The following is a 55,492-nucleotide window of genomic DNA, read 5'->3' as shown; positions in this document are numbered from 1 at the left end:
CTGATCCGTCTCGCCCTCGCGCCCGCGTTCTCCGGCTCCGCTGTTCGCCTGGTGGTCGTCCTCGACCGCGGTCGAGTGACCACCATCTCTCGCGACATCGACCGCGATCCGCATCGTGAAAGGTCACGACCATGGCGCTGAGCACGCATGATCTCGTTCAGACGCCCTTCGAGGAACTCCTCGCGACACCCTCCTCGCGGCTCCCCTATCAGCACGACGTCCAGCTCCGCTTCTTCGTGCTGCAGCGCCCCGACGACACCGTCATCGTCTACAACTCCCCCGGAGTGAGCGAAGCGGCGACCGCGATCCAGCGACTCGGGCCTCCCTCGCGGTTGCTCGTGAACCACGCCCACGAGGCGATGTACGGACCCCCCGACCTCGACATCCCGATCTGGATGCACGGAGCGGATCGACGCGAGGTCGGCGACTCGCTCGACATCGCAGGAACCTTCGACCGCCGCGAACGCATCGACCACGACCTCGAGGCGATCCCGACACCGGGCCACACACCCGGAACGTGCTCCTACCTCTGGGACAGCGGCACTCATCGATTCTTCTTCACCGGCGACTTCCTCTGGATCGAGAACGGCGAGTGGAAGGCCGTCGTCCTCGATCCCGCGCTCCGTGACGAGCACCTCGCCAGCCTGGCGCTCATCGGGGGCATGGCGGCTCGGCTCGATAGGGAGGCCCTCTCGGACGAGCGGCGATATCCGGCTCGTGCAGGAGAGTTCGTGCACCTTCGCGACGCGACCGGCACCCGCCACCGTACGCCCTCGACCCGCCGAAAAGGACTCGTGCAAAATATGCCGGTGAGGCACCAGAAACGATCCACAAATCCTCAACCACAGAGCTGCGGGATCGACGATGTTGAAACGGTTTGAATAGCACGGATGAGGGGTTAGTCTCAGAGCCCCCGGCTCCCGGATGTTGCGCTCACGCGATGTCGATCCCCGGTGAGGCGTAGCTCGTCTGGTCGTACCTCTCCCCCGCTCCTTCGAAGCGGACGCCTCGATCACCGGGTGCACCTGCAAGCGAATGCGGCGTCTGGATTGGTCTCGTCAGGCGGTGCTTTGGATCGCGAACCGCTTTAGCTCGGGTCGAACCTCATTCAGCGAGAGCCCGCCCTGCTCGAGCAGCTGGATCGGCGTCGTCCCTGTCGCCTCGTCCGCCGTCGTCCACCACCTCAGCGTCAGCCAGCTGACCTGGTCCGCGTCGTCGGTGCGAGCGCTCAGTAACCCGTGCAGCGTTTCGTTGATGTCGCCGACAGCCGGGTGGATGTCTCCCATCGTCTCGGAGATCTGGAAGGACGGGTAGAGGCCAGGGTCATCGCCGACCGGGATCCTGATCAGCGCGTGCTGCTGGCGGAGATAGTTGAGCCAGCTACGGCGTTCCTTTTCCGCACGGCTGAGAAGTCGGTCGCGCATCGCCCGTCCGGTTGCAAGATCGACATCGGCGATGAGAGCCATTCGGTCCGCGACGGACGGGTCGCGCCTGTAATTGGGCTGCCAGAGTGTGGTCGCTTCCCACGCCGGAGGGAATCCCATCGAGGCGAGCTCTAGCGCGAGCTCGGTGGTGCGTTCCTCGATCAGCTTCCGCACTCGCGTCTGCCAGTCGGCGCCTGGGGAGATGCGTGCGAGCAAGAAGGCCAGCACCGTGATGGTGCCGTACACGCGGCTGCGACTGATGCTGTTGAGATCGGCGAGTTCGGCAATGCCGCGCGTTTCACTGAGCTCCACGTTCAGTACGCGGTTCCACAGACGCGAGTGATGCGCGCACAGGTTGCGCATGTGCCGGAGCTGATTGAGCCAATTGCTGAACAACGCTGCGTCGCCACGGCCCGACGTCGTGACCACGTCGAACTTCAACGCGATCAGTTCCCGATCCGCCTGCTTCGCTCCGGAGTACAACCGCGTCAGCGTGCCGAAGGTCATCACCTCGGTCGCGACCCACACAGGAAAGTGCTCGCCGTACTTTTCGCGGAAGTGCAGGGCGAACGCCTCCTGAGACCGCCCTTCCTGCTTGTCGAACTCCGCGAGCCACTCCGTGTGAGCGCTCGTCACCACCTCCTCGGGCGCGCGAGAGAACGATGCGTCAAGGCAGGCGGGGTCGCGATGCGCGAAGACGCTGCGGCGCCCGAGCGTGTGACCGATCTCGAAGCGCAACGCGACTTCGGCGGTCTCCAGCGCGTCGAGCATCAGGGAACGCAACTCTCGATCGAACTCGTAGATGCGAGTCACGAGCGAGAGAGTGATGCCCTCGCGCAGTCTCGGCCCGACGGCTTCCGTTCCATCCGCTCGCACCTCACGCTCGCGGTATGGATACCAGTACCCCGACAGCCGGTAGTACCCGACGCGACGCAGGAGCCGCTCGGCCTCCGCGCGATCGGCGACCAGCATCCCGCGAGCCTTCAGCTTGTCGACCTGAGCACCGACCGTCAGGTGAGGCTTCGAGTAGGAACTGGAGTGCGGCACAAAAGAAAACTAGCCGCCTCTCGGTGAAGAGAGAGCGGCTAGCCGTGTTGGTTTGAGGGTAGCACCGGCAACTGTGCGGGCGCACAACGGGTGTCGCACTGACGCCTCGACCCTGGCCGCCGGGTGCTCGGCAGGGACGGCCCGGCTCGCCGACATGACGGTAAACCAACGGCACCTCAAAGCAGAGCCGCGAAGCGGCCTCCGGTCGCCGCAAACGAGGCGCGCGAAGCGCGCTCCGCCATCAAGTCGGAGAATCGGCGAGGGTGAGGGGCAGGCACCTCACGGGACGGCGCAGCCGACCCTCCCTGCCTCTCGCCGCATCGATTAAAAGGATCGATTAGCGCGACGGGCGATGTCACCGCCCTCCCTCTACGAGAGTCCGACGCGGCTCATTCACCTTCTCCGGGATGCCGTTTACTGCCTCCCCTAGCGCGTTGCGGAGCCGGCGAGCGGCGCAGCGGCTGGTGTGTGAGTCGATCGACTAACAGGGCGCTCAGGATGGGACGTGACGCGGAGGCGCGGGGCAGGGTGTTGTCACGGCCCGCACGTGACGGGTTGGAGCACCTGAATCGGAAGCATCGGCGAGAGGACAGGGACGATGAGTACCTACACCCGCAGCACGAACACGACGAAGACCGCGCGACGAGGATTCGGAGCACTCGCGGCGGCAGCAGCTCTCGCGCTCGGCGCGACTCTCGTGCCCGCAGCGGCAGCATCCGCGGACGACTTCTACACCGACGATGAGCTGCAGAAGATCTGTAACAACGCACCGACCAGTCAGACCAAGGGCGCGGAGGGCGAGTGCACGTTCGAGGTGCAGAGCGAGGGCGGGCAGCACGTCGAGTGGCTGCGGTACGGCGAGCCGGTCAGCAACTGCAACGCCGGCACGACCACGAGCATCAAGTCGACGATCGGTGACGTCCGCTCGTTCTCCGAAACGTGGAAGGCCGGAGGTGGCGTGGGACTGGAGCTGTGGGAGGTGTTGAAGATCGAAGGAGGCGGTGAGTACTCGCAGACCCGTACTGTCACCAACGAGCGCCGGGATGAGATCACCGCGAACCCTGGCCGAAAGGCCGCAGTCACCCTGGGAACGGGATTCGTTGACCAGACCGGCCGCATCCGCGTGGACATCAACGTCTACGAGACCAACAACGACGGCAGCGTCCTCGTGGGCACCGAACCTCACTACATCGACAACGTCACCCGCACCGTCCCTAACGGCTACACCGAGAAGGGCCAAGACGAAGTCGGCTGCGACGAGGACTTCCGCGTCCCCGCCTGATCCAGCGGGCACGGAGAACAGTGTGCTCGCCGAGCAATATCGGCGAGCACACCATTCTCAGTTCAACGGTTCCGGCGGTAGCGGTGGCGCCTCGAGCGCACGACGGCTTCGGGTCCGTGGGACGCGGGGAACGATAACTCCCTTAACGAACGCCATGGTCACCAGCGCGGTCCGGTTCGGGGCCTTCCATGCCTTCATCAACCGTGACAGGTGCCAGCCCACGGCCTGCCGGCTGTAGCTCGTGGCTTTCGCAATGCCCTCGTTCGAGAGCCCGTAAGCCGTGAGGGTCAACATCCGCTCCTCGGCTTCCTCGAGCTCCGAGTCCAGGACGACGAGCTCCACCGGACCGGGCGGTCTGGCCACGTCCGCTGCGTCAGGAGCCGCCACGTGAAGGGACGTCCCTGCCGTTGATGGAGGGAGGTGCCCCGTCCACGCCTCGATCCAGCACGACCCCAGTTCGTGAGCGACATGCGTCGCCCGCGCCATCGCGAGTACCGCACACCGCGCATCGATCCTCGTCGAGGTCTGCAACACCAGCGAGAACACCCGCAGCGCAGGAACCGCGCCGCGCAACGCGACGCCCAGACGCACCTCCGGGTCGGCGGCGGAACGCGCCGCGACGCCGCGAAGCTTCTCCAAACACTCGGCGGAGAGCGGCTCCCCCAATTCCACCGCACGCAACGCAGCAGGCAGCACGAGAGGCACGATCTCCCGGTAGCGCCGCTGCAACCACGCCCGATGTTCGCCAGGAACATGATCGGCGACAGCAGACAGCAGCAGAGACGAGAACTCGTCCGCCCGCTCATGCAGCCCCAGCCCCAACGGCTCGAACGCGGCAACGGCGACCCCGCCACTCTCAAATGCCACGACGCCGATCCCCCACTCCTCAGGCTGCGCCGACGACGTCGCCATCGGCAGACTAATAGCCCCGACAGATCATCCCCGCTCCCGAATTCCGCGATCCGTTTCCAGTCGATACGCATCCGCAGTGTCGAAAAGATGCTTGTCAGCACGCCTGCAAGCGCCGATAAGGTTCCATGAGCTGAGCTGCTTCGAGCGGCACCGCACTCGCCGACGACGTCTGGAGTCCCGATGAACCGCCGCCGCACCGCCCTCGTCCTCGCCGCCGGAGCGGCCCTCGCCCTCGGCCTCACCGGCTGCTCGGGGATCAACAGCCTGATGGGCGGAGAGACCCGCGACGAGGAGTCGGGCGAGATCACCGAGGGCGGCATTACCGACGTCTTCCAGCTGCGCGTGGGCGACTGCCTCAACGACGAGCTGAGCGAGACGGCGACCGAGGTCACCGACGTGCCGACCGTGCCGTGCACCGACCCGCACGCCTATGAGGTCTTCCAGAACATCACGATGGCCGACGCCGACGAGTACCCCGGCGAGGACGCGACGGTGCAGCAGGCCGACAACGAGTGCGCGGCGGCCTTCGAGGGCTTCGTCGGCGTCAGCTACGAAGAGTCGCAGTACGACTTCAGCTACTACTACCCGACGCAGCAGAGCTGGGACGGCGGGGACCGCGTCATCAACTGCCTCATCATCGACCCGAACGGCCAGAGCACCGGCAGCCTCTCGGGCGTCGGCGCCTAGCAAATTCAGGAGAAATGGCGGAGCCTTCCGCGGCCGTGCGATCAACACCTCTCGGGATTGCAACTGATCGGCGACCTCTTCTCACCTATTGACTGGCGTTCTGGCTGTCGTTCACTGCGGCGGAGGTGCTGACTTTCAGGACCGGTCAGCTGCTTTGGTAGTCGTGGGTGCTGGGAGGGGGAGGGTGATGGTGGCGATGGTTCCCTGGGGGTGTCGGTTTTCGAGGAGAAGGTGACCGCCGAGGTCGCGGATACGGAGTGCGTGTGAGGCGAGCCCGATGTGGCCGGCTTCGATGTGGGTCTTGCTGTTAGTGGTCGTGAGTCCGCAGCCGTTGTCGCTGACGGTGAGAGTGACTTCGTGAGTGGTGCCGACGAGGTCGAGGATGATATGGGTGGCTTTGGCGTGTTTGTCGGCGTTGGCGAGTAGTTCTCTGGCTGCTGCGTAAAGCACGTAGGCGAGGTCGTCCTCGAGGCGTGGAAGTGCGGTGATTGTCACTGTTGTGAGGGGGCGTCCGGGGCGTCGGGTGAGTTCGAGGATTGCCGTTTCGAGGCCTAGTTGGGCGAGGACTTGGGGGTGCAGGGTCGCGACTGCTCCGCGCAGCTGCTGGGTGGTCGTGCTGAGGAGGCGAGCGGCGGCGTCAAGCTGCGCCTGGTCGGCGGCGTTCGGCTGGAGGCTTTCGAGTAGGCGGCGGGCGGCGATGACGTCCTGGAGGGGGCCGTCGTGGAGGTCGTCCGCGAGGCGCGCAGCGTGCTGTTGCTCGGCGGCGATCATCCTTGCGGTGAGGCTTTCCTGGAGGGACCTGGTTTCGGCGTCGGCGAGGGCTCGGCGGGCGAGGACGAGGGCGAGCCCGGTGGTGGTGAGGGTCATCCAGATCAGGAGGAGGAAGTGGAGCCAGACGATGCCTGTCACGGTGGGTCCGCCGTTGACGGCCAGATTTTGGTGCCAGACGACCGCGTAGCTGCCTGCAATGAGGGTGCCGACTACTGCTGTCAGCGCGGGCCTGTAGTAGAAGACGGTGAAGATCGGATACAGGTAGAAGACGGGGGTGATGTACGAGGTGACCCCATCGGAGCTGACCGCCATCACGGCGAGCAGCCCCAAGTCTGTGAGCACGCTCGCGGGCCCCGCCCACCGAGGGATGGGGCGACGGTACGACCACCACACGCTGAGAAGCGCCCAGGCTCCGAAGACCGCGACGAGCACCGGGTATCGGGCGTCGGGGGTATCAGGATCATGGACGACCACGCCGAGCACGCTCGAGGGCACCACCAACAGCGCTCGAAGTATCGAGGTGACCCGGTGCACGGACGCGGTGGTCGCTATATCGGCGGTGAAGAGAGGTCGGATCCGGGCGGTCATTGCAGGATCCCTCGCCGCATGGCTTCGGCGACGGCTGCTCCGCGGTCGTTGACGCCGAGCTTCTCGTAAAGCCGCTGCAGGTACGTCTTCACCGTCGAAGGAGCCAGATGCATGGTCAGCGCGATCGAGGGTGCCGATTTCCCCGCAGCGATCGCCGTGAGGATCTGCTGCTCACGGGGGCTTAGATCGATCGTGGCGGCGCTGGTGCGACGGTGCCGCACTTGCTCCATCAGCGCGGGAACGAACTCATCAGGAAGGACATCAACGCCGTCTGCTGCTGTATGGATCGCTGCGACGATCGTCGCGCGATCGGCGTCCTTGGAGAGAAAGCCTGCCGCGCCTCTCTCGATACAGCGGAACATGATGGCCGGTTCGGTGTAGGCGGAGAGCACGAGGACGCGAGTCGGGATCCCCCGGCGTCGTACCGTCTCTGCGACGGCGGCTCCGTCCAAACCTGGCATCCGGAAGTCGGAGAGCGCCACGGCGGGACGATGCACCGCGATCATCTCGACCAGCCCGGGCCCGTCGTCGGCCTCGGCGACAACAACGATTCCGCCCGAGGACGTCAGCAGGTGAACCAGTCCTGCGCGCACGACCGGATGGTCATCTCCCACCACCACTGTGATCACGCAGTCTCCCACCGCCACGGCAAAGATCCCCTTCCCGCCGGGACCACTCTGCTCACCACGGACCAGGACGGCAAGGCGCACACTGACCTGTCCTCCGATCGGCCGACCGTCCCTGTCGTCCCCGGGGTGACGTCGATCCGCGGACAGACACCGCGAAGCATCGTTTCTAAGGTGAGCCGCGCACTCAGATACTCCGGGACGCTCACACCCGAGCTGATCCGTGCACTGATGCGTCAGCGAGGAGACCTGATGACACAGAATGTCAGCCGCCGATCAGTGGTCGCCGCTGCCTGGGCGACACCCGTCATCGTCGCGGCTACCAGTGCTCCCGCCGCATCAGCGTCCGCGACGCTCAAGCAGTTATCGGTGCGCTCTGCAGGCCCAGAGTTGTACTCCCAGGGGACCCGCATCTCCTCCTACATCTTCTGGGTCACGAACCTCGGCGACGCGACCATCCCCGCCGGAACACTGACGGTGTCACTGAAAGAAGGCCCCGATTTCTGGTTCTCCGGGTTCAGCGGCCTCGCCGGCACGTGGGACTACGGCCCCCTCACCGACGACACCCTCTCGTTCATCTACTACTTGGACGTCCCACCGGGTACCGCCGGAAACGAGGACGACGAAACCTACCCGCTGCTGATGAATCTGGAGAGCAGCCTCCCGGAAGACGCTCAACCGCCCGCTTCTGCCACCTTCGTCATCACGGCACCCGGCTACGAACCGTCAGTCCTGACCTTGCCCGTCCCCTACTGATGTGTGCCGTCGGCATCGACCCCTCCAACACGCGCGCTGACTCCTCGACAACCGCAACAGGAAGCTCCCGATGATCACCCTTCACAGACCCGCTACCCCCTCGCCATCTGTCCCTTCCCGCCTGTCGCTCATCGTCCTGACCGCAGCGCTCACGCTGGGAGCGGTCGTCGCGCCAACAGCATCAGCGCAGGCCGCGCCTCGAATCGTCGTCGTCTCGGGCGACATCACCACGGACACGACCTGGAGCAGAGCCGACGCGGACGTCTACCTCGTGGACTCTCGCCTCACAGTCGCCGCCGATGCGCAGCTCACCATCACCGAGGGCGTCGTCGTGAAGTTCATGCCCTACGCCGGCCTGGAAGTCGAGGGATCTCTCGTCTCGGCCGGTACCGCTGACGCGCCGGTGGTCCTCACGGCCGCGTCCGACGATACGGTCGGCCCTGCCATCGGCACTGCCTCCGCCCCGCCTCGCTCGGACTATTGGAACGGTATCGGCACAGGTTTCGGCGGTATCTCCCTCGCCCTCGACCACACCGACATCCGCTACGCAGGCATCGAAGCCGTCAGCGAACTCCGACTCACGAACTCCTCCGTCACCGGCACCACCGTCGGCGTCATCGCACGCGGTCAAGGCGACGCCACTGTCACCGACTCGTCCATCGACGGCGACCTCCAAATCCACCGCTTCGGATGGCAGCAACCGGCGGCCCCGACCTCCGCGACGATCACCGGGAACACCCTCACCGGCGGGCGCCTTGAAGTCTCAGCTACCTACTCCGGACCCTTCACCATCCGCAACAACACCGTCATCGGCGCCACCTTTGACCCCGAAGAACCACTCGGCCTCCAACCCGCGATAGCTCTCTCCGCCCCCAACCTCCACCCGCGCGACTTCGCCACCAACACCGCGACCGGCGGAGACCGTGACTACATCGCACTCGAAGGCAGCCTCGCGCAATCCTGGACCGTCCCCACCCGCGGTCTGCGATACGAGGTCGGAGGACTTGGGCTCACCGCCACTGTCGGTCTCACCGTTCCTCGCGGCATCACCCTCACCCTCCTCGCCAGCGCCGCCCTCACCGTCCGCCCAGATTGGCGAGGTCCCGCCCTCACCATCGACGGTCGACTCGTCGCCGCCGCAACACCCTCCCGACCAGCAACGATCACCTTCGTCGGAGACACCGGCCCCGCAAGCACCATCATCACCGTCCGCGGATCAGGCGCTGCCGCCGCCTACGGACTGTCCCTCGAAGGCACCCCGACCGTAAACACCGCAGGCACCTTCGGTACCGCCAACCCCACCTGCGCCTACCTGGTCACCGCCAACCAGGCCCCGCAACGCTGCCGCTGAGAAGCTCCCCCCACAGAACAGCCCTCTCCCTCGATTTGCAGCGCACGGATCGCGCCTCTTCCGGACAACGACGTGTCACGAACGTTAGCGACGGCGGGTCTACTGTGGCGGTGCGGCCGAGAAGCGGGGGCTTCAATGACGCCGCGCAGCGCAATGCCGTGGGCACTCCAGGCGCGCGCTGCCGCTCTCGGCCCTGAATCACGGCAGAGCCGAGAGCACCCCACTCCACCTCGATCTACTGAGGAGTGACGAATTCGGAGAGGTGTATCAGTCGCGTCGCCTGCAGCCACCGATCACTTCGGGTGAATGTCGTCGCTGTCGGCCAGGAGCGTCGCCGTCCTCTGCAACAGAGCAGCGAGGCGTACGTCGATGTCGTCGTACCCGTCGGCGAGGTCCTGTAAGGAGTGCGACGTTGATGGTGTCAGGCGTGGCCGGGGACGATTGTCGGCCGGGAGCAGGGTTGCGTTCTGGCGGTGCGCGGTGATGGTCGACATCGCCCGGGTGCTGAGCGGACGTTGCGGATTGAGCCAGCCGTGCTGATCAATGGCAGGCAAGAGAGTCGGCGCTGACCGCCAGTCATCCGGAACGGCGGTGGCGCAGTCGTGGGTATCGCTGTGAAGAGTGGGGTCGAGGATCTCCCGGACGCTGTACCGGAACCCCAATGCGGCCGGCCCCAGAACGCGTAGCCACCGGGTCATCACGCACCGCCAGCATGAAGCCGCGTCGTCCACGCCTGCAATGATCGCGCCGGCGATGGTGAAGGGCTCTTCCACCGCGACATCCGTTCCAACGACCACTCGAGCCTGGGCTCGAGTGAGATGAAGTTGGTCGAGTAGGAGTAGCAGGAAAGCGTCACGGCGGCCGATCAAGCCCGCCGGGTAGCGGGTGATCGGGATCGCCTGCAACGCGTGCGTGGCGCTTACCCAGCCAGCGCCAACTCGGACAGCTCGAGCAGGCTCCATGGGCGCGACCGGGAATGGCGCGCCGAGAAGAAGATGGCCCAGACGCAGTGCTCGCACTCGCGTGATCGCCGTGGCGGGTGCCGCCGGAACGGCGGCGAAGAACCGCCCCAGTTCCGCCAACGTCGCCGGAACCGCGACCGCGTCGGTCGCCGCGCACCAATCGAGGTACAACTGCCACGCCGCGCGGCTGGAAACAGGCAGCTGCTCGAGAACGTCGACGGGGGTCATAGGCCCAGCGCCGTCACGGCATTGCCGGTGAGGGGGTCGCGTTCGCGGGCGTAGGTCTCCACGGTCGCGGCGGAGCGGTGCCCGGTTTGGCGCATCACCGCGTGCGTGGTCGCTCCTTGGCGCAGGGCCTCGGTGACAAAGCCAGCGCGTAAGGAGTGCGCGCTGTATCGGGCGGGGTCGAAGCCGACGGCGGTGACGCGGCGTTTGACGATCAGGTTCACCGATTGCGCGGCCAGCGGGTTCTCGGTGGGCAGGCCGCTCTTGTGCATCCGGCGCAGCAGCGGTGTTACTCCCCGTAGAGCCGGGAGTGTGCTGCGGCACACGTGCACTGTCGGGTCATCGGTAAACAGCACTCGCATGACCGCGCTGCGTCCTTCCTCCCCTGCTGCCAGAATTCGCAACCAGCGCACCCAGGCGCAGGGGCCGCAGGTGAGCGGTTCCCGCCCATACGGGACCGCCTTGATCAGGCCCTTCCCGACCTGGTCGGTCTTGGAGCGTCGCACCCGGACGTGCAGTCCGTCCTCGCGATGCCGGACGACGTCTTCAACGCGAAGGTCGGTGAGCTCGCTGCGCCGGAACGCTCCGGCCCAGCCGAGCAGGAGCAGCAGCCTGTCCCGAACGCCGGCCGCGCCGGCAGGCCAGGTGGTCACGTCGATGCGGTCCAGGACCGCTTGGATGTCGCTGAGCATGAGTGGATCCGCTTGCCGGGTGGGGCGTTGGCGGTCGCGGCGGATGCCCTGCAGGGTCCGGGTGACCAGGGCGCTGTGTCCGGGGAGGGGGAGGTTCTGTTCGGCGTGGGCGGCGTTGATCGCGGCCAGCGCGCGCGCGAGGGTCGACGGTGCGTACCGCCACCCCCCCGCGGTGTTCAGCAGCCCGGCGCGATCGGCGAGGTATTCAGCGACCGTCTCCGGCGACGCCGGCAGATGCGGCCGCCCCGCTGCCGCGCACCACGCCACGAACGAGCGCAGGTCCCCCTGGTAGGCGCGCCGAGTGTTCCCGGCAATGGACGCCTCCCCCAGCTGCACGACGGCAGCGGACACTTCCCCGAGTGCCGACGCCGCCGCAACTGCATCCCGTGCGCGACCGTCCTCGAGCTCGTGCATCAGGAGACTCGCGGTGCGCCGAGGATCCGGCAGGCGCGGCAGGCGCTGTCGCGCGTCGCCGGGTCGTCGACGCCCTGCGGGCAGGTCCCGTGATTGCGGTGAGGCACACGTCCGTCCGCGACCTGCTCGAGCAGTCGGACTCGATCGATGAGCTGCGGCACCGGAGTGCGTAGCAGGGCCGTGGCTCGCAGTAGGACACGCCAGTCGGGCGCCTGTTCGGCGTCGAACCACTCCGCGGTGCGCACCTCGCGGACTTCGAGCGCGATCGCCTCGAGATCCAGTGGTGCTGCCAGAAGGCTCTCGAAGGGCCCGTCGAGCTGATCCTCGACCCTCACGCCCGCCTCCTCACCCCGAAAGCCCACTCGATCACCACCGAGCGCTCACACCAGTTTAGTAGCGGTAATCGCAATTATCGCTATCCATACTGGGGCAGCATGAAGCGACCCCGCCTAGCTTCGAAGAGGGCACATACAGCGGGAGAAGACAAAGCGAAGTGAGACGATGAGCACCACGAAGGGCCGGCTACGGCCCCAACGCTTACCTCCTCTTGTTGATCGAGTTCCGAACGGCGAGGTGGCGGAACCGGTCGAACATGTCGATCGCCGCCGCCGCCCGACCGCTAGGTTGCGTGGTGTTGCGTCGGTCACGGCTATCGGCGGCCTCGCCGACAGGACTCGAAGTCCTGAAGGCCGCGCAGAGCGGTCGGGACCATGACCGAAGACGCCGTGGCGCAACAGATTTAGGCAATTGCGACCGATGCCAGCGTTGGTTCGCAATCGTCGCGATCGCGAAGTCCTCCGCACAGCCTCGCGGACCGCGCGCAAGTGCGGAGGGCTCAGCGCGTGAAGCGCTGGACAGCGAGGACCGGGCGTTGCCGTGACCCGAGGTCGATCTGGCGCTGGCCGCGCGGCTCATTCAAGTCTTGTCGTCGTCAACGAGCGCCATGACGACACAACCGAGCGTCCAGTGCGGTCACGCTTCTATCGGCCTCGCGTACAAAGAAGAACTCAAGAACAGCCGCAACGCCGACTCGACGTCGAGACCAGGATTGGCCAACCACTGTAACTGCAGACCGTCGACGACGACGAGATAGAGGAGCGCTCGCTCGGCGTCGCCGTCTGCACGAGCGCCACTGACTCCTCCGGTTGCAAACTCGGCGCGATCAGCGAAAAACCCACGAGCAGGATGGTCCTCCTGCGTGGCGGCGATGCTGATCGCGAGCCACGCCCGCAATCGATCGGGCGTCCGCTGTTGGTGTTCTAAAACCGCAGCGATGACGTCTGCACGGGACCCATCCGAACGCGAGGCCTTGAGCGCCACTTCCTCGGAGTCCGCCTCGAAGAGCTTCAGCGCGAACAAGAGCAACGCGCGCTCGTCCGGAAAGAGGCCGGTCAGGGCCTCATACGAGACCTCGGCTCGCTTAGCAACTTCCCGTAGCGACGCGCGCTTCACACTCTGCTCGCCGAAGACCTCCAGCGCAGCCCAAGCAATTCCGACCATTGGAGTGACCGTGGATCCCACGGCGTGGGCAGACTGGCCATCCACGAGCACTCCCCTTTCGCCTCGGTGCGTAGCAGGCGCCGCTTGCCGCACGCCCGGTTCGGTCAGCGAACAACTCAACGGTACGACACCTGAAGGTTTGCGCCGCTGCGCGGAGTAATCCTGCGTGGATAAATTATTTACGTCTAGACGTAATTAACTGTCGAGACGAGCTCGGATCGCTTCGTCTAGGAAGTCGACCACTGTCATGCCGTTCTGCTGAAGGTAGTCGTCAAGACGATCACGCAAGCTGATCTCGATCTTGGATGAGAACGGCTCCATCCGCCTCTTAGATCGAGGACGGCCGGGTCCAGGCCGGCGTTCGGGCGCCGGCTCCGCATCAACGGTGATGGCCGGCGACGGCACGTCCTCAACGGCAGGACGTGCAGAAGACAAGGTCTCGAGCACGGTGGCAGCCGGCGCCTTCGTAACCGAGGACTTGCGTTGAATACTCACTTGGAGACTCCTTCGAGGTGGCGAGCATGCGACACGAAGCGCTCGGTCAGGATCGCGGGACGACGACCGCTCAGCTTGGTCAACGGCACGCGTGCACTGACCGAGTCCTGCATGGCGGTCCAGGTCGGTAGGTATGGCTCGACGATGAGATCGCCGTACGCCTCTCGGAGCTCGCCGATCTGGAACGAGTGCTCGCTCGTCAGCGGGCTCGACGTCTTATTGACGACGATCCCGGCAGTCTTCAGGCCGGGATTGAGGTGCGGAGTCGCGGTGACCTGACGCACCGTGTCGAGGAACTCCCCCACTCCTCGAACAGCGAATGATGTCGGCTCCGTGACCACGAGGACCTGCGTAGCGGCCAGCAGTCCATTGACCGTCAAGCGCCCAAGTGCGGGCGGGAGGTCGATCAGAACATGGTCGTACTGCGCAAGCTCCGGAGCCTCCCACATAACGGTCTTCAAGCGGACCTCAGCACCCATCAGCGATTCGGTCTCCATCCGAAAGAGCGCTTCTGAGCTCCTGACGACGTCGATCCCACTCCAGGAGGACTTCGTGACCGCCTCGCCGATCGAACCCGGCACTCCCCCGTAGAGGACGTCGAACACGTCGAGCTCGCCGTCAGCCTCGAGCGCAGTTGACGCGTCTGCTTGCGGATCAAGGTCAATGACGAGCACCTTTCGGCGCATCAGCATCAGCCCAGTTGCCAGACCCAGCACCTCCGCGGTCTTACCAACACCGCCCTTGCGGTTTCCGACCGCCGTAATGATCGCCATCGCGCCCTCAACTCTGTCCGACTGTCTGCCCGTCCATCCATCATACCATCTAGCTGTCATTACGTCATGACGTAATTAAACTTGTCAAGCAGGTTTGCACACTTACATTACGAGCATCTTTCCGTCATGACGTAATTATTAAGATCAGCGGGTACTGCTGCATCTCTTGCGCGGTATCGGCAGCTCATCGAACTCGTAGATAATTATTTAAATCAGGACGTAAATAAGGCGGTCGCGGCCGCAGGTGTGCTCATGTAAAGCATGACAAGCCGCTGCGAGCACGAGGTCTATATAATTACGTCTGGACGTAATTATACAACTAGACAGATTGACATCCGCCTTTACGTCAGGATTTATTTAAACTAAAGGCTACTACTAGGTGTCGCTCGTCGACCGAACACGAACCACCGGTACGCCGCCGTCAATTCGGCTCCATGGGTTGCAGTGCGGGGGAGAGTGCGTCTTGTTCCGTGGCCCGGACAGGTCCTTCGCGATTGCTGGCACGTCCAAGTCCCACCCCCGAGCGGCCGAGCCGTTCAGCAGCAGCGACAGTCGTTGTCCGACGTCGTCGGGTGCCGAAGGCGGCATCGAAGATGTCGGAATAAGCGTGGAACCTTTCGGGGGAGAGGCCGGCGAGGACGACACCGGCGCAACAATGCCGTGCAACGTCGCAACCGCACCCAAACCGCACCGATCGGGACCTTCACAATCGCCGCCGGTCCATCCTTGGGAACGGGACGCCGGCGGGTCCGCGCGAAAACTATTGCAGCGCGTCCGCAAACGGCGACGTCGACCGAACACGCGCATCGTCTTCGTTACCGGCCCCTGCGCGCAGGGGCCGCGGTCGGCGCGCCGCGCGAAGACGGAGACGACCTGGTCCAGCGAGCGACCACGTAACCGTCGTTGTTCGAGACGACGACGAGTCGACCGACGAGCTTCGAGTCGACCGACGAGCTTCGAGTCGAACCGCCGCCGCTGCTCATCTAGAAAGACTTCACGTCGACGACGCCACTGCATCGCTCAGAGCGCACGGGGAGGCCGCCATCCGCAAACGGCGAACGCACCCCAGAACTGAAGGTCGCCGAGCTCCCGGACGAGGATCGGCGGGCACTCGCGTTCTCAGCGCGCACGATGACACCGCCGACGGAGACCTCGAGGAACTTGACAAAAGTTTGCCGTCGGACCGAAACGGCGACGTTGCCGCGCTTGGGGGAGAGGGGTCCGTCGACCAAGAGCTCATCGCCGTCGCTGCAGCTGGCCCGCATCGTTCCTCCGAAGAGACGCGGACGGTAAACATAGACGGCTTATCGCAGATCCGGTGGTCATCAAGATCGAGGGAGCCGTCAAAGTAACCCCGCGCTGGAGAAGAGAACCCGGCTACGAGGACGTCCTAGGCCACGACGAATACGACAGTGGGGAAGTGGTCCACCGTGTCGATAACAGTCGAGGGCTAAGCAGCGGTGGAGGACCACCAAAGGGAGCCTGGGGCGAGCATGCCGGTGCGTCCCCAGTGGAGGGCTTCTCGGTGGTCGCCTCGGCCGGCAGCGTCGCGCGGGTAGAGCGGCCAGACGCGTTCTCCGGGGGAGGAGTCTTCGAAGAGGGGGCGACTGGTGATGTGTGGGCGTCGGGGGCGTTCTCTTGGTGTGGAGGAGCGATGCGCGAGCTCGGCTTGCCACCAGGCCCAGACTTCGCGTTCGATGCTGTAGCGATGGGCGCGGTCCTCGAGCAGCCCGTCGACGCCGAGAGCTTGTGCTGCAGTGGCGCGGAGGTCGCGGAGGGATCGTCTCCATCCGTCGGTGTGCTTGACGATGAGGCGTTGGCTCCGAAGTCGGGAAAGGTTCGTGGCGGCCGTTCGGGTGGTCACTCCCAGCATCCGCGCGGTGCTGTCGATGGTCAAGGAGGCTTCGCGGCGCAACAGCGCATAGATCTTCCCAGCGAGGTGTCCCAAGCCTGGGCGGGTGAAGAGATCGTGGCGAGCGTCGGTGAGTTCGTTCTCGAGCAGGTCGAGGATGACCGCTCGCTCAGAGAAAATTTGGCCCGGGGGGCGGGGGTTATTGAGTGGTTGTGTCCGGACTGTGCCTGAACCTGTGGAAAGTGTGCCGGTCAAGCGCCATTCGCTCGCGTTGCTGCCGTCGGCGCGGGCGATGAGCTGGACGTAGCCGTCCTCGCGGAGGGTCCGGAGTGCGCTGGCGGCGGTAGTGCGGCCAAGGCCAGAGAGCAGGGCGAGATCGCGGACGGAGGCGGCGACGGTGCGCTTGCCGGTGTGGAGAGTGAGGTAGGCGAGGGCGGTGAGGATTGTCCGCTCGGAAGTAGCGCGCTCGGTGCGACCCCATCGGCCTGGGTTCACTCGAAACCGCTCGAGGAGGTCGCCGACGGCCGCGACGATGCCCTCAAGCTCCGTCAGATCGCGAGGCTCCCGCTGAGAGGGCAAGACGGCGTGCAGGGCCGCGAACTCGAGCGCCTTTTCCCACTGGCGGCTGAGTCGCTCGGCGGCCTCGTCACGCGCTCGAGGGCGGCGGCCACCTCGACCGGTGTTCTTCGTGCGGTAGTGCTCCATACCGGGCGCGGTCTGGGCGGCGTGCTCGACATCGGTCAGTGTCCAGCCGGCGTGCGCGGCCGAGAGCAGGCACATGAACGCGGTCCACGACGGGTTCGCGCCACCACCGGCGGTAGCCATATGGGCCGCACCCGCAGCGCTCAGTGCACGGTGAGTGCGGTGCTGCAGGACGACCGCGTCCTGAGCCGGCGCGAAGTAGCGGCGCCCCGAAGGCGTCGCTTCCAGGGCGGCCGCAACCGCGAGCAGCGAAGCAGGCAGTACGACCGGGTTCAGCAGATCCTCGACGCGGCCTCGCAGCAGCGTCGACACGCTGCCATCGCGGTGAGGAGACTGGGGAGGGCGGGCAGCACCCGTGCGTGCGTTGTGAAGCATGCCGTGATCCAGGGTGCGGAAGTTCGCCTTCGCAGCCGTCGCCAATCGATCGACATCAGCTGCGGCAGCACCGCCACGAACCGCGACCCACAGGTGGCGGCCCCCGGTGCCGGAGGACTCACACACCACGTGGGGAACTTGATGCTCATCGAGGACAGCCGAGAGCGCGCCGCAGTCATCGACGGCCTGCTCCATCAGATCGGGGTCGACACCGTGTGAGTCCTTGCCGTCGAAGTCGAAGCAGAGCAGACGGAAGACGCCGGCGGAGTCCGCGAGGTAAATCGCCCAAGGGGTACTCGGGGCAACGGCGGAGACCAGGAACGCCGTGGGGTAAGCGTTCTCGTCCAGGCGCCCGTAGGCGTCGCGACGCATCGTCCGGACAGTGTCGCGCGGGCTCAACCGACGGGTCAACGACCACGCGTCGGCGCCGGGCGTCAACGAGCCGTGACGGCTCGCCGAGAGATCCATCCTTGAATCTCTCAGCCCGTCGTGTAATCTTTCGGGCATAGAGAAGCCTCCCGTGAGGGTGGTGACCTTGATTAGCTCGGACCCGTTGCTTGGCGGTGTCGGGGTACGAGCTACGAAACTTGGTGAGGCCCGCTTCGGCGGGCCTCCTTCGTTTAAGCGGCTGGGATCGGCAGCTCCTCTGCTTGGGGTCGCGGTGCAGCGACAAGGGGGAGCGCACCGTTCAGCTGAACGAGCTCACGCAGGAAGGTATCGAGGTAGTAGGCCACGGAGACTCCGCTGGCCGCTGCGGCCGCCTGCACTTCCGCACGGACGTCCGGAGTGACGCGTGCCTGAAGCAGCACGGTGGGAGCATTGTCTGCTCGCTTTGCACGACCCTTGATTGCGCTCATCCGCCTAGTCTCTGGAGCGAATGCATGCATTGCCGGGACGCGAACCGGCGTGTCGACGAACCGGCGGTCAGGAGCCGTCGCGCCGGCGGCCGGCGCCCCTGCAGACGTTCGGGTGACGTCGGCCGACTTCATCGGGACACGCCGACGTTGTGAGGTAAGCGTTGATCGGCTCAAGGGCATGGGTAAGATGCAAGACATAGAGAAACCTCCCGCAAGGGCTGGTGACTTGACTAGCTCGAACCCCGGGAGCCTGGCAGCAATGGGGGAGCGAGCTACGAAACTTGGTGAGGCCCGCTTCGGCGGGCCTCCTTCGTTTAAGCGGCTGTCGTACGTTCCTCCTGTGGGATGGGCAGCTCGTTGTGGAAGTCGCGGCGAGGACGCGGCGCATACTCCGGCATGCCGAGAGACTCGGCTGCGAGAGCGGTGATGTACTCGCCGTAGCTCAGCCCAGCGGCCGTCGCGTTGGCCTTGATGACCTCCGCAAGAGGCACCGCGGGTTTCGCCATGATGGGGACTCGCTGTCCCTTGCTCGGTCTAGCCATGTGCGAAATCATCCTGCGGTTCCGTTAACGGAAACGTTAGGTCGACGGTGTGTCGTCAACTTGCAGGACGATTCACTACGCGAGGATCGATCAGTGAACGATCCACCGCTGGGCTTGCGCCGTGATCGCAGGAGACGGGTGTATCGGGGGCCTAGCGTGCAACGGCCTCTCGACCCGATACGTCGGTTCGTGCGTACTCGCCATTCGGCCTGCGTGCGAGGACGCCGTAGCTCATCAGCGCGCGAGTCACGCGCGCGAGGCGGAGAACGTCGATGCCAGTCCGTCGTCCCATCCCGCTGAGGGTCAGCGGCCCCTCATCGAGGGCGCGCATCAGCTCGACGCCCTCAACGGTGTTCAGAGCGAGCTGCAGTTCGAGGCAGGAAGGGTCAGCCACAGGTTGGTCTCCTCGGTGTCTGGTTGAAGTCACTACCAGCAGGCTCTCGAAATCCGGTATCCTGGCAAGACGTTTGCGTTTGGCAAGACCGTAACAGACGGCAAGCGATCTGTTCGACCCGAAGGACACAGCACATGCCACTGGCTCCCCAAGCTCTGCCCGGAGCGCTCACACGATCTTTGGGCCGGGTGCTCCGCGCCCGCATGGTCGACCGCGCGGTATCCCTGGCCGAAGCGGCACGAGCTGTCGATGTATCGGAGGGGCAGCTCTCGCGGATGCTGCATGGGAAGCGACGCATGGATGTCGAACAACTCGACCTCCTGTGCCGGTTTCTCGAGATCGACGCGGTCGAGACGCTGCGGGCCGCAAAGAACGGGACGCTGACAGCGGCCGAAACCGTACCTGCCCGGGGCGCTGCGGCGAACCAAGACCTCCGCGAGCTCGCCCGGAGGATGCGCACTCTCGCGCACTTACAGGAAGACGGCGGATACCGTGCGGTGTCCTTAGCCACCAGCCGTATCGGCGTCACCCTGTCTCAGAACGAGTGGCATGACCTTCTGGATGGCGCGATCGCAGCCTTCCCACGGGACGAGCTTCTAAGCGCTGTCAGCTCCGCGCTCGGGGTGCCTCGGGACTACCTGACGACGGGGGACCAAGAATTTGTCGCTCGGGTGGAGGCTGAAGAAGAACTTGCCCAAGCGATGCGATCGACCGGGACCTTACGGATCGCCGCGCGCAACCTGTCCAGCCTCAGCCCCGAAGAAATCCGAGCAATTGCCAAGTTGGTCCGCGACAGTGGGATAGAGAGGGATCAGCAGTGAGCGTGTGGCCAGCAAAACGTGAGGACGCAGAAGCTTTCGATGTCTCCGCGACAGTCTCGGCCATGATCGACCGGCTCACCCTCGAGCCAGGCATGTCACTCAAAGACATCGTCGAAAGAGTAGCTGAGATATACCGCAAACCTATCGTCTTACAAGCAGTTTCGGATGACCGTCTTCGACAGCTCACTGGACTTTTTCGCGACACTCCCAGCCGGGGTTACGTCTCTTTCCGACAATCTGATCCTCTGTCATATCAACTGCACTGCATATGCCACGAACTTGGCCATGCATGCTTTAATCACGAAGACTGCGACGTGCTCCGAGGCACAAGTATGGACCTAACTGACGGAGGCACTTTAGGCGAGCGGGTAATCAAAGCGCGCGGGCGTGGAATCACGCGCAGCCGCTCGGAAGTCATAGCGGAAGAGTTCGCGTACCGACTGATGACCTGGTTGCTCGGCACCGACCTGCAGGCAGAGGAGAGCGTCTTCGGATGATGGGCTCAATCTCGGTCGAAGCGCTTGTGTGGGTAAGGTTGGCGATCATTGTCTCCGTAGCGCTCTGCGTAGCGCTGTTCTTCGGCCGCGCCGTCGGCTCGACCAAAGATCCAGCCAGGCGGCCAGCGTGGATTGCGTCGCTGTTCGGCGTGATGGGAATGCTGACGCTCGGCGTGGTCATCCCACTCCGTTGGGTGGACGCTGCGCTAGGTGGGTCCAACTTCTGGAATCTCGCACAGGCCTTGTGCGCGACAATCGCGTTCTGGTTCTTCTACCGCGCGACGCGGCTAGGAGCGGGAATGTCTGGGCTTGAGAAGCCGCGATGGATCGCGCTCGGTGCTGTTCTCGGAGTGCAAGCCGTGCTGTTTGCCCTGATTCAGCAGCGCGGAGCTACCTCCGAGACGTTCGTTCGGGATCACATCACCGATCCCGCTTGCTACGGGTACCTCATGCTCTACATCGTCACAATCGGGGTGCTCACTGGTCGCTCCGCGCTCATCCGAGCGCGGAAGTTGCGGGGTACGTCGGCGGTCTTCTTTTCAGGATTCACTCTCGTGGCCACCGCCTGCGCGACTCATGTCGTGTACTTGACGGTGGCCCATTTCGAGTGGGGCGAGGAATCGCATCGCGAGGCGCTACGCGGCCTGTTCTACGTAATTTTCGGACCTGGGGTTCTTCTCCTGATCGTCGCATTTGCAATAGTTTTTATTCAGCGCCAACGGAAGCTTTTGCAGCCTGTATGGCGTCTTCGAGCTCTTCGCCTTGCCTTGATCCGACGGAAGGTAACGGACGCGCCTCTGACGCTCTCGGCGACATGCCGAGCCTTGTTCCGGCCAGAGCCGCGTGCTCGCGCCAATTCGGAATCGACAGTTCTCTATGACGCCACGAACGCGGAGGACGCGTTGCTCACCTCGAGTGAGCGGCGCCTTCTCGAGCGAACGAACTCGGGCATCCTGCGTCACCTTGGCATTGAGGAAGAACTTCGAACGATGGCGGAGGTTGTTCAGTGACAGTTCTATCCGCAGTTGCTTGGGGAGCAGGCGCCGTTACAGCCGCCGTAGGCCTAGGTGCCTTGGCGGCCGACGTCGCCTTGATGCGCAGACTTGTTCTTCGCGGGCGCGTGAAGGTACTACCCATCACGATCGACCTCGAACAGCGGACGATTCACCTGCCGGCTTCGGACAGGACGCGGGCGCCGGGGGATTACGGCGTGTGGGTGAATGATGGCCGTGGACATGTCCGAGTAGGGGCCGTGATGCACGACGATCACGACTCTGTTGAGCGCCGCATCGAGGCGACGCGGGGAGACGTCGCTGAAGCGACTGAGGGACGGTGGACGGGCCATGCTTTCGCACACGCCTCTTCGCTCGGGCTTGCCTACGAGGACATCGAGGTCCCCACAGAGGTCGGCCAACGACCAGCGTGGCTGTTCCCCGCCGGCGACGGCCGCCGTTGGGCGTTGCACGTGCACGGGATCAAGTCTTCTCGGGCTTCGGCCCTCCGGTCGGTGCCGATCGCTGCTGAACTAGGGATGACGTCACTCGTGCCCTCTTTCTATGGTGACGTGGACGAAGACACCACGCTTGGCACCGGGCCAGAGGGGGCAACTCTCGGACTTAGGGAAGCGCGCGACGTGGAACGCGCCATCGCCTTCGCGGTCGAGAGTGGAGCTGAGGAGCTCGTGCTGTTCGGCTGGTCGATGGGCGGGACGATTGCACTGCTTCTTGCGGAGTCCTCGCAGTACCGGAACCTCATCACGCAGCTCGTGCTCATCGGGCCGGCCGTGGAGTGGGAGGCTTCGATCGAACGCGGAATGGCGGCCGCTCGCCTTCCTGCGTGGGTGGGGCCGCCCTTGTTCCACTCGCTGGAATCGCGATGGCTGAGCAGGCTGGCGAGTATGGCAGAGCCGACGTCGCTCGCGCATCTGAACTGGCTCCGAGGGGACCGCCCGATCAATGTTTCGACCCTGGTCCTGCACTCGGCTGGCGATCGAGATAACGACCTCGCCGAGAGTCTCCAGATGGAGCAGCTGAATTCATCGACGGTGACGGTACGTGAGTTCCCGCCTGTCCCTCACCTGATGGAGTGGAACGTCCACAGGCAGCTTTTCGAGAGCGTCGTGCGCGACCGCCTCAGGTCGTAGAGCCGGAGGCGGGCTTGCCCCGCAGCTTGCGAAGACGTTCCTCTGCGAGGTTACGTAGCGGCGGATTGTCGACGGCGTCGCGCAGCGCGAGTTCGAGCTGCTGTTCCAGCGTCCGCGGCCGCGACGGGTTGGTGTAGTTGTGCCAGGCCAGGTCCAGCTCCCACCCTCGGTAGTGATTGCGTGAGTAGAGGCCGTTCTGTTGACGAGCCACAGCATCTCCAGCTTGAGCGTCGCGGCCGTACTCGACGGTGATGACGCCGTAGTCCTCGAGCTCCTTCAAGACTCGGCCGAGCGATCCGTAGGGGATGCCAGTCTCCCGGGCGATGATCCCGCGCGTAGCACCGGTCACGGTGTCTAGGTAGCGCAACACTTCGGCCCGCGAACGATTCCCGTTCACCAGGATCGCAATCTCGACGTCCACGGGCCTCGGATCCGGGGTTGGCCACTCGACTCTTGGAGACATGCGCCCCATTTTGCTTGGTGGAGGCCCCCCAGCGTCGGTGCGACACCGACGCCTCGCTCGCGCTGCAAGTTCGCTGACGACTGACCGAGCACCGGTGGCTTACTTCCGCTCGATTTTGAGTCGGTAGGAGTGTATTGGTGGTTCGTTAAACGATACAGTAGGCACTTCGGGAATCGAGCGGAGGAGCGCCATGCGCGGTTGCAAGTTGGCCCCATTGGTCATGGGGGTGTGTGGACTGCTGACGGCCGGATGCGCCGCGTCCACGCCGAGTGCTGTGCCCAAGAGACCACTATCTGCGGCATCCTCGATGGCCGCCCCATCGAGCTCGGTCGCTGATACGGCAGCTCCGGGCATCGTCTTTGCAACGCCCGTCGAAGTGCCCACCGATGCTGAGCACATTCGAGAGTCAGGCGTTGAGGAAGACACTCTCGCCATTGCGACTTCGGCGATGACGGCATTCTGCCGGCCGGCATTGGACTACGACATGTGGATCAGTGAGCTGTACCCATCCCTGAGCCAGCGGGCAGCAGTGGCCTACGAGACGGTCGACCCGGCGAACGTGCCCTGCACGAGTCTCTCGGGCGCTGCGACTGTCCATGACGGTGACGGCGCGTTCACGATGCGCATCCTCGTCCCCACCGACGCGGGGGAGTACTCCGTGTACGTCCACCGCACCACGGAGAGCACTCCCTGGGCCGTCGAGCAGATCACCCCTCTCACCTCGGAGTAACGGGATGCAGAAGGGGGGACTGGGGGTGCTTGCAGCGGTCATGGTGCCTATCGTGGCGGCCGCGATGCTGTTGTGGGTGCTGTTCTTCGGCGGCTCCGCTGCCGCGGCATGCCTGCCGGGCGGGGGACCGGTCAACGTGTCCGCTATCCCTGCGGACGCGAAGGTCGGGGCCTACGGGCACGACCAACTCGTGAATGCAGCACTGATCGTGAACGCGGGAGCGGCGAAGGGGCTCGGCGCGGACGGGCAGACACTGGGCGTGCAGACAGCGATCGGGGAGTCATCCCTGGTGAACATCGGCTACGGGGACGGTGCGATCAACCCGGACGGGTCAGTTGCCGACTCGATCGGACTGTTCCAGCAGCAGTCGAGCTGGGGCACCGTCGAGCAGCGAATGGACCCGACAACCTCGGCGGGCTTCTTCTACGACCGCCTCGTCGCGGTCGAGGGTTGGCAGTCGATGGAGCCCTCCATCGCGATCAACAAAGTCCAGCGCAACGCCGACCCGAACCACTACACGAAGTACCGCGCCGACGCCGTGGCGATCATGACCTACCTCAACGGCCTCGGCAGCAGCACGACCGCCCCCGCGACTACCGCTGCACCGGTCGATGTTCCGTCGACGCCGGCCAGCACCGCACCTGCGACTGCTGCGCCGATCGGTGGATGCGTCGCCGTATCTGGCGACGAGCAGGCCCTCGCAGCCGGCCTCGTGACGGCGATGGAAGAGGGGCGCCTGCGACTGCTCGAGGAAAGGTACGCGCAGCAGATCCGCGACATGGCCGCCGGGACCGCCAAGGAGAACTGCGGCATCGACGTGCGGATCCTCCAGATTATCACCATCGCGCTGAACACGTTCGGGAAGGTCGGCGTCTCCGACCTCAACCGCCAGTGCACCGGATCCCTCCTAGGCGCCGGCACCGGCTCTTCGCACTGGATGAACGGCGGCGGGAACGCGGTCGATTTCTTCTCCTTCGACGGCACGGCCACGACCGGCTGCGATGCGAACGCGCTCACGCTCCTCACCGTCCTGGACCCACAGGTTCCGGCGGGCTCGCGTGCCGGGCAGATCCAGTGCCGCTCGACCAGCTACCAGCACATCACCCAGTTCACGGACATCTCGAACCACCTGCACTTCGACGTCGCCTACGCCGACGGCCCCCTTACCACCGGATAGCCGGACCTTTTCGGCGCCCTAACCGGCGGTGCCGAACACCCCGCACCACCACCACACGAAACGGAGAACACCATGTCTGTACTCGCCCTCACCTCCGACCTGATCACAGCCGCTGGCAGCTTCGGGGCCGTCGTCCCCGACCCGGGCCCCGGGGGCATGCCCCCCGGATTCGAGGCCTTCACCACCGTCATGGGCTGGGCCAAGTGGGTCGGCCTCGGCGTCGCCGTCGTCGGCCTGATCATTCTCGGCGTCACCATGACCGTCTCCGCCCGCCGCGGCGAAGGCGGAGAGATCGGCGGCTGGCTCGGCCGACTCCTCGTCGGCGTGATCATCGTGTCCGCCGCGTTCACGATCGTCGGCTTCCTCATGGGCAGCTAGCGCACGAGGACACCGACCGGCATCACCAACGAGAGGCACGACGTCATGAGCGACACGCAGTCCCGCAACCCGTTCACCAGTCGAGGATTCATCTTCGGAGCAATCGTCTTCGGAATCCTCGTCCTGGCCGCGATCCTGCTCGCCGTCACGTCCCTGGACAGTGGTGGCGGGCAGGGCACCGCCGTGCCCGCCACCACTGCAACGCCCACCTCCCAGGCCTCAGAGCTCGACGCCGATGCTGCGAGCATCTGCGGCCTCCCTGGACTCGACGAGAGCGGCAGCCTCGCTGCCGCACCCGACGCGGAGTGGACCATCGTCGGGACCATGGCAGCGCCGTCCTCGGACGATGCAGGGCCTGGCGTCGTCGACGCCGACGGAGTTCGCAGCTGCTACGCGCACACCGTGGAAGGCGCAGCCTTCGCCGTCGCGAACCTCTGGGCGATGGGAACGGACGGCCGTCTGAGCGATCTCGTCACCGAACGCCTCACCGTCCCCGGCCCCGGTCGAGACGCCGCGCTGGCCCGCGAGACCACTCAGAGCAACACCGGCCTGAGCTCCCAGATCGCCGGCGTGAAAGTCCTCGCCTACGACGGCCAGAACGCCACCATCGACATCGCCTTCCAGATCTCCGACGGACGTCTCATCAGCTTCCCCTACGCCCTCAGCTGGTCCGAGGGCGACTGGAGGTTCGTGCTCACCGACGACGGACTTCCCACCTTCCGCCCGGTCGCTCTGCAGAGCCTCGGCGGCTACCTCCCTTGGAGCGGCACCACATGACCCCAGTCCCCGACAAAGAGCCGTGCTCCGTCGTCGACGTTCTCTGCTGGACCGGAGAAGGAATCGGCAACGTCGTCTCGCAGGCGTCGAACGACGCTCTGCAGCAGTTCGTCAACAACATCCTGGAGGGCTTCGGCAAAGCGGTCGTCTCGCTCGGCACCCTCTGGGTGAACGTTCCCTCCCCGGTGACCGTCGTCGACCGGGGAGGCGGCGTTAACGGCGGCGGCACACCGCCCCTGCCTGAGGCGTTCGAGACGATCCTCGGCTACGTGACGTGGGTCACCGCGGGCCTCGCGGTCATGTCGCTGATCATCGCGGGCGTCATGATGAGCACCCGTCGCCGCCACGGCGACGGCGAAGCGCACATGGGACGCATCGGCGTCATCATCTTCGCCGTCTTCCTGCTCTCCTCCGCCTCCGCGCTCGTGACAGGGTTCCTGCCCTTGGCGCTGCACCTGAACGAGTCCTCGAGCACCGTCGGCTGGGTGCAGGGGCAGCTCGAGTGGTACGCCGGCGGGCTCGCGATCCTCTCGATCCTCGTCGCCGCCGGCCGCATGGTGTGGACGCAGCGTGCAGGCGAGTTGCGCACCCTCGCCCGGTCGGTGCTGACGCTGATCGCCGTGGCCGGAGCGGGACTCGTCGTGATCCGTCTCGCCACGCAGGCCGGGGACGCGTTCTCGGTCTGGATCCTCAACAACTCCACCGACTGCGACGTCACCAACGGCGAGAGTAACTGCTTCGGCACCAACGTCTTCGCGATGATCTCTCTCACCGCGACCGCTCCCATCGGCCTGATCGGCCTCTTCCTCCTCGGGATCCTCGCCGTGCTGATGACGTACGTCCAGGTCGCGCTGATGGTGTTCCGCGGCGCGATGCTCGTCGTTCTCGCAGGGATCTTCCCCATCGCCGCCGCCGCGACGAACACCGAGATCGGGCAGCAGTGGTTCAAGAAGACCCTCGCCTGGACTCTCGCCTTCATCCTCTACAAGCCGGCCGCGGCGATCGTCTATGCGATCGCCTTCCGGATGACCGGCACTGATCTGTTCAAGTCGGACGGGACCGGGCTGTTCCAGATCGTCACCGGGCTCGCGCTGATGCTCATCGCGCTCGTCACACTGCCCGCCCTGATGCGCTTCCTCGTCCCCGCTGTCGCCTCGGTGGGCGGCGGTGGTGGCGGTGCAGGCCTCCTGCTCGGTGCGGCCGCGGCCGGTGGAGCGGCGGAGATTGCCAGCGGAGCGATCCGCTCGCGCAGCGGAGGCGACAGCGGCGGGGGCGGAGGAACGCCCGGCGGCGGTGGCTTCGGCTCCGCACCGTCCGGCAGCAGCGCCTCCGCCGGCAGCAAGGGGTCACCCGCTGCGACCCCGGCCGCCTCCGGTGCAGGCGGCGGCGCAACAGCAGGCGGCGGCGCCGCTGGCGGAGCTGCGGCTGGCGGTGGCGCGGCAGCGGGCGGTGCGGCGGCAGGCGGTGGTGCCGCAGCCGCGGCAGGCGGCCCGATCGGTGTCGGTCTTGCGGTGGCTGGGAAGGCCGCCGAGGGTGCGAAGCACGCAGCAGGAGCGGTCAAGGCCGCCACGGACGACGCCACTGGCGGCAACGGAAGCGGGAACTGATGAGCACCACGACTCCCACGCGCAGCGTTGAGGCGCCGCGCACGTACGGCAACTGGCGTCGCCCGCAGACTGCGGGACTCGGCGGCCTCGGACAGCTCGCCACGGGCGTGCTGTTCGTCGGCATCCTCTCCTCGATCATCGCGTCGATGTTCTCCGGCCTCGGGGCCGCGCTCGTCGTCGCCGCGATCTTCGGCGGGATCTTGCTGACGGTTTCAGTGAAGGACAAGCACGGGCAGAGCGCCCTCGGAAGGACGGTGAATCGCGTGAACTGGATGCGGACGAAGGCCAAGGGAGCGAACGTCTACCGTTCCGGTCCCGCGGGTCGGGCGAAGTGGGGCACGTTCCAGCTCCCCGGACTCGCGGCGGCGTCGCAGCTCTCCGAGCACGAAGACTCGCACGGGCGCCGGTTCGCTCTCGTGCACGTCCCCTCCACCAAGCACTACACCGTCGTGATCGCCACCGAGCCGGACGGCGCCGCTCTGGTGGATCAGGAGGAGGTCAACAACCAGGTCGCGGAGTACGGTATCTGGCTCTCCAACCTCGGAGACGAGCCCGGCATCGAAGCCGCCTCCGTCACCGTCGAGACGGCCCCCGACACCGGCACGCGCCTGCGCTCGGAAGTCGAGGGGTCGATGGACCCGGATGCGCCGGAGTTCGCTCGAGCGATGCTCTCGGAGGTCGTGAGCAGCTACCCGGTCGGGTCGGCCACGATCCGCGCCTACGTCGCGATCACCTTCTCCTCCCTGTCTCGCATCGGCGGGAAGCGCCGCAACGCGAAGGAGGTCGCTGCTGACCTCGCCGCCCGCCTGCCTGGCCTGACGACGAGCCTTGCCGCGACAGGGGCCGGCGCTGCACGGCCGCTCGGTGCTCAGGAGCTGTGCGAGGTGATCCGGATCGCCTACGACCCCGCCGCCGCCGTCCTGATCGATGAGGCCCGCGCCTCCGGGGACGTGCCCGAGCTGTCCTGGACGGACGTCGGCCCCGCGGCCGCGGAGTCCCGGTGGGAGTCGTACCGGCACGACGGCGCCGTGTCGACGTCGTGGACGATGACCTCCCCGCCGCGCGGCGTCGTGCAGTCCGGGATCCTCGCGCGCCTGCTCGCTCCGCACCGCGACGTCGCCCGCAAACGCGTCACCCTGCTCTACCGCCCCATCGACCCGGCCCGCGCCGCGGCGATCGTGGAGGCGGACCTGAACGCGGCGCAGTTCAATAGCTCCGCGTCGACCAAGCCCACCGCCCGCTCGACCCTCTCCACACGCTCCGCCCAGGCGACCGCGGCGGAAGAGGCCTCCGGCGCGGGCCTGCTCAACTTCGGCCTGATCGTCACCGCGACGACCACTGACGCCGTGCACGAGGCGGACGCACGCGCGGCGATCGACTCGCTAACCGCTGCGGCGCGTATTCGGGTGCGGCCTGCGTTCGGGTCGCAGGACACCGTTTTCGCCGCCGGTTTGCCGTTGGGACTCGTGCTCCCGCGTCACCTGCGCCTGCCCACCGAAGTGAGGGAGTCCCTGTGAGCCTGATCACCCGCCTGTTCTCCTCGAACAGCGACAACGAGCTCGAACCCGGCGAGGACGCCCTGCCGGACGGAGCGGTCACCGCCGCCCACGGCGGTACGACGGGGGAGGAGCTGACCGGCGACGGCCTGCCCACCGGTGCCGTGTCGTCCTCGGCAGAGCCCGGCACCGACACGACCACACCCTCGCGGCAGACAGAGCGCGGGCGGGGCGAAGCTCCGGCCCTGGTAGCGGCGGTCGCTCAGCGTCCGACGCTCACCAGAGAGCGCATCACCCCGCGCACCCGGCGCCGGGAAGGGAAGAAGGTCGAGATCCCGCACGGCGGGAAGAAGAAGAGCCAGGGTACGGCGCTGCGCCGTCCTCTGCGCCCGAGCATCCGCGGATGGCTCGGCCGCGGCGGCGGTGAAGCCGTCAACGTCACGGCCGCAGACGAGTTCCGCGGGACGACCGTGCAGGTGTGCGGGCTCTACCCGTTCTCGGTCGGGACGGGTACGCCGATGATCGGGGTGCCGCTGGGGAAGAACCTCTCCACCGGCGCCTCCGTCTGCTGCGACCCGATCAGCTGGTTCCAGCGCGCGAACCTCATCAGCAACCCGTCGATGTTCGTGCTCGGCAAGCCCGGCCTGGGGAAGTCCTCGCTGACCCGCCGCATGGCCGCCGGCCTCGCCGGGTACGGCACGATCCCCCTCGTGCTGGGCGACCTCAAGCCGGACTACGTGGATCTGATCGAAGCCCTCGACGGGCAGGTCATCCCTCTCGGCCGTGGCCGCGGCTACCTGAACATCCTCGATCCCGGCGAGGCGTCGGAGGCAGCGCAGCGCCTCCATGACGAGGCAGACCGCTCGCTCGAGCGGGCCGACGAGCTCGCGCACCAGGTCGACGCGCTCGGCGTCTCCGACGACACCGCGGCGATGATCGCGGAGGTCGGCCGGCTGCGCAAGCACGCCGCGAAGGTGCAGCGCCTCGCGCACCAGGTCCTCGCGGACGCCCACGGCCGCCGGCACACGATGGTCGCCGCGCTGCTGACGATCCTCCGGTCGCAGCCGCCGAGTGACCGTGAAGAGACGATCATCGACCGGGCGCTGAAGTACCTGGACGAGCACCACCAGGGCGTCCCGGTTCTCGCGGACCTCCTGCGCGTCATCCAGGAGGCGCCGGACGAGGTTCGTCAGGTCGCTTTGGACCGCGGGAACATCGAGAAGTACAAGGACGTCACCGAGAACCTCGAAGCGTCGCTCATCGGCCTCACCACCGGTGGACGCCTGGGCGAGGTGTTCTCGAAGCAGACGACCACGCCGATGCGCCGGGACCGGCCCGTCGTCTACGACGTGTCCTCGATCGACGACTCCGAAGGCGACCTGCAAGCCGCGATCCTCCTCGCCTGTTGGTCGGCCGGCTTCGGCACCGTGAACGTCGCGGCCGCCCTCGCGGACGCGGAGCTCGAACCGCAACGGCACTACTTCGTCATCCTGGACGAGCTGTGGCGGGCGCTGCGCGCGGGCAAGGGCATGGTCGATCGCGTCGACGCGCTCACCCGCCTCAACCGCGCCCGTGGCGTGGGCCTAGCGATGATCAGCCACACCATGTCCGACCTCCTCGCACTGGCCTCCTCGGAGGATCAGATGAAGGCGAAGGGCTTCGTGGAACGCTCCGGCATGGTCATCTGCGGCGGCCTCCCCGGCGCGGAAATGCCGCTGCTGACCTCGGCCGTGCCGATGTCGATCGCGGAACAGGGGATGCTCACCTCCTGGCAGGACCCGCCCGCCTGGGACCCCGTGTCCGGGCACGAGTCCGAGCCTCCCGGCCGCGGCCGCTTCCTGATCAAGGTCGGCGGACGTCCCGGTATCCCGGTGCGCGTCGAGTTGACCGCAGCAGAGAAGGAGGTCAACGACACCAACAAGCTTTGGCACGCGACCTCCCGCGCCGGCCGCGCAGCGGAGCCACTGCCCACCGATCCCGTGAACGTCGAGATCCTGCCGTGAGCGTCCTCGTCGCTCTCGGCGCGAGCTGCGTCGCGGCCGGCGCCGGCGGGGCCGCGATCATCAGCGCGCTCCGCGCCCGCCAGCGGACGGCGGACCGCGACCGGTTCCTGCTCACCCTCTGCTGGACCGGCGTCGGGCTCCTGGCTGGCTTCGTCGCCTGGGACCAGTGGGACCGGGTGATCGCGTGAGCTGCCCATCGACGGTCGCGTTCGAGGGCTACCGCTGGACCTGCCAGCGATCTGCTCCGGGGGAGCACGGCTTCCACACGACGGATCTTCCCGTCTCCTTCGTGGAGCGGGGCCTCGCGGTCCTCTCCTGGGGGACCTCGCACCAAGCACCCGCCGACGACTGCACCCCGCGGTGGGTTGGCCCGATCTACACGGAGGAGTCCGCATGAGCGCCACCGCCAACAACCGCCGCCGCGAGCCTGGCAAGGCCAATAACGACGCCCTGATGCTCGGCGCAGCCCTCGCGGCGATCGCTGCGATCGGCATCGTCTGGGTGGCCGTCGCGGTCGGTTCCAAGCTCGACGGCGTGAACGAGGGCTTGCCCTCGGACCCGTTTGAAATCATCTCGGGCCTGTTCCGCGGCCGAGTGGTGTGGTCGACGTCCGCAACGATGATCGCCGCGGCCGCCGTCGCCGTCATCGTCCTCGTGGGCCTCTGGCTCGTGTGGATGCGCTCGCTCGGACGCAAGAACCGCTCGAGCGTCGACCACGCCGCCCGATACATGGCAACGCCGCGCGATCTGGCGCCGATGATGCGCAAGGAGGCGTTGAAGAAGTCCGCCCGCCTCGGTGTCGCTGAGAACCCTGGCGTCCCGGTGGGTCGGCTGCACCTGGGGAAGCAGATGCTCTACGCCTCGTTCGAGGACATGATGCTGCTGATCGCCGGCCCTCGCGTGGGCAAGTCGACCTCGCTCGTCATCCCCGCGATCATGGCCGCCCCGGGCGCCGTGGTCACGACGTCGAACAAGCGCGACGTGCTCGACGCAACCAGGGACGTCCGCGCCGCCAAGGGCCACGTGTGGGTCTTCGACCCGCAGCGCGTCGCGTTCGAAGACGCGACCTGGTGGTGGAACCCCCTCTCCTACGTCACCGACGACACCAAGGCCGCCAAGCTCGCCACGCACTTCGCCTCCGGCACCCGGGCGATGAACGCGAAGACCGACGCCTACTTCGACGGCAAAGGCCAAGAGCTGCTGTCCGACCTGCTGCTCGCGGCCGCGGCCGGCAACCGGCCGATCAGCGACGTGCTGCTCTGGCTGACCTCCGTCGAGGACGAAACCCCCGTCGAGCTCCTACACGACAACGGCTACCCGACCAACGCGCGAGCAGTCCGCGGCATCATGAACACCGCCGACAAGGCCCGCGACGGGATCTACTCGACCGCGCAGGGCATGGCCGTGTGCTTGAAGAGCGCCGCGACCGCCGACTGGGTGAACGCCCGCCCGAACGACACCCGCCCGCAGTTCGTCCCCGAGACGTTCGTCACGTCGACCCAGACGCTGTACTCCCTGTCCAAAGAAGGCGCCGGCACCGCCGGACCCCTCGTCACCGCCCTGACCGCCGCGACCATCGAGGCCGCAGAGGAACACGCCGCACGCTCCCGCGGAGGCCGGCTCGCGACGCCGCTCGTCGCCGTTCTCGATGAGGCCGCGAACGTCTGCCGGTGGAAGGACCTCCCCGACCTGTACTCGCACTACGGCTCGCGCGGGATCCCGATCATGGCCGTGTTCCAGTCCTGGTCGCAGGGCGTCGGCGTCTTCGGCAAGGAAGGCATGCTCAAGCTCTGGTCCGCCGCGAACGTGAAGCTGTACGCCGGCGGAGTCGCAGAGGACGAGTTCCTGCGCACCCTCTCCGAGCTGATCGGCACCTACGACAAGGAGACCACCTCCGCCAGCTACAACAAGGGCGTCCGCTCCACCACCTCGGCACTGCGCCGAGAGAAGATCCTCGAAGTCGCGGACCTCACCAGCATGGGCCGCGGCCGCGCGATCATGCTCTCCTCCGGCGCCCGCGCCGCCCTGATCGACACGGTGCCCTGGTACAACGGGCCGAAGGAGCAGGTCGCCGCGATCAACGCCTCCATCGCCGCGCACGACGCCAGCAGCGGACCCGCGAACCCCGCACCAGTCTCGCTCCTCGTGACGGCGATGCCGCCGCGAGAGGCGCAGCGGTCGACGGACGTCGATGCGGCGCTCCGGGGCGAGTGATGAGCGACGAGGACGTGTTCGACGTCGACGCAGATCCTTTCTCGCCGGCCGCCCCACCCGTCAGACTGCGCACCGCAGAAGCAGAGGAACCACACGAGGAGGAGGTGCCGCCGACGTACTTCGGTTCAGCCGACGAGTGGGTCCGGAAGTTCCTCCTGCCCTCCTACCGGCGCCGCGTCACGGCCAAGGGCCAGAGCGCCGGCGACCGGTGGGCGGCCGAGTGGTGGAGCAGCGTCGAGGCGCTGACCCGCATCGAAGCTCTCTGGCGGATGTGGGAAGAGATCCGGACCAGTGCCGGGTCTCTGAGCGCGTACTGGATCAACCACCTCGACCCCCACATGCGAGTCCTACTCTCGCCCAGCGGCCCGTTCGCGACGTCGACAGACGAGAACCGGGCTGGCGAAATACTTCCTTACACCGCACCGCCAGCAGGAATGTTCCCGTCAGATTTGCAAGCCTGAGCCCTCGGCGACCGAGATCGCCTTGATGCTGTCCGTGTCAGGAATCTGCTCGGCGCCCACCTCTCCGATCTCGACGGTCTGCGCGGGCCATCGGTCCGTCCTGGCGTGCGGACACCTGCTGGATGACCTTCAGAGCCAGCCGCATGAACTCGCGGGTGGCCGGGGAGATGGAGGCGTTCCGGCGGGTGACGAAGGCGTAGTGCTCGACGATCGGCGGCTCCAGCAGGGCCCAGTGCAGTCCGCGTGACTGGATGAGCGACCGGCCGACGAAATAAGAGACGAGCGAGTCCCCGACTCCCTGGGCAGCGAGCTCGAGCGCGTGCGTCTGGAACTCGACCTCGATCATCGGATCGAGGGTCACTCCGGCCTGCTGCGCGTGCGCGAGAAGGGAGACGCGCAGGGGGTCGTCCTTCGACCAGCGCGCCTCCGAGAGGATCAGCGGCCGGTCGGCGAGCTCGTGGATGCCGACCGGTCTGCTGGTGCGTCCGGGATCGACGGAGACGTAGACGACGGAGTCGGTGAAGACCGGCGGCGTGAGGTCGAGTTCACGGTCGTCGACCGGCAGCTGCACGATCCCGGCCTCCAGCTCGCCCGAGCGGACGGCGTCGGCGACCTCGGCTGAGTTCAGGCCGACGACGCGGATGCGCACGGAGGGGTGCAACTCGTGGAACTCGCGGATCAGATCAGTCAGCAGGTAGAGGTGGGCGCTGTTGAAGGTGCCGAAGGAGACCGTGCCCTCCTCCAGGGCCTGGACGCCGCGGCCGGACTCCACGAAACGCTCGGCCTCGGCCAGCACGCGCTCGGCGAGAGGCAGCAGCTGCTTCCCCGAGTCGGTCAGGAGCAGCTTCCGCGAGGTGCGGGTGAAGAGGACGACGTCGAGCGTGCGCTCGAGGGTGGCGATCTGCTCGGAGAGACTCGGCTGGGCGATGTGACGAGCGTTCGCTGCGGCGGCGAAGGTGCCCAGGCGCGCGGCGCAGACGAAGTAGTCGAGCTGTCGCAGCGTCGGCATGGAGGGCATCGCGGAACGGCCTTTCTCTAGTTTTCTCCTTGAGTGGCCCCATCGTATTCAGCATTGCCCTAGGTCGATGCCGCTGGTCTGCTGGTCCTGCACCGCGACGGGTCGTCCAGACCGGCCGCACGAGGACGAGGAGCCCGCCGAGAATGAGCACCAGCAGAGATCGCGTCGCCGTCGTCACGGGCGCGGGAAGCGGCATGGGCCGCAGCACCGCCGACGTCTTCCTCCGCGAGGGCTGGACGGTCGTCGCCCTCGACGTCGCGCCGATCGACGAGGACGTCGACGGCCCGGGCCGGCTGATCTTCGCCGTCGCCGACGTCCGCTCGCGCGACGCCGTCCGAGCGGCCCTGCAGGAGGCGCTCCCGGGCGGTGAGCGGATCGACGCCGTCGCGAACATCGCCGGGATCTACCCGCCGTCCACGCTCGCCGACTTCTCGGAGGAGACCTACCGGCGCATCTTCGACATCAACGTCCTCGGCGTCCTCAACGTGATCGCCGAGTCGGTCCCCCGGATGGCCGCGAACGCGTCGGTCGTCAACTTCGCCTCCGTCGACGCCTTCACCGTGTCGCCGGGGCAGCTGCTCTACGGGGCGTCGAAGGCGGCCGTGGTCATGCTGACCAAGGAGCTCGCCCTCGAACTCGCTCCCTCCGGCATCCGCGTCAACGGGATCGCCCCGGGCTGGGTCGCCACCCCGGGCAACGCGGCCACCGGTCGGATGGAGGCGGCCGCCTCCTCGATCCCGCTCGGTCGTGTCGCCCAGCCGGAGGAGATCGCGGAGTGGGTGTGGCTGCTCTCGCAGGGCGATCACGCGGCGTTCCTGACGGGGGAGACGCTCGTGCTCTCCGGCGGAGACGTGATGCGCTGATGACGATCGTGATCACCGGCGCCGCCCGCGGGCAGGGCGCGGCGCATGCCCGCCACCTCGCCGGGCTCGGCCGCCGCGTCGTCCTGACGGACGTCCTCGACGAGGCGGGTGACGCCACCGCCGGCTCGATCCGGGACCAGGGCGGCGACGCGATCTACCGCCACCTCGACGTGTCGGACGAGAGCGCCTGGGCAGCCCTGGCGGCCGAGCTGGGCCCGGTCGCCGGACTGGTGAACAACGCGGGGGTCCTCCGCCACTCCGCTCTCGGCGAGACCACCCTCGCGAGCTGGGAGCTCCACCACCGGATCAACACGACCGGCCCGTTCCTCGGCATCAAGCACCTCGCGCCGCTGATGGGCTCCGGCGGATCGATCGTCACCGTCTCGTCCACCGCCGCTCTCGCGGGCTCGGCCGGCTACGGCGCGTACAGCTCCTCGAAGGCCGCCCTCCTCGGGCTCACCCGCGTCGCGGCGGCCGAGTACGCGCCGCTCGTCCGGGTCAACGCGATCTGCCCGGGCGGGGTCGCCACCCCGATGAACGACGACGAGCCGGCCGGCGGCAGCAGCAGCTCCGCCCCGCTCGGCCGCCGCGCGCACGCCGACGAGATCTCACCGCTCATCGCCTTCCTCCTCTCCGACGCGGCGTCCTTCGTCACGGGCGCCGTCTGGCCCATCGACGGCGGACTCACCGCGGTCTGACCGCACCGCCCTTCCCGCGACCTCCGCCTGCACGTCCCGCCTGCACGTCCACCCCACCGCACCCGACAGCACCAAGAAACGGACCCGACCATGCTCCGCTCGAATCTGACCCGCCGCCTCGCCGCCACCACCGCGCTCGCCGGCGCGGCCGCTCTCGCCCTGGTGGGCTGCTCCGCGTCCACCGCCGCCACCACCGTCGCCGACGACTGCACTCCCGCCGACTCCGGACTCACCACCCACACGCCCGGGACCCTCACCGTCGGCGTCCCGGAGAACCCGCCGTACACCCAGACCTCCGGCAGCAGCGCCTCCGGCCTCGAGATCGAGATCGTCGAGAAGCTCGCCGCGGCCGAGTGCCTCGACCTCGCCTACGTCCCGATCACCTACGCCAACGGCATTCCGATGATCAGCGAGCAGAAGAAGACCGACATGATCACCGGCGGCTGGTACGTCACCGAAGCCCGCGCCGAGCAGGTCGGCTTCACCAGCCCGACCTACTACGACTCCATGGCGATCATCTCGAAGGACGGCATCGACACCGTCGAGGGCCTGGAGGGGATCGGCGCTGTCGGCAGCGGCGCCGGGTTCTCCTGGGAGGCGGACATGAGCGCGATCCTCGGCAGCAGCTTCTCCAACTACCCCGGCACCGTCGAGATGAAGCAGGACCTGCAGAGCGGACGGATCCAGGCCGCCCTCGACGGCTACGGCGTCGCGAAGTACGCCTACAAGGACACCGACTTCCAGGTCGAGGTGGCCCAGCCCGACGACCGGGTCGCGATCACCACCAGCGCGCCCGTCGCGGCGTTCCCGATCGCCAAGGAGAACACCGCGCTCTCCGACGCGTTCAGCGCGCTGATCGACCAGTACCGCGAGGACGGCACGCTCGCCGGCTTCCTGGCGGACTACGACCTCGACGAGTCCCTCCTCATCCCGGCGGACGTCGCCGCGACCTCCCTCCGCTAGACCCCTCGGGCGCTGGGTCGTCCCAGCGCCCCACCCGCTCCCACCCGACCCGAGGAGTCCCCATGGACGTCCCCCTGCTCACCAGGCCGAACGACCTGCCGCTCGCCGGTGTCCGGCTCACCGGCATCTCGAAGAGCTTCGGCCAGCACCTCGTGCTCGACGACATCTCGATGACCGTCGCGCCCGGCAGCGTGACCGCGCTGATCGGGCCCTCGGGCTCGGGCAAGAGCACGCTGCTGCGCTGCGTCAACCTGCTCGAGATCCCCGACGCTGGCACGATCGCGGTCGGCTCCAAGTCGGTCGAGGCGGGCGGCAAGGTCTCCGAGCGCGACCTGCTCGCGCTGCGCCGCCAGGTCGGCATGGTGTTCCAGTCGTTCAACCTCTTCCCGCACTTCACCGTGCTGCGCAACATCGCCTTCCCGCAGGAGAAGATCCTCGGCCGCAGCCGCGAGGAGGCGGAGGCGCGCGCGCTGACCCTCCTCGAGCGTGTGGGGCTGAAGGACAAGGCGCACCAGCACCCCGGCAAGTGCTCGGGAGGGCAGCAGCAGCGGATCGCGATCGTGCGCGCGCTCGCGCTCGATCCGAAGGCGATGCTCTTCGACGAGCCGACCAGCGCACTCGACCCGGAGGTCGGCGTCGAGGTGCTGGCGGTGATGCGCGAGCTCGCCGACACCGGGATGACGATGATCGTCGTCACCCACGAGATGCAGTTCGCGCGCGACGTGGGCGACCACCTCGTCGTGATGGCCGAGGGCCGCATCATCGAGGAGGGCGCTCCGGAGGCCGTGATGGCCGACCCGCGGGAGGAGCGCACCCGCCGCTTCCTCAGCGCCGTGCTGGACCGCTGATGGAGCTGCTCCTCGCCGTGCTGGCCGGGCTGCCGCTGACGCTCCTGGTCACCGCCGCGGCGTTCGCGATCGGCCTCCTCCTGGGCGTGCCGATCATGCTCGGCCTGCGGTCGCGGATCGTGCCGCTGCGGCTCGCCACCCGGCTGCTGGTCGACCTGATCCGGGGCGTGCCGACCATCGTCTGGCTCTTCCTGCTCTACTTCGGCGTCTCGCTCGGCACGCTGCGCTTCGACTCGCTCAGCGCCGCGATCGTCGGACTCGGGATCATCTCGGCCGCCTACCTGGCCGAGATCTATCGCGGTGCGTTCCAGACCCTGCCCAGAGGTCAGGGGGAGGCCGCGCAAGCGCTCGGCCTCGGACGCGGCACGACCTTCGTGCGCGTGCTCGCTCCCCAGGCGATCCGCACGGCCCTCCCGTCCCTCACCTCCTACCTGCTCGCGCTGGTGAAGGACTCGTCGATCGCCTCCACGATCGGGGTCGCCGAGGTCGTCTTCGCCGCGACGACCGTCGCCCGCCAGAACCCCGACACCGCGGGACTCTCCCCGTTCTTCCTCGCTGCCGCCGTCTATCTCGCCGTCAGCATCCCGCTCGCGATCCTCGCCCGCCGGCTCGACACGCGCCTCAGGAGGTCGTACTGATGGATCTCGCCGTCCACCTCCCGAGGCTGCTCGACGGCCTCGTCGTCAGCCTGCAGCTGACCGCGCTCTCCGTCGTCGGCGGGTACCTCGTCGGACTCCTCTTCGCCCTCGGCGCGGCCTCGCTGCGGCCGTGGCTGCGCTGGCCCACGATCGTCCTGATCGAGATCGGCAGGGGCATCCCCGCCCTGGTCGTCCTCTACATCGCCTACTACGGGCTGCCCTCGATCGGCGTCCTGCTCGAGAGCTTCACCGCAGCGGCCTGCGCACTCACCTTCACCGTCGCCGCGTACTCGTCCGAGACCATCCGGGCGGGCCTGCAGTCCGTCCCCCTCTCGCAGCGGGAGGCGTCCGCCGCGCTCGGGCTGAGCGCGATGACCACCTTCACCCGCGTGGTGCTGCCGCAGGGCATGCGCTCCGCCGTGCCGGCGCTGATGGGGCTGGCGATCCAGTCCTTCCAGGGCACGTCCCTCGCGTACTCGATCTCGGTGAACGAGCTGATGAGCCAGTCCTACCAGGTGTCGAACACCACCTTCGAGTACCTCGGCACCTACGCCCTCACCGGCCTGATCTACGTGGCGATCGCCGTTCCGGCGACCTGGCTGTCGATGCTCGTCGAGCGCCGGCTCGCTCGCGGCCACGCCTGATCCACTCCTCCGACCCTCCTTCGAAAGGAACTCCTCCATGTCCCGCTACTGCGTGATCGGCGCCGGCGCCGCCGGCCTCTCGGCCCTCCAGAAGCTCCGCGCCGCCGGCTACGACGTCGACTGCTACGAGAAGACCGACCGCGTCGGCGGTCACTGGAACACCGACTACGACGCCCTGCATCTGATCACCTCCCGCGACATGACGCACTTCGAAGACTTCCCGATGCCGGCCGACTACCCGCACTTCCCCCGCCGCGACCAGGTCCGCGCCTACCTCGAGTCGTACGCCGAAGCCCACGGCCTCGGCGACGTCATCCGCTTCGAGACCCCGGTCGCGTCCGTCCGGCCGATCGAGACGGAGGGGCCGCTCGGTTCCGCGGGCTGGACCGTGACCCTCGAGAACGGCGAGGTGCACTCGTACGACGGGGTCCTGGTCGCGAACGGCCACCTGTGGGATCAGAAGATCCCGGCCGTGCCCGGCGTCTTCACCGGCACCCAGATCCACTCCGGGTCGTACCGCAACACGGGCGACATCTCCGGCGACCGTGTGCTCGTGGTCGGCGCCGGCAACTCCGGCTGCGACCTCGCCGTCGACGCGGCCCAGCACCGCTACGACGTCGACATCGTCATCCGTCAGGGCACTTACTTCCAGCCCAAGAGCTACTTCGGAGTGCCCCGCCAGGAGGTCGCCTGGATGGCGGGCTTCGCGCCCGAGGAGCAGGACCTGATCTCGAGGCTGCTCGCCCGCGTCAGCCTGGGGGAGTGGGACGCCTACCCCGGCCTGCCCCAGCCGAAGGCCAAGACCCTCGCCGAGGGCCGGACGGTGGTGAACAGCCTGCTCCTCTACTGGCTCCAGCACGGCAGGGTCCGAGTCGTCCCGGGCATCACCCGCTTCGACGGCGGCACCGTGCACTTCAGCGACGGCACCTCCCGCGAGTACGACACGATCCTCTGGGCGACCGGGTTCCACGCGAGCCTGCCGTTCCTCGACGAGAGCCTCATCGCTCGTCGTGGAGGAACACCGCTGCGCTACGGCGGCGGCGTCGTCCCCGTCGGACTCGAGAAGCTCTACTACATCGGCCTCGCCGCTCCGCGCGGCCCGCAGATCCCGGTGTACGGGGAGCAGACGAAGCTCGCGCTGCGCATGATCGAGCTGCACGAGCAGGCCGGCCCCCGGGGTGCCGGTCTCGAGGAGTACCTGGCGGAGCTCCAGGAGGCAGACGACCGCATCGACATCGTCCGAGCGGTCTGGAACGAGCAGATGGCCGACACCGCGCGCCTGCTCGGAGCGTTCGGCCTGGCGCGGGCCGCGCAGCCCGAAGCCGAGGTGCTGGAGAGCTCGGTCACCTGAGCGGGCGGGACGCGGCGGAGCGGCCGCGTGGCGGGGGGGGGCGGCGGGGGCGGCGGGCGGTACCGGCCCCCGCCGTGCCAGGTCTATGACGTGTAATCTTCTTACACAACACTCATGCTCGGAGCGGCCACGAGCCGCCCCGACGACTCAGGAGACGAACCCGTGCAGAACCCCCCGACCTTCCCGAGCACGACGGCCGTCGTCGTCGTCGACATGCAGAACGACACCGTCCACGCGGAGGGAGCGTTCGCCTCGTCGGGCGCCGCCGCGCACGCCGCCTCTCAGGACGTCGTCGCTCACGTCGCCGAGATCCTCGCCGCCGCCCGCACTGCGGGGACCGTCGTGCTCCACAACCGGATCGTGGTGTACCCGGCGGCGGTCGGCGGCGAGAACGCACCGATCTTCCGCATGCTCGGTCCCGAGTCCTTCGCGGTCGGCTCCTGGGGAGCGGCCATCGTCGACGAGCTCGCACCGGTCGGGCAGGAGATCGTCCTCGACCGCATCCGCATGAGCGCGTTCCACGGCACCCCGCTGGACGTGATGCTGCGCAACCTCGGCATCACCCACCTGATCGTCGTGGGGGCGTGGACGAACATGGCTGTCGAGCACACGGTGCGGGACGCCGCGGACCACGGCTACGACGTGACGATCGTCTCGGACGCGACGTCCAGCCTCAGCCCGGAGTGGCAGGACGCGGCCCTGAACTTCGCTCTCACCAACATCGCCACCGTCACCGACACGGCGAGCGTCGTGGCGGCACTGCGCTCCTGACCAGCGCACACGAGGGGCCGCTCCGATGGAGGGCCCCTCTTGGTGTGGGCGTCGTCGCGCCCTCGTCGTCCGCGCGATGACGGAACTCGCACCTCTCGATCAACCGCTATCCATTACATGGCACGTACTTCGGTGCTACCTTCATGCCATGGCATCGATCTCTGACGACTTCAAGGCGCTCGTGCGCTTCGAGACCCAGGTGTGGAACGAGGTCGAGCGGCGTCTCCGACTTGTCGAGGGCGCGGTCTCGCTCGGTCGCCACCGCATTCTCGAGCTGGCCGCCTCCGAGGGATCGACGCGCGTCCAGGACATCTCCGACGAGCTGCTCATCACGGTCGGAGCCGCCAGTCGGCTGACCGACCGGCTCGAGTCCGATGGACTCGTCGCACGGGCGCCGCACCCGACTGATCGCCGAGGGTCATTGGTCGTGATCACGGAGACCGGCCGCGCCGCGCTGCAGGTGACGGCACCGGCAATCGACTCCGCACTCGAGAGCGTCCTCGGGGTGGGCGGGGTCGCCGCCCTCGCCGTCGTCGCCGGACTCCTGGCGACCACCGCTGCAACCGCGGAGGCGACGCGATGACCGCCACTATGCGCGCCGTCGTGCTCGAGCGGTTCGGCGGGCCCGAGGTCCTCCAGGTGCGAGAGGTGCCGATCCCCGTGGCTGTAGCGGGCCAGGTGCTGATCCGCGTCGAGGCGTTCGGCCTGAACCGCTCCGAGCTGCACTTCCGCCGCGGCATGGGCTCGTTCGGCTCGATCCCGCGCGTCCCGGGGATCGAGGCGGCCGGCACCGTGGTCGACGCTCCCGGAGGTGAGTTCGCTCCGGGGCAGCAGGTCGCCGCGCTCATGGGCGGGATGGGGCGCACCGTCGACGGCGGCTACGCCGAGTACACCCTCGTCCCCGCTAGCAGCGTCGTTCCCTTCACCAGCACTCTCGACTGGGCGACGCTCGGCGCGATCCCGGAGATGCTGCAGACCGCCTACGGCTCCCTCACCACCGGCATCGATGCACGGCCCGGCGACACGATCCTGATCCGCGGTGGAACCTCCTCGATCGGGCTGGCCCTCGCTGTCCTGGCCAAGCAGCGCGGCATGACCGTCTACTCGACCACCCGCTCCGCCGCGAAGACCGCCGTGCTCGAGAGCGTCGGGGTGGACCGCGTCTTCCTCGACACCGGTGAGATCGCCGACGCCGTGCGGGCCGCGTCCCCCGGCGGCGTCGACGGCGCCGTGGAGCTCGTCGGCACGAACACCCTCCGCGACACCCTGCGGGCGACCCGCGTGCACGGAACCGTCTCCTTCACCGGGATGCTCTCGGACGTCTGGACCGTGCCGGACTGGTACCCGATGGACTTCATCCCCAACGGCGTCCGGCTCACCGCCTACTCCGGCGAGGCGAGCGATCTGCCGGCGTCGGCACTGCAGGAGTTCGTCGACGCGCTGCAGACGGGCTCGGCGTCCGTGCCGATCGGCGCGGTCTACTCCCTCGAGGACATCGCCGAGGCGCACCGCGACATGGAGTCGGGCGCCGTCACCGGGAAGCTCGTCGTCACGACGCGCTGACCCGCCCGCCACCCGCCACCACGGAGGACCCGCCATGCGCCGACCCGCTCGTCTCATCACTCTCGCCGCCGCCGCAACGGCGTCACTGCTCGCTCTCAGTGGCTGCGGCTCCAGCGCCGATCCGCTCGCCGATCCGAGCGCCGCCGTTTCCGCGGGCGACACGCTCGTCATCGGATCGCAGGACTACTACTCGAACGAGATCATCGCCGAGATCTACGCCCAAGCCCTCGAAGCCGCCGACTACACCGTCGACCGCCAGTTCCGGATCGGGCAGCGCGAGGTCTACGTCGCCGAGATCGAGGACGGGTCGATCGACCTCTTCCCCGAGTACACGGGCCCGCTCCTCACCTACTGGGACCCGGAGACCACCGCGCGGCTCGAGGACGAGGTCTACCCGGCTCTCGCGGCGGTGACCCCCGACGGCCTCCGCGTGCTCGACGCGTCCAGCGCGACCGATCAGGACACCTACGTCGTGACGCGGGCGTTCTCCGAGGAGTACGGCATCACCTCCGTCGCTGACCTCGCCTCCGCGCCCGCTCCCGTCACCCTCGGCGGGCCCGCCGAGGGGGAGATCCGTCCAATCGGCCCGAGCGGTCTCCAGGAGACCTACGGGGTGGACGTGGAGTACACGGTCATCGAGGACGGCGGCGGACCTGTCACCGTCCAGGCTCTCCAGGACGGTGTGATCGACCTCGCCGTGCTCTATACCGCCTCGCCGATCGTCGCCGGCGACGACCTCGTCCAGCTCGCCGACCCCGCCGGCCTCCTGCTCTCCTCCCACGTCGTCCCGGTCGCCAGCGACAAGGTCGATGCGGACGCCGCGTCGATCATCGACGCGATCAGCGCCGCGCTCACCCCTGAGGGACTCCTCGATCTGAACTCGCGAAGCGTCGACGAGCAGGTGCCGGCCGCGACCATCGCTCGCGACTGGCTCGCGCAGACCTCGATCGAGTAGAAGCCCGGTTCACCCCCCTCGCGGGACGGACGCGAGCATCTTCCCGGTCGGGTCCAGCCCGGTCAGGAGCGCTGCGGAGATCTCCGTCAGCCGGTCCCTCTGCTCGGGAGTCAGTGCGTCGAGGACCGTTCTCCGCACGTTCTCCACGTGCCCGGGAGCCGTCGCAACGACCTTCCGCCAGCCCTCGTCCGTCAGGGCGACGTTGGTCGCGCGCCGGTCTTCCGGGCACGGGTAGCGGCGCACGAGGCCGCGCTCCTCGAGTCTGCTGATCACCTTCGACAACCGGGGGAGGGTCGCGTTCGTCCGAGCGGCCAGCGCTGAAGCGCGCAGAACGCGGTCGGGCGCTTCGGACAACATGGCCAGGGCGAAGTAGTCGAAGTGGGTCAGTCCGGCGTCCTGAGTCAGCTGCGAGTCGAGCGCAGCGGGAAGCAGTTCGAGGACCGCGGAGAACGTCACCCACATCGCTCGTTCCTCGTCGGTCAGCCATCGCGGTGAGGTCATGTCTTGATCCTACCCAAAGGTTGCACCTACAACATCTTTGTCGTAGATTGGTTGTACCAGCAACCAATGACCCTCGCGGTCGAGAAGGAGCAGCACATGAGCACCGTCACCATCTTCGGAACCGGGAACATGGGAACCGCCATCGCCGGCGTCGTCACCGCCGCAGGCGCGTCCGTCCAGCACGTCGGCTCCGCCGACGACGCCACGATCACCGGCGACATCGTCGTCCTCGCCGTGCCGTACCCGGCCCTCGCCTCGATCGCCGAGAAGTACGCCGACCAGCTCGAGGGCCGAACCGTCGTCGACATCACCAACCCGCTCGACTTCGAGACCTTCGACTCCCTCGTCGTTCCCGCCGGGAGCTCCGCCGCGGCCGAGCTCGCGCAGGCCCTGCCCGCCTCGAAGGTGCTCAAGGCGTTCAACACCACCTTCGCCGGAACTCTGGCCGCCACGAAGGTCGGCCCCGTGGACACCACGGTGCTCGTCGCCGGTGACGACGCCGACGCCAAGGCCGCCCTGATCGACCTCGTCACCGCGGGTGGCGTGCGGGCGATCGACGCCGGCGCGCTCTCGCGCGCGCACGAGCTCGAGGCGCTCGGCTTCCTCCAGCTCACCCTCGCCGCCGGCGAGAAGATCAGCTGGACCGGCGGCTTCGGCGTCGTCTCCTGACCCGTCGTCCCACAGTCCAACACCCCCGCTGACTGCCGACCGGCGGCGACAGCATCCCGTTCCCCTCAGAAAGCGCAGGACCATGACCACCGCGAGTGACGACCTCCTCTCCGCCGACACGTCGATGGGCGCGGTGACCCTCCGGGTCGGGGATCTCGAGACGATGTCCTCCTACTACTCGCAGGCCTTCGCCATGGAGGCGCTGGAGGAGGCCGGGCGCGGCCGGGAGGTCCACCGGGTCCTCGGCCGCGCCGGCACGCCGCTGGTAAAGCTCGTCCACACCCCGGATCTCCCCGGTGTCGACGCGCGGCAGGCCGGCCTGTTCCACACGGCCTTCCTCTTCGAGGACGCTCCGAGCCTCGCGGCGACCGTCTACCGCTCCGCGCAGCTGCCGAACAACCGCTTCATCGGGTCCAGCGACCACCACGTCAGCGAGGCGTTCTACTTCACCGACCCGGAGGGGAACGGCGTCGAGCTGTACACGGACCGCGACCGGTCGCTGTGGGCCCGTGACGCGGGAGAGATCCGCATCACGACCAGCTTCCTCGACCCGAACGAGTACCTCCGGAAGCACCTGACCCAGGCGGCCGTCGACGCAGGCCCCTCCCTGCCGGGACGGGTCGGTCACGTCCACCTGCAGGTCGGCGATCTCGCGACGGCGAAGGCGTTCTATGTCGATGCCCTCGGCTTCGAGACGACGCAGAGCGGGTACACCGGAGCACTCTTCGCGTCGGCCGGCGGCTACCACCATCACGTCGCGATGAACGTGTGGAACAGCGGGGGAGCGGGGCCGCGTGCGGCGAGTCTCGGGCTCGGAGACGTCGCCGTGACCGCCGCAGGCTCCGCGGATCTGGAGGCGCTGCAGAGCAGGCTGCGGGGTCACTCGATCCCCTTCGACTCCGACGGACGCTCCGTCGTCGTCCAGGACCCCTGGGGCACGCGGATCACCGTCGCCCTGTCCGACATCAGCACCGAGGAGCTGCTCGCCCGATGACTCTCTCCATCCTCCAGGCCGAGCGCAGGCCCGGCACGGCGAACCAGACCCTCTCCGGGCCGGCGGCAGTCGTGCTTCTGCACGGCTACGGCTCGAACGAGCGCGACCTTCCCGGTCTCGTCTCCGCTCTCGGCACGACCCTGCCCTGGGTCTCGCTCCGGGCGCCGATCGAGCTCGGCAACGGCGGAGCCGCGTGGTTCGCCATCACCACCCCCGGTGACCCAGCCGAGGCGCCCGTCGTCGACGCGACGGATGCGATCTGGTCCTGGATCGACGCGAACGTCGATCCGAGCACGATGATCGTGCCGATCGGGTTCTCCCAGGGCGGGCTGATGGCCAGCCAGATGCTGCGCACGCGTCCCGCGCGAGTGCTCGCTCCGGTGATCCTCGGCGGCTTCGTCCTGGGTGCGAGGCAGCCGGGCGACGACGTGCTGACCGATGTCCAGCCGGCCGTCTTCTGGGGGAGAGGATCCGACGATCGCGTGATCACGGGACCCGCCGTCGACCGCACCGCCGCGTTCCTCCCGAGGCACAGCACCCTCGTCGAGCGGATCTACCCGGGCCTCGCCCACAGCATCGATGCTCGCGAGATCGCCGATGTGCGCACCTTCCTCACCGCTGAGCTCGGCCCTGCAGCAGTCCCCGCCGGATGAGCGCCGCGAGCACGTTCGAGATCGGGGTCTTCACCTTCGGGGAGTTGACGAAGGACCGGGCGGGGAAGCCGATCGACCCCTCCCGGCGGATGCAGGACATCCTCGAATGGGCTCGCGTCGCTGACGAAGCAGGACTCGACCTCTTCGGCGTCGGCGAGCACCATCGCGAGGACTTCGCCGTCGCCTCGCCGCAGCTGATGCTGGCCGCGGTGGCCGCGCAGACCAGTCGGATCCGGCTGACGAGCACGGTCACCGTCCTCTCCAGCTCGGATCCCGTCCGGGTCTTCGAGGACTTCGCTCAGCTCGACCAGCTCAGCGGCGGCCGCGCGGAGATCACCGCCGGCCGCGGAGCCTATGTCGAGTCGTTTCCCCTCTTCGGCCAATCGCTCGATCGGTACGACGAGTACTTCGAGGACCGGCTCGATCTCCTCCTGCAGCTCCGCGCACAGAATCCCCTCACGTGGGCGGGGACGACCAGGCCGCCTTTGCGCGATGCCGGGATCTGGCCGCGCCCCCTGCAGGACGAGCTTCCCGTGTGGATCGCCGTCGGCGGCACACCGGAGTCCGTCGTCCGCGCGGCGACGCGGGGGCTTCCGCTGTACTTCGCGATCCTCGGCGACCCGGAGCGGTTCTCCGCGCTGGCCCGACTGCACGAGCGCGCCGCGGAGGAGGCGGGGCTGCCGCCCGGCCGCATCGGAGTGACCTCGCACTTCTACGCCGAGCCGACCTCGCAGGGCGCCCGGAGCACGTTCTTCCCCCACTACTCGTCGTACATCGGGCAGAACATGCCGCGGGTCGGGTACCTCGACCGCCCGTCCTTCGATATTTGGGCGAGCCCCCGCGGTGCCCTCTTCGCCGGCAGCCCTGCGGAGATCATCGACAAGATCCTCTGGGAGCACGAGATCCTCGGACACACCCGTTTCCTCGCCCAGGTCGGCCTCGGCGGCCTCTCCCAGCGCGACACGCTGGCGTCGATCGAGCTGCTCGCCACCGAGGTGCTGCCCGCTGTCCGCGCTGCTCTGATCTCTCGTGCCTGAGCGCCGTTCCCGCTCGATCCGCTCCCGTCCTTCCGCGGAGCGGGTCCCTCAGCGCGAGGAGGAATCGGCCGAGGGACTACTCGCACCCGGTGCGCCGGGCTGGTCCGTCTTCGTCTGGACGCTCTTCCTCGCAGGCTTCGCCACCTTCGCCCTCCTGTTCGCGCCCCAGGCCTTCCTGCCCGCGCTCTCCCAGCAGCTCGCCGTCGATGCGGACGCCGCCTCGATGACGGTCTCCGCGACCACGCTCGGGGTCGCCGCCGGCGTCCTCGGCTGGGCCGGCCTCTCGAATCGCCTCGGCCGACTGCGGACGATCCGGATCTCCCTCCTCCTCGCCCTTTTGCTCGCGCTGGCCGTCCCCTTCCTCCCGGATCTGCCGAGCGTGGTCGCGGTCCGGTTCGTCGAAGGCCTGGCGCTCGGCGCCGCACCGGCGGTCGGCATGGCCTCCATCGCCGAGCGGGTCGACGGAAGGTGGGCGGCACACGTCGCGGGCACGTTCGTCGCCGGGAACACGCTCGGGGGGATCGTCGGCCGCCTCGCGTCGGGGGCGGTCGCCGACGTCGGAGGCTGGCGCGCCGCCTTCTGGACGAGCGCGGGAACGGCTGCGGTGGCGGTCGTGGCGCTCCTCGTCCTCTCGCGGCGACTCGCCGATCACCGGCCGGCGGAGCCGCCGCACGGGACGGGGCACGCTCTCCTCGCCAATCTCCGCGATCCGTCCATGCTGGCGCTCTACCTCCAGGGCTTCCTGCTCATGGGGGCCTTCGGGGCCGTCTACAACGTCTTCGGCTACCGCGTGCAGGAGCCGGACATCGGCCTGCCGGCCTGGGCCGCCAGCCTCCTGTTCATCGTCTACCTCGCGGGGTCCTTCGCGGCGCAGCGCTCGGGCGCCCTGGCCCGGAGAGAGGGAACCGCCCGTGCGATGGTCGCGGGCAGCGCCGGCATGCTGGTCTCGCTCCCGATGATGGCGTCGGACTCCCTCGTGCTCATGGTCGCCGGACTCGTCCTTTTCACGCTCGGCTGCTTCACTACGCATCCCCTCGCGGGCGGCCTCAGCGGGCGCTCCGCCCGGGTCGGTCGGCCGCAGAGCACGGCGCTCTACCAGATCGCCTGGCTCGGAGGCACGAGCCTGTTCGGCTGGCTGGGCGGTCTCGCTTACGCGGCGACCGGCTGGGGAACGACTCTCGCTCTCGTCGCTGTCCTCTGCACGGCCGCCGCGCTGGCGGCAGTGCTCCGGGGGACGGTGCTCACGCGGATCCGTCCGGTGCTCCCGACCGGAGGGTGAGCGGCATCCACCTCGACCGGTCAGCGCTCGAGCACGACCGCCAGCCCCTGGCCGACCCCGATGCACAGGGCGGCGACCGCGACCCCGCCGCCGCGCCGCTTCAGCTCCTGGGCGGCATGGGCCACGACGCGTCCGCCCGACGCGCCGAGGGGATGACCGATGGCGAGGGCGCCGCCGTGGATGTTCAGCTTCTCGGGGTCGAGCTCCGGCCAGCCGCGGAGGCAGGCGAGGGACTGAGAGGCGAACGCCTCGTTGAGCTCGACGAGGTCGACGTCGGCCCAGGTCCGCCCGGCGCGGGCGAGAGCCTTGTTCGCGGCCTCGATGGGCGCGATCGGGAAGACGTCGGGATCGACACCGTGCCAGCCCCGCCCCGTGATGCGGGCGAGCGGCTCGATGTCGAGTGCTCCCTCGGCTCCGAGGAGCACGGCGGAGGCGCCGTCGTTGATCGAGGAGGAGTTGCCCGCCGTCACGGATCCCGCGGCGTCGAAGAGCGGCGTGAGACCGGCCAGCTTCTCGATGGTGGAGCCGGCCCGGATCCCCTCGTCGCGGTCGAGCTGCGCTCCGGGCACCTGCACGATCTCGGCGGCGATGGACCCCTCGCGCCAGGCCGCGGCGGCCCGCTCGTGGCTGCGCACGGCGAAGGCGTCCTGGTCCTCGCGGGAGACGCCCCACTCCCGGGCGATCTTCTCTGCGGACTCGCCGTTCGAGATCGTCCACGCGGAGGGGAGGCGCGGGTTCGTCATCCGCCAGCCGATCGCGGTGTTCCAGAGGGTCTGGTTGCCCACTGCGGGGTAGGGCTTGGCCGATTTCTCGACGACCCACGGGGCCCGGCTCATCGACTCCACGCCGCCGGCCAGGACGAGGTCGGCGTCGCCGCTCTCGATGGCCCGCGAGCCCTGGAAGACGGCTTCCAGGGACGAGGCGCAGAGCCGGTTGACCGTCACTCCGGTCACCGAGGTGGGGAAGCCCGCCAGCAGGGCGCCGAAGCGGGCGACGTTGCGGTTGTCCTCGCCGGCCTGATTGGCGTCGCCGAAGATCACGTCGCCGATGCGAGCGGGGTCGGTTCCGGTCCGCTCCACGATCGCTCGCATGACCACCGCCGCGAGGTCGTCGGGCCTGACGCCCGAGAGGGCGCCGCCCGCACGTCCGAACGGGGTGCGCACGGCGTCGTAGACGAAGCTGCCGCTCATCGGTTCTCCCTCTCAGGGGTGCTGGGGTTCTCAGGGGTGCTGGAACGGTCGAGGAAGCGGGTCATGCGCTCCCGCTTGGCCTCGGACTCGAACAGGATCGCCTGCGCGAGGTCGTCGACCAGTGGATGCGTGCCGGCCGGTGCGTCGAGCAGTCGCTTGGCGAGCTGGACCGCCAGCGGATCCTGAGCGGCGACGCCGTCGGCGACCCGCTCGGCCGCGGCGGCGAGTTCCTCGGGAGGATGCACCGATGCGACCAGGTGCACGTCCAGCGCCTCCTGAGCCGAGAGCCGGCGCCCCGCGAGGAGCATCTCCTTCGCGAGGGGCTCGCCCACCAGGCGAGGCAGCCGCCAGGTCCCGCCCGCCGCGGCGATGATGCCGAGGCCCGTCTCGGGGTTGCCGAAGACGGCGCGGTCGGAAGCGACCCGGATGTCGGCCGCGTACGCCAGTTCCGCGCCTCCACCGAGGGCGTAGCCGTCCACGGCGGCGATGACGGGCATCGGCAGTGCGGCGATCCGCGAGAAGAGCCGCGCGTTGAAGCCGCGGAGCGCCTGGTCCCGCCCTCGACCGAGCAGCGTGCCGATGTCGGCGCCGCTGGCGAAGACGCCTTTCTCCGGAGTGCTCGATCCGGTCAGGATGAGGATCCGCGGCTTCTCCTCGAGGTCGGCGCACACCTCGTGGAGCTCGGACGCCATCACCTCGTCGATGGCGTTGCGGACGGCGGGGCGGTGCAGCGCCACGCGGAGCCGGTCGCCGCCGTCGTCGATCCTCAGCGTCTCCATCGCGCCCGCCCGCTCGCCGTCTCGCCGTGCATCAGTTGAAGACCATGCCGCCGTCGACCAGGATCGACTGCCCGGTGATGTAGTCGGAGTCGGGGCCGGCCAGGAACGACACGACGTTCGCGATGTCGCTCGGCTCCGAGATGCGATCGAGGGTGATCCCCGAGGTGAACTGCTCCCAGCCCCACGCCTCGGGCTTGCCTGCGGCGTCGGCGGTGTCCTTCGCGACAGCCTCCATCATCGGCGTGCGCACGATGCCGGGCGCGTAGGTGTTCACGGTGATGCCGTGCTTCGCGAGGTCGCGAGCGGCCGACTGCGTGAACCCGCGGACGGCGAACTTGGTCGCGGAGTACAGGGCGATGCCCGGGTTGCCGACGTGCCCGGCCTGCGAGGCGGCAGCGATGATCTTGCCGCCGTGGCCGAGCTCGCGGAACGCCGCCGCGGCCGCCTGAACGCCCCAGATCACTCCGTTGACGTTGATCGAGAACAGCCGCTCGACCGACTCCGGCGTGATGTCCTCGATCGCGGACAGCGGAGCGATGCCGGCGTTGTTCACGATGACGTCGAAGCCGCCGAGCTCCCGCGTCGCTGCGGCGACGGCGTCGTGCACGCTCTGCCGGTCGGCCACGTCGATGTGGAGGCTGATCGCCCCGGCGTCGCGGCCGCCGAGGGCCTCGGCGACGCGGTCGGTCTTCGAGGTGTCGATGTCCGCGAGCGCGACGCCGAAGCCGTCGGCGTGGAGGCGCTGCGCGATGGCCTCGCCGATCCCCTGTCCGGCTCCGGTGACCAGGGCGACCTTGCCGTTGCTCTGACGAGTCATGGTGTGCTCTCCTTCGAGTTGTGCGGATGAGGTGGTGGACCCGCGGGTCCTGGAGTAGCGCTCAGGAGAACGCCGAGATCCCGGTGATCTCGCGGCCGATGATCAGGGACTGGATGAAGTCGGTGCCCTCGTAGGTGTGCACGACCTCCATGTCGGTGAGATGGCGTGCGACGTGGTTCTCGAGCAGGAGCCCGTTGCCGCCGAGCAGATCGCGCGCGTCGCGGCAGAGCTGGCGCGCCTTCTGCCCGGTGAACATCTTCGAGAGCGAGGCCTGCTCGTTGGAGAGACGGCCCTGGTCCTGCAGCACGCCGGTCCGGAAGCACATCAGCTGCATCGCCGTGAGGTCGGCGAGCATGTTCGCGAGCGAGTTCTGCACAAGCTGGAAGCTGGCGATCGGCTTGCCGAACTGCACGCGCTCGTGCACGTAGCGGGCCGCAATCTCGTACGCGGCCGTCGCGTGGCCGAGGGACTCCCAGGCCACAGTGCTGCGGGTGCGGTTCAGGATGGAGCCGACGTCGCGGAACGAGGTCGACTTCTCGAGCCGGTTCGCGACGGGGATGCGGACGTCGACGATCTCGATGTGCGCCTGCTGGATGGCGCGCTTCGCGATCTTGCCCTCGATCGCCCGCGCGTCGTAGCCCTCGGGGTAGCTGCCGTCGGCGTTCTTCTCGAGGACGAAGGCCTTGACCTTCGAGTCGGAGACGTCGCGGGCCCAGAGGATCACGACGTCGGCGATGTGGCCGAGCCCGATCCAGCGCTTGGCTCCGTTGATGACGTAGTGGTCGCCGTCCCGGCGCGCCGAGGTCTCGAGCGCGACGGAATCGGAGCCGTGCTCCGGTTCTGTGAGCGCGAAGGCTCCGAGCTTTCGCACTGCGGCGAGGTCGGGCAGCCAGCGCTGCTTCTGCTCCTCACTGCCGAGCAGCGCGATGCTGCCCATGGCGAGTCCGGACTGCACGGCGTTGAGCGTGTTGACGCTGCCGTCGCCACGGGAGAGCTCCATGGCGACCAGCCCGGTCTGCAGCCGGGTCAGGCCCGGGCACCCGTAGCCCTGGATGGCGGTGCCGGCGATCCCGAGATCGGCGAAGGCGGGCAGGATCTGCCACGGGAAGTCGGCCCGCTCCCAGGCCTCGTTGATGTTCGGGAGGACGTGCTGCTGGACGAAGCCGCGCACCTTGGCGACGACGGCACGGTCGTCGTCGTCGAGGTAGTCGTCGAGGGCGTAGAAGTCCACGTCGACAGGACGCAGGGGATCGGTGCTCATGCGGGCTGACCTTCCTCGGTCATCGTCTGGGGGTCGAGCTCGTCGGTTCCTTCGAGCCAGGCGCGGATGCTGTCGCCGTCCTGCCCGAGCGCCGGCGGGCCCAGGCGGTAGTCGGCGGGAGTCCGCGAGAAGGTGATGGGGTGGCGGATTCCCGGCATGGCTCGCTCACCGGTCCCGGCGGTCACGACGGGATCCAGGCCGATGCTCTCGGCGAAGGCGATCCCTCCGGCGACGTCGAGCACCGGAGCACAGGGGAGCCGCAAGGCGGACAGCCGCTCGAACCACTCCTGCGCGGTCGCTCCGGCGAGCCGAGCCACCAGCAAGGGACGCAGCTCGCTCCGATGGGCGCTGCGCAGCGCGTTCGAGCAGAAGCGCGGGTCGGCGGCGACGCCGGCGAGGCCGAGAGCGTCGCACAGCGCGCCGAACTGGGCGTCATTGCCGATGGTCAGCACCAGCTCGCCGTCGGCGGTCGGGAACGGGGCGTAGGGATAGATGCTCGGGTGGTCGTTGCCGAGGCGTGTGGGGACCTTCCCGCTCAGCAGGTAGCCCCCGGTCTGGTTCACCAGGCCGGAGAGCGCCGAGGAGAGCAGATTCAGCTCGACGTGCTGCCCCTCGCCGGTGCGCTCGCGATGGTAAAGCGCGGTGACGATGCCGATCGCCGTGTGCAGCCCGGTGATGACGTCGAACACGGCGACGCCGGAGCGGTAGCCCTCACCGTCCTCAGGTCCGGTCAGCGTCATCATTCCGGACATCGCCTGCACGAGCAGGTCGTAGCCCGGCAGGCCGGCGCCGCCGGCGGTGCCGAACCCCGTGATCGAGGCGTACACGACGGCGGGGTTCGTCGCCGAGACGGAGGCGTAGTCGAGGCCGAAGCGCTTCATCCCGCCGGGCTTGAAGTTCTCGGTCACCACGTCGGCGCGCTCGGCCAGCCGTCGCGCAACGCGGAGGTCGTCCTGGTCCGCGAGATCGAGGACGATGGAGTTCTTGTTGCGGTTGATCGAGAGGTAGTAGGTCGACTCCCCGTCCCGCTGCGGCGGAGTCCAGCTGCGTGTCTCGTCCCCGGCAGCGCTCTCGACCTTTATCACCGTGGCGCCCAGATCCGCGAGCAGCATCGTGGCGTACGGTCCGGCGAGCACCCGGCCGAAGTCGGCGATCAGGAGCCCGTCGAAGGGGCCCTTGGCGGGCGGGCGGCGAGTCGTCTCGCCGCGTGCATCGGAGATCGTCATCGCATCACCTTCGTCGGAGCCGTCCCGTCAGCCTGTCAGGACGGTTCATGACGGTCCAATACCCAAAGGGCCGGCGATTGATACCCGTCGTGCCATCATTTCGGCATGGAGATCCAGCAGATCAGAGCGTTCCTAGCGGTGGCCGAGGAGCTGCACTTCGGCAAGGCCGCCGAGAAGCTGCACATGGCACAGCCGCCCGTCAGCCGCAGCATCAAGCAGCTCGAGCGCGAGCTCGGCGCCCTGCTCTTCGAGCGGTCGACCCGCCGCGTGACGCTGACCTCGGTCGGAGCGTCCCTGGTGCAGCCCGCCCGCGAGGTGCTCGACTCGCTCGAGCGACTGGGCACCGTGGCCAAGGCGGCGGAGCTGGGCGAGATCGGCCGGGCCCGTCTGGCCTACGCCGGTGCATCGTCCAACGTCCTCGTCGGGCGACTCGCCCGCGCGGTGAACCAGCGCCACCCGGGAGTGGACCTGGAGCTGCTGAGCCAGAATTTCGCGCACAAGGCGATGCGGTTGCTCACCCGCGGCGACGTCGACATCATCCTCGGCCGTTGGGATCACCTGCCCGACAGTGTCGAGACCCGCGTCATCGCCGTGGAGGAGCTGGTGATGGCGGTTCCGGAGACCCACCGGCTGGCGGATCGCGAGGAGGTGTCGATCGCGGAGTTCCGCGACGACCGCTTCGTGACGCTCCCCGCAGAGCTCGGCTCGGTGCTGAACGACCGGCTCCACCAGATGACCCGCGACGCCGGCTACGTCGCCGACATCGTCCAGGACGCGTCG

At 67.9% G+C, this 55,492-nt stretch carries 56 protein-coding genes (1 of these 56 only partly in view); 35 read left to right on the top strand and 21 right to left on the bottom strand.

The features are described 5' to 3' along the window. The first annotated feature begins 131 nt into the window (after positions 1-131). A complete protein-coding gene (locus tag EDF43_RS19495) occupies positions 132-881 on the top strand; it encodes an MBL fold metallo-hydrolase (protein ID WP_132438073.1) in 750 nt (249 codons plus the stop codon). 177 nt (positions 882-1,058) lie between these two features. Here the strand turns inward: EDF43_RS19495 and EDF43_RS19490 are convergent, their stop codons facing one another. Further along, positions 1,059-2,396 carry an Abi family protein gene (locus tag EDF43_RS19490; RefSeq protein ID WP_132438074.1) on the bottom strand — a complete coding sequence of 446 codons (1,338 nt, stop codon included), beginning with the start codon at positions 2,394-2,396 and terminating at the stop codon, positions 1,059-1,061. 673 nt (positions 2,397-3,069) lie between these two features. On the opposite strand from EDF43_RS19490, the gene EDF43_RS19485 reads away from it, so the two are divergent. After that, a complete protein-coding gene (locus EDF43_RS19485; protein WP_132438075.1) occupies positions 3,070-3,753 on the top strand; it encodes a hypothetical protein in 684 nt (227 codons plus the stop codon). 57 nt (positions 3,754-3,810) lie between these two features. Here EDF43_RS19485 and EDF43_RS19480 read toward each other — a convergent pair whose 3' ends face one another. Then, on the bottom strand, positions 3,811-4,665 hold the full coding sequence (locus tag EDF43_RS19480) for a LuxR C-terminal-related transcriptional regulator (RefSeq protein ID WP_132438076.1): 855 nt from the start codon (positions 4,663-4,665) through the stop codon (positions 3,811-3,813). A gap of 180 nt (positions 4,666-4,845) precedes the next feature. On the opposite strand from EDF43_RS19480, the gene EDF43_RS19475 reads away from it, so the two are divergent. Continuing rightward, complete coding sequence (locus EDF43_RS19475; RefSeq protein WP_243646367.1) at positions 4,846-5,352, top strand: septum formation family protein; 507 nt, start codon at positions 4,846-4,848, stop codon at positions 5,350-5,352. Positions 5,353-5,487: 135 nt separating this feature from the next. Here EDF43_RS19475 and EDF43_RS19470 read toward each other — a convergent pair whose 3' ends face one another. Both EDF43_RS19470 and EDF43_RS19465 read right to left on the bottom strand, forming a co-directional pair. Next, a complete protein-coding gene (locus EDF43_RS19470; protein ID WP_132438077.1) occupies positions 5,488-6,711 on the bottom strand; it encodes an ATP-binding protein in 1,224 nt (407 codons plus the stop codon). After that, positions 6,708-7,340, bottom strand: coding sequence for a response regulator transcription factor (locus EDF43_RS19465; protein WP_243646368.1), 633 nt, complete (start codon positions 7,338-7,340; stop codon positions 6,708-6,710). The genes EDF43_RS19470 and EDF43_RS19465 overlap by 4 nt, the downstream gene beginning before the upstream one ends. Positions 7,341-7,589: 249 nt before the next feature. Here EDF43_RS19465 and EDF43_RS19460 point away from each other — a divergent pair, with 249 nt between their 5' ends. Beyond that, positions 7,590-8,093, top strand: coding sequence for a hypothetical protein (locus EDF43_RS19460; protein WP_132438078.1), 504 nt, complete (start codon positions 7,590-7,592; stop codon positions 8,091-8,093). Positions 8,094-8,163: 70 nt separating this feature from the next. Then, on the top strand, positions 8,164-9,444 hold the full coding sequence (locus EDF43_RS19455; RefSeq protein ID WP_132438079.1) for a hypothetical protein: 1,281 nt from the start codon (positions 8,164-8,166) through the stop codon (positions 9,442-9,444). A 293-nt stretch (positions 9,445-9,737) separates the two neighbouring features. On the opposite strand, the gene EDF43_RS19450 is transcribed toward EDF43_RS19455, so the two are convergent. The 9 genes from EDF43_RS19450 to EDF43_RS19410 all read right to left on the bottom strand — a co-directional run bounded on the left by EDF43_RS19450 (position 9,738) and on the right by EDF43_RS19410 (position 19,227). After that, on the bottom strand, positions 9,738-10,634 hold the full coding sequence (locus EDF43_RS19450) for a hypothetical protein (protein ID WP_132438080.1): 897 nt from the start codon (positions 10,632-10,634) through the stop codon (positions 9,738-9,740). Further along, entirely contained in the window at positions 10,631-11,737 is a 1,107-nt protein-coding gene (locus tag EDF43_RS19445) for a site-specific integrase (protein WP_132438081.1), read from the bottom strand. The genes EDF43_RS19450 and EDF43_RS19445 overlap by 4 nt, the downstream gene beginning before the upstream one ends. Next, entirely contained in the window at positions 11,737-12,072 is a 336-nt protein-coding gene (locus EDF43_RS19440; protein ID WP_132438082.1) for a hypothetical protein, read from the bottom strand. Before EDF43_RS19440 ends, EDF43_RS19445 begins: the two co-directional genes overlap by 1 nt. 637 nt (positions 12,073-12,709) lie before the next feature. Then, positions 12,710-13,282, bottom strand: coding sequence for a TetR family transcriptional regulator (locus EDF43_RS19435; RefSeq protein WP_132438083.1), 573 nt, complete (start codon positions 13,280-13,282; stop codon positions 12,710-12,712). 150 nt (positions 13,283-13,432) lie between these two features. Then, positions 13,433-13,732 (bottom strand): hypothetical protein, encoded by a 300-nt coding sequence (locus tag EDF43_RS19430; RefSeq protein ID WP_132438084.1) that lies wholly within the window; start codon positions 13,730-13,732, stop codon positions 13,433-13,435. Next, positions 13,729-14,505, bottom strand: a complete 777-nt coding sequence (locus EDF43_RS19425; RefSeq protein ID WP_132438085.1) for an AAA family ATPase — start codon at positions 14,503-14,505, stop codon at positions 13,729-13,731. The genes EDF43_RS19430 and EDF43_RS19425 overlap by 4 nt, the downstream gene beginning before the upstream one ends. A gap of 1,450 nt (positions 14,506-15,955) precedes the next feature. Further along, a complete protein-coding gene (locus EDF43_RS19420) occupies positions 15,956-17,902 on the bottom strand; it encodes a hypothetical protein (protein WP_132438086.1) in 1,947 nt (648 codons plus the stop codon). A gap of 152 nt (positions 17,903-18,054) precedes the next feature. Beyond that, the gene (locus EDF43_RS19415) at positions 18,055-18,291 is read right to left on the bottom strand and encodes a hypothetical protein (protein ID WP_132438087.1); all 237 of its coding nucleotides are present in this window, start codon (positions 18,289-18,291) and stop codon (positions 18,055-18,057) included. Positions 18,292-18,984: 693 nt separating this feature from the next. Then, the gene (locus EDF43_RS19410) at positions 18,985-19,227 is read right to left on the bottom strand and encodes a hypothetical protein (protein WP_132438088.1); all 243 of its coding nucleotides are present in this window, start codon (positions 19,225-19,227) and stop codon (positions 18,985-18,987) included. A 134-nt stretch (positions 19,228-19,361) separates the two neighbouring features. Here EDF43_RS19410 and EDF43_RS19405 point away from each other — a divergent pair, with 134 nt between their 5' ends. The 3 genes from EDF43_RS19405 to EDF43_RS19390 all read left to right on the top strand — a co-directional run bounded on the left by EDF43_RS19405 (position 19,362) and on the right by EDF43_RS19390 (position 22,688). Further along, complete coding sequence (locus EDF43_RS19405; RefSeq protein WP_132438089.1) at positions 19,362-20,048, top strand: helix-turn-helix transcriptional regulator; 687 nt, start codon at positions 19,362-19,364, stop codon at positions 20,046-20,048. Between the two features lie 493 nt (positions 20,049-20,541). Further along, positions 20,542-21,555 carry a hypothetical protein gene (locus EDF43_RS19395; RefSeq protein ID WP_132438090.1) on the top strand — a complete coding sequence of 338 codons (1,014 nt, stop codon included), beginning with the start codon at positions 20,542-20,544 and terminating at the stop codon, positions 21,553-21,555. A gap of 62 nt (positions 21,556-21,617) precedes the next feature. After that, a complete protein-coding gene (locus EDF43_RS19390; protein ID WP_132438091.1) occupies positions 21,618-22,688 on the top strand; it encodes an alpha/beta fold hydrolase in 1,071 nt (356 codons plus the stop codon). On the opposite strand, the gene EDF43_RS19385 is transcribed toward EDF43_RS19390, so the two are convergent. After that, a complete protein-coding gene (locus EDF43_RS19385) occupies positions 22,678-23,109 on the bottom strand; it encodes a helix-turn-helix transcriptional regulator (protein ID WP_132438092.1) in 432 nt (143 codons plus the stop codon). The genes EDF43_RS19390 and EDF43_RS19385 overlap by 11 nt on opposite strands. A gap of 349 nt (positions 23,110-23,458) precedes the next feature. Between EDF43_RS19385 and EDF43_RS19380 the strand changes: the two genes are divergently transcribed. The 10 genes from EDF43_RS19380 (at position 23,459) to EDF43_RS19330 (ending at position 33,994) form a co-directional block, all read left to right on the top strand. Further along, a complete protein-coding gene (locus EDF43_RS19380; RefSeq protein ID WP_165909190.1) occupies positions 23,459-23,881 on the top strand; it encodes a hypothetical protein in 423 nt (140 codons plus the stop codon). A 4-nt stretch (positions 23,882-23,885) separates the two neighbouring features. Further along, a complete protein-coding gene (locus tag EDF43_RS19375) occupies positions 23,886-25,058 on the top strand; it encodes a hypothetical protein (protein WP_132438094.1) in 1,173 nt (390 codons plus the stop codon). 72 nt (positions 25,059-25,130) lie between these two features. Continuing rightward, positions 25,131-25,436, top strand: a complete 306-nt coding sequence (locus EDF43_RS19370; protein ID WP_056045694.1) for a hypothetical protein — start codon at positions 25,131-25,133, stop codon at positions 25,434-25,436. 45 nt (positions 25,437-25,481) lie between these two features. After that, positions 25,482-26,213, top strand: a complete 732-nt coding sequence (locus EDF43_RS19365; RefSeq protein ID WP_132438095.1) for a hypothetical protein — start codon at positions 25,482-25,484, stop codon at positions 26,211-26,213. Continuing rightward, complete coding sequence (locus EDF43_RS19360) at positions 26,210-27,820, top strand: hypothetical protein (protein WP_132438096.1); 1,611 nt, start codon at positions 26,210-26,212, stop codon at positions 27,818-27,820. The genes EDF43_RS19365 and EDF43_RS19360 overlap by 4 nt, the downstream gene beginning before the upstream one ends. Next, positions 27,820-29,337 (top strand): SCO6880 family protein, encoded by a 1,518-nt coding sequence (locus EDF43_RS19355; RefSeq protein ID WP_207901869.1) that lies wholly within the window; start codon positions 27,820-27,822, stop codon positions 29,335-29,337. The genes EDF43_RS19360 and EDF43_RS19355 overlap by 1 nt, the downstream gene beginning before the upstream one ends. Positions 29,338-29,711: 374 nt before the next feature. Continuing rightward, on the top strand, positions 29,712-31,319 hold the full coding sequence (locus tag EDF43_RS22205; protein ID WP_207901880.1) for an ATP/GTP-binding protein: 1,608 nt from the start codon (positions 29,712-29,714) through the stop codon (positions 31,317-31,319). Continuing rightward, the gene (locus tag EDF43_RS19340; protein ID WP_132438097.1) at positions 31,316-31,507 is read left to right on the top strand and encodes a hypothetical protein; all 192 of its coding nucleotides are present in this window, start codon (positions 31,316-31,318) and stop codon (positions 31,505-31,507) included. Before EDF43_RS22205 ends, EDF43_RS19340 begins: the two co-directional genes overlap by 4 nt. 205 nt (positions 31,508-31,712) lie before the next feature. Further along, a complete protein-coding gene (locus tag EDF43_RS19335) occupies positions 31,713-33,533 on the top strand; it encodes a TraM recognition domain-containing protein (protein ID WP_132438098.1) in 1,821 nt (606 codons plus the stop codon). Continuing rightward, the gene (locus tag EDF43_RS19330; RefSeq protein ID WP_132438099.1) at positions 33,533-33,994 is read left to right on the top strand and encodes a DUF4913 domain-containing protein; all 462 of its coding nucleotides are present in this window, start codon (positions 33,533-33,535) and stop codon (positions 33,992-33,994) included. The genes EDF43_RS19335 and EDF43_RS19330 overlap by 1 nt, the downstream gene beginning before the upstream one ends. A 37-nt stretch (positions 33,995-34,031) precedes the next feature. Here the strand turns inward: EDF43_RS19330 and EDF43_RS19325 are convergent, their stop codons facing one another. Then, the gene (locus EDF43_RS19325; protein ID WP_207901867.1) at positions 34,032-35,003 is read right to left on the bottom strand and encodes a LysR family transcriptional regulator; all 972 of its coding nucleotides are present in this window, start codon (positions 35,001-35,003) and stop codon (positions 34,032-34,034) included. A 152-nt stretch (positions 35,004-35,155) separates the two neighbouring features. Between EDF43_RS19325 and EDF43_RS19320 the strand changes: the two genes are divergently transcribed. From EDF43_RS19320 to EDF43_RS19270, 11 genes are all read left to right on the top strand, one after another. Continuing rightward, positions 35,156-35,875: an SDR family oxidoreductase gene (locus EDF43_RS19320; RefSeq protein ID WP_132438101.1), complete on the top strand. Its 720-nt coding sequence runs from the start codon at positions 35,156-35,158 to the stop codon at positions 35,873-35,875. Then, a complete protein-coding gene (locus EDF43_RS19315) occupies positions 35,875-36,573 on the top strand; it encodes an SDR family oxidoreductase (protein ID WP_132438102.1) in 699 nt (232 codons plus the stop codon). The genes EDF43_RS19320 and EDF43_RS19315 overlap by 1 nt, the downstream gene beginning before the upstream one ends. Positions 36,574-36,663: 90 nt before the next feature. Beyond that, positions 36,664-37,536 carry a transporter substrate-binding domain-containing protein gene (locus EDF43_RS19310; RefSeq protein WP_132438103.1) on the top strand — a complete coding sequence of 291 codons (873 nt, stop codon included), beginning with the start codon at positions 36,664-36,666 and terminating at the stop codon, positions 37,534-37,536. A gap of 62 nt (positions 37,537-37,598) precedes the next feature. After that, positions 37,599-38,384 carry an amino acid ABC transporter ATP-binding protein gene (locus EDF43_RS19305; RefSeq protein ID WP_132438104.1) on the top strand — a complete coding sequence of 262 codons (786 nt, stop codon included), beginning with the start codon at positions 37,599-37,601 and terminating at the stop codon, positions 38,382-38,384. After that, on the top strand, positions 38,384-39,022 hold the full coding sequence (locus tag EDF43_RS19300; RefSeq protein ID WP_132438105.1) for an amino acid ABC transporter permease: 639 nt from the start codon (positions 38,384-38,386) through the stop codon (positions 39,020-39,022). Before EDF43_RS19305 ends, EDF43_RS19300 begins: the two co-directional genes overlap by 1 nt. Next, on the top strand, positions 39,022-39,666 hold the full coding sequence (locus EDF43_RS19295) for an amino acid ABC transporter permease (protein WP_132438106.1): 645 nt from the start codon (positions 39,022-39,024) through the stop codon (positions 39,664-39,666). The genes EDF43_RS19300 and EDF43_RS19295 overlap by 1 nt, the downstream gene beginning before the upstream one ends. A 37-nt stretch (positions 39,667-39,703) precedes the next feature. After that, complete coding sequence (locus tag EDF43_RS19290) at positions 39,704-41,017, top strand: NAD(P)-binding domain-containing protein (protein ID WP_132438107.1); 1,314 nt, start codon at positions 39,704-39,706, stop codon at positions 41,015-41,017. A 162-nt stretch (positions 41,018-41,179) separates the two neighbouring features. Continuing rightward, positions 41,180-41,788 (top strand): cysteine hydrolase, encoded by a 609-nt coding sequence (locus EDF43_RS19285; protein WP_207901865.1) that lies wholly within the window; start codon positions 41,180-41,182, stop codon positions 41,786-41,788. A gap of 148 nt (positions 41,789-41,936) precedes the next feature. Then, positions 41,937-42,371 carry a MarR family transcriptional regulator gene (locus EDF43_RS19280; protein ID WP_165909191.1) on the top strand — a complete coding sequence of 145 codons (435 nt, stop codon included), beginning with the start codon at positions 41,937-41,939 and terminating at the stop codon, positions 42,369-42,371. Further along, on the top strand, positions 42,368-43,351 hold the full coding sequence (locus EDF43_RS19275; protein WP_132438110.1) for a zinc-binding alcohol dehydrogenase family protein: 984 nt from the start codon (positions 42,368-42,370) through the stop codon (positions 43,349-43,351). Before EDF43_RS19280 ends, EDF43_RS19275 begins: the two co-directional genes overlap by 4 nt. Positions 43,352-43,385: 34 nt before the next feature. Further along, the gene (locus EDF43_RS19270) at positions 43,386-44,306 is read left to right on the top strand and encodes an ABC transporter substrate-binding protein (RefSeq protein WP_132438111.1); all 921 of its coding nucleotides are present in this window, start codon (positions 43,386-43,388) and stop codon (positions 44,304-44,306) included. A 9-nt stretch (positions 44,307-44,315) separates the two neighbouring features. Here EDF43_RS19270 and EDF43_RS19265 read toward each other — a convergent pair whose 3' ends face one another. Next, positions 44,316-44,807, bottom strand: coding sequence for a MarR family transcriptional regulator (locus EDF43_RS19265; RefSeq protein ID WP_132438112.1), 492 nt, complete (start codon positions 44,805-44,807; stop codon positions 44,316-44,318). A gap of 96 nt (positions 44,808-44,903) precedes the next feature. Here EDF43_RS19265 and EDF43_RS19260 point away from each other — a divergent pair, with 96 nt between their 5' ends. The 5 genes from EDF43_RS19260 (at position 44,904) to EDF43_RS19240 (ending at position 49,439) form a co-directional block, all read left to right on the top strand. Further along, positions 44,904-45,476, top strand: a complete 573-nt coding sequence (locus EDF43_RS19260) for an NADPH-dependent F420 reductase (protein ID WP_132438113.1) — start codon at positions 44,904-44,906, stop codon at positions 45,474-45,476. Between the two features lie 82 nt (positions 45,477-45,558). After that, positions 45,559-46,470: a VOC family protein gene (locus EDF43_RS19255; RefSeq protein ID WP_132438114.1), complete on the top strand. Its 912-nt coding sequence runs from the start codon at positions 45,559-45,561 to the stop codon at positions 46,468-46,470. After that, positions 46,467-47,123: a hypothetical protein gene (locus EDF43_RS19250; protein WP_132438115.1), complete on the top strand. Its 657-nt coding sequence runs from the start codon at positions 46,467-46,469 to the stop codon at positions 47,121-47,123. The genes EDF43_RS19255 and EDF43_RS19250 overlap by 4 nt, the downstream gene beginning before the upstream one ends. Beyond that, entirely contained in the window at positions 47,120-48,160 is a 1,041-nt protein-coding gene (locus tag EDF43_RS19245) for an LLM class flavin-dependent oxidoreductase (protein WP_132438116.1), read from the top strand. The genes EDF43_RS19250 and EDF43_RS19245 overlap by 4 nt, the downstream gene beginning before the upstream one ends. Further along, a complete protein-coding gene (locus EDF43_RS19240) occupies positions 48,153-49,439 on the top strand; it encodes an MFS transporter (RefSeq protein ID WP_132438117.1) in 1,287 nt (428 codons plus the stop codon). Before EDF43_RS19245 ends, EDF43_RS19240 begins: the two co-directional genes overlap by 8 nt. Positions 49,440-49,459: 20 nt before the next feature. On the opposite strand, the gene EDF43_RS19235 is transcribed toward EDF43_RS19240, so the two are convergent. The 5 genes from EDF43_RS19235 to EDF43_RS19215 all read right to left on the bottom strand — a co-directional run bounded on the left by EDF43_RS19235 (position 49,460) and on the right by EDF43_RS19215 (position 54,712). Then, the gene (locus EDF43_RS19235) at positions 49,460-50,629 is read right to left on the bottom strand and encodes a thiolase family protein (protein ID WP_132438118.1); all 1,170 of its coding nucleotides are present in this window, start codon (positions 50,627-50,629) and stop codon (positions 49,460-49,462) included. Next, a complete protein-coding gene (locus tag EDF43_RS19230; protein ID WP_132438119.1) occupies positions 50,626-51,408 on the bottom strand; it encodes an enoyl-CoA hydratase/isomerase family protein in 783 nt (260 codons plus the stop codon). Before EDF43_RS19230 ends, EDF43_RS19235 begins: the two co-directional genes overlap by 4 nt. Positions 51,409-51,439: 31 nt before the next feature. Beyond that, positions 51,440-52,225, bottom strand: a complete 786-nt coding sequence (locus EDF43_RS19225) for a (S)-acetoin forming diacetyl reductase (protein ID WP_132438120.1) — start codon at positions 52,223-52,225, stop codon at positions 51,440-51,442. 61 nt (positions 52,226-52,286) lie between these two features. Further along, a complete protein-coding gene (locus EDF43_RS19220; RefSeq protein WP_132438121.1) occupies positions 52,287-53,486 on the bottom strand; it encodes an acyl-CoA dehydrogenase family protein in 1,200 nt (399 codons plus the stop codon). Further along, complete coding sequence (locus EDF43_RS19215; RefSeq protein WP_132438122.1) at positions 53,483-54,712, bottom strand: CoA transferase; 1,230 nt, start codon at positions 54,710-54,712, stop codon at positions 53,483-53,485. Before EDF43_RS19215 ends, EDF43_RS19220 begins: the two co-directional genes overlap by 4 nt. 105 nt (positions 54,713-54,817) lie before the next feature. Between EDF43_RS19215 and EDF43_RS19210 the strand changes: the two genes are divergently transcribed. Next, a protein-coding gene (locus EDF43_RS19210) for a LysR substrate-binding domain-containing protein (protein WP_132438123.1) crosses the window boundary here: on the top strand, positions 54,818-55,492 show its 5' portion. 222 nt of this gene lie beyond the right edge of the window; 675 of the gene's 897 nt are visible here — the first part of the coding sequence; the start codon lies at positions 54,818-54,820; its stop codon lies beyond the right edge, outside the window.

The organism is Rathayibacter sp. PhB179, from assembly GCF_004345345.1.
GTDB lineage: Bacteria > Actinomycetota > Actinomycetes > Actinomycetales > Microbacteriaceae > Rathayibacter > Rathayibacter festucae.
This window is presented reverse-complemented; position numbering and strand designations above follow the sequence as displayed.

Excerpts from the sequence above, each read along its gene's own strand:
- EDF43_RS19405 (WP_132438089.1), top strand. The coding sequence starts at position 19,362 with ATGCCACTGGCTCCCCAAGCTCTGCCCGGAGCGCTCACACGATCTTTG.
- EDF43_RS19315 (WP_132438102.1), top strand. The coding sequence starts at position 35,875 with ATGACGATCGTGATCACCGGCGCCGCCCGCGGGCAGGGCGCGGCGCAT.
- EDF43_RS19330 (WP_132438099.1), top strand. The coding sequence starts at position 33,533 with ATGAGCGACGAGGACGTGTTCGACGTCGACGCAGATCCTTTCTCGCCG.
- EDF43_RS19475 (WP_243646367.1), top strand. The coding sequence starts at position 4,846 with ATGAACCGCCGCCGCACCGCCCTCGTCCTCGCCGCCGGAGCGGCCCTC.
- EDF43_RS19265 (WP_132438112.1), bottom strand. The coding sequence starts at position 44,807 with ATGACCTCACCGCGATGGCTGACCGACGAGGAACGAGCGATGTGGGTG.
- EDF43_RS19275 (WP_132438110.1), top strand. The coding sequence starts at position 42,368 with ATGACCGCCACTATGCGCGCCGTCGTGCTCGAGCGGTTCGGCGGGCCC.
- EDF43_RS19325 (WP_207901867.1), bottom strand. The coding sequence starts at position 35,003 with ATGCCGACGCTGCGACAGCTCGACTACTTCGTCTGCGCCGCGCGCCTG.
- EDF43_RS19360 (WP_132438096.1), top strand. The coding sequence starts at position 26,210 with ATGACCCCAGTCCCCGACAAAGAGCCGTGCTCCGTCGTCGACGTTCTC.
- EDF43_RS19295 (WP_132438106.1), top strand. The coding sequence starts at position 39,022 with ATGGATCTCGCCGTCCACCTCCCGAGGCTGCTCGACGGCCTCGTCGTC.
- EDF43_RS19220 (WP_132438121.1), bottom strand. The coding sequence starts at position 53,486 with ATGAGCACCGATCCCCTGCGTCCTGTCGACGTGGACTTCTACGCCCTC.
- EDF43_RS19460 (WP_132438078.1), top strand. The coding sequence starts at position 7,590 with ATGACACAGAATGTCAGCCGCCGATCAGTGGTCGCCGCTGCCTGGGCG.
- EDF43_RS19225 (WP_132438120.1), bottom strand. The coding sequence starts at position 52,225 with ATGACTCGTCAGAGCAACGGCAAGGTCGCCCTGGTCACCGGAGCCGGA.
- EDF43_RS19375 (WP_132438094.1), top strand. The coding sequence starts at position 23,886 with ATGCAGAAGGGGGGACTGGGGGTGCTTGCAGCGGTCATGGTGCCTATC.
- EDF43_RS19395 (WP_132438090.1), top strand. The coding sequence starts at position 20,542 with ATGATGGGCTCAATCTCGGTCGAAGCGCTTGTGTGGGTAAGGTTGGCG.
- EDF43_RS19450 (WP_132438080.1), bottom strand. The coding sequence starts at position 10,634 with ATGACCCCCGTCGACGTTCTCGAGCAGCTGCCTGTTTCCAGCCGCGCG.
- EDF43_RS19455 (WP_132438079.1), top strand. The coding sequence starts at position 8,164 with ATGATCACCCTTCACAGACCCGCTACCCCCTCGCCATCTGTCCCTTCC.
- EDF43_RS19335 (WP_132438098.1), top strand. The coding sequence starts at position 31,713 with ATGAGCGCCACCGCCAACAACCGCCGCCGCGAGCCTGGCAAGGCCAAT.
- EDF43_RS19480 (WP_132438076.1), bottom strand. The coding sequence starts at position 4,665 with ATGGCGACGTCGTCGGCGCAGCCTGAGGAGTGGGGGATCGGCGTCGTG.
- EDF43_RS19370 (WP_056045694.1), top strand. The coding sequence starts at position 25,131 with ATGTCTGTACTCGCCCTCACCTCCGACCTGATCACAGCCGCTGGCAGC.
- EDF43_RS19280 (WP_165909191.1), top strand. The coding sequence starts at position 41,937 with ATGGCATCGATCTCTGACGACTTCAAGGCGCTCGTGCGCTTCGAGACC.
- EDF43_RS19245 (WP_132438116.1), top strand. The coding sequence starts at position 47,120 with ATGAGCGCCGCGAGCACGTTCGAGATCGGGGTCTTCACCTTCGGGGAG.
- EDF43_RS19270 (WP_132438111.1), top strand. The coding sequence starts at position 43,386 with ATGCGCCGACCCGCTCGTCTCATCACTCTCGCCGCCGCCGCAACGGCG.
- EDF43_RS19355 (WP_207901869.1), top strand. The coding sequence starts at position 27,820 with ATGAGCACCACGACTCCCACGCGCAGCGTTGAGGCGCCGCGCACGTAC.
- EDF43_RS19260 (WP_132438113.1), top strand. The coding sequence starts at position 44,904 with ATGAGCACCGTCACCATCTTCGGAACCGGGAACATGGGAACCGCCATC.
- EDF43_RS19310 (WP_132438103.1), top strand. The coding sequence starts at position 36,664 with ATGCTCCGCTCGAATCTGACCCGCCGCCTCGCCGCCACCACCGCGCTC.
- EDF43_RS19495 (WP_132438073.1), top strand. The coding sequence starts at position 132 with ATGGCGCTGAGCACGCATGATCTCGTTCAGACGCCCTTCGAGGAACTC.
- EDF43_RS19485 (WP_132438075.1), top strand. The coding sequence starts at position 3,070 with ATGAGTACCTACACCCGCAGCACGAACACGACGAAGACCGCGCGACGA.
- EDF43_RS19490 (WP_132438074.1), bottom strand. The coding sequence starts at position 2,396 with ATGCTGGTCGCCGATCGCGCGGAGGCCGAGCGGCTCCTGCGTCGCGTC.
- EDF43_RS19420 (WP_132438086.1), bottom strand. The coding sequence starts at position 17,902 with ATGGATCTCTCGGCGAGCCGTCACGGCTCGTTGACGCCCGGCGCCGAC.
- EDF43_RS19215 (WP_132438122.1), bottom strand. The coding sequence starts at position 54,712 with ATGACGATCTCCGATGCACGCGGCGAGACGACTCGCCGCCCGCCCGCC.
- EDF43_RS19290 (WP_132438107.1), top strand. The coding sequence starts at position 39,704 with ATGTCCCGCTACTGCGTGATCGGCGCCGGCGCCGCCGGCCTCTCGGCC.
- EDF43_RS19255 (WP_132438114.1), top strand. The coding sequence starts at position 45,559 with ATGACCACCGCGAGTGACGACCTCCTCTCCGCCGACACGTCGATGGGC.
- EDF43_RS19470 (WP_132438077.1), bottom strand. The coding sequence starts at position 6,711 with ATGACCGCCCGGATCCGACCTCTCTTCACCGCCGATATAGCGACCACC.
- EDF43_RS19380 (WP_165909190.1), top strand. The coding sequence starts at position 23,459 with ATGGCCGCCCCATCGAGCTCGGTCGCTGATACGGCAGCTCCGGGCATC.
- EDF43_RS19320 (WP_132438101.1), top strand. The coding sequence starts at position 35,156 with ATGAGCACCAGCAGAGATCGCGTCGCCGTCGTCACGGGCGCGGGAAGC.
- EDF43_RS19305 (WP_132438104.1), top strand. The coding sequence starts at position 37,599 with ATGGACGTCCCCCTGCTCACCAGGCCGAACGACCTGCCGCTCGCCGGT.
- EDF43_RS19425 (WP_132438085.1), bottom strand. The coding sequence starts at position 14,505 with ATGGCGATCATTACGGCGGTCGGAAACCGCAAGGGCGGTGTTGGTAAG.
- EDF43_RS19250 (WP_132438115.1), top strand. The coding sequence starts at position 46,467 with ATGACTCTCTCCATCCTCCAGGCCGAGCGCAGGCCCGGCACGGCGAAC.
- EDF43_RS19445 (WP_132438081.1), bottom strand. The coding sequence starts at position 11,737 with ATGCACGAGCTCGAGGACGGTCGCGCACGGGATGCAGTTGCGGCGGCG.
- EDF43_RS19300 (WP_132438105.1), top strand. The coding sequence starts at position 38,384 with ATGGAGCTGCTCCTCGCCGTGCTGGCCGGGCTGCCGCTGACGCTCCTG.
- EDF43_RS19230 (WP_132438119.1), bottom strand. The coding sequence starts at position 51,408 with ATGGAGACGCTGAGGATCGACGACGGCGGCGACCGGCTCCGCGTGGCG.
- EDF43_RS19415 (WP_132438087.1), bottom strand. The coding sequence starts at position 18,291 with ATGAGCGCAATCAAGGGTCGTGCAAAGCGAGCAGACAATGCTCCCACC.
- EDF43_RS19365 (WP_132438095.1), top strand. The coding sequence starts at position 25,482 with ATGAGCGACACGCAGTCCCGCAACCCGTTCACCAGTCGAGGATTCATC.
- EDF43_RS19235 (WP_132438118.1), bottom strand. The coding sequence starts at position 50,629 with ATGAGCGGCAGCTTCGTCTACGACGCCGTGCGCACCCCGTTCGGACGT.